Here is a 42,487-nt window from a genome sequence, read left to right on the forward strand (position 1 = left end):
TTTAACTCTGCCACGTCCTGTACTGGTTTGTCAATAGCATTTTTTAAATTTTCTTTGATTTCCTTGGAGTAATTTCGCCAACCGTACAGCCGACAGGAGAAACAGTGAATTATTGCCATCAGGTCTTCTACTAATTCATGTTGAGGAGACAGTGATTCTTGGTTGGCGACTATAATTTCACATCCGACTGATACGGCAAGTTCTTGGATGAATTCAAAGGCAAATCTGCACATCCTATCTTTGTGTGCAATTACAATTATTGATATTTCACCTTTGAGCATTGACAGCATAATTGCTAGAAACTTTTTTCTTTTAAAGTTTAGTCCGCCACCAATTTCTGATACCCAGTCGTCAACGCTCAGTCCTCGTCCCAAGCAGAAGGCTTCCATCGCTAGCAACTGGTTTTTTAGCTCTGGCTTTTGCCCGCTGGATGAAACTCGACAGTAAACTACGATCTTTCGTTTGGCTTCTACGGGCTTCAAGCCGTTGGCTATCAAGAAATCGTCTTCTGTGTAGAACCGATGCCCCGACAGGGTGCGCTTGGCTGGTAGTTTTCCTGAAACATCCCAACGCTGGAGTGTTTTTACTGACAATCCGAGCTTTTTCGCGAATTCGTGTGGTTTAAACAAAATGGTACACCGTAGCTTTGTCTATAAGTGTACCATTTTGTCTATTTATTCGCTACCTAGGTACTAGCTCCCATCCCAAATCCCAAATCCCAAATCTAAAATCGGCTGACCATTTTTTCATGAATCATCTTCATCTGTGACAGTTCTTCCAGCAGTCCCTGCGGTAGAGGAATTTTCACAGATTCCAGCATACTTTGAATCCGATGCCTCCAATCGTGACGGGCTAAACTCTCAACATAGTTGCGTTTGTATATAGAATTAAGCCTCACCTCGTCCTGTAAAAGTTCATTAATGAATTCAACACTTTTTTGCGGGTCATCGGGCAACTCAATAGTAGCATCTTCCCAATTCATCAACTCATCCATTAGAGGTGTAGTTGGACGCTTCCCAACTACCGCACCGCCAGTCGCAGTACCATAAAACCAACGCAGTGTAATAAACGAGTAAGGAAACCGACGCATACCAGGATAGAGAGTGTCAAATGCCAAGGTGAGTTTGCTATGTCTGAGAATGTGAAATAGCAGCCGAGTATCTGGCTCGTCTCTACGCATTTCGTAAGGCAATTTCGGAAATTCCTCTGCTGTTCTGGGCGTAGATTTATAGTAAATTTGTTCGGAACCAGGTTGATTGAATTTATTTAACAACACAGTGTCATAATGTGAAGGTATCCGCCCGAAGCTTGTTAAATCTATTGAACGCTTGAGTTGACACGAACCCTGAGCGAGAACATCAGCAGCAAAAGGGATCAGGGATACTGGTATACCAAAACGTTTTTTCAGTTCATCTATAATTTCTGGAAGTGCCACGAATAAATGATCTAAATGATAGACATTTTTTGAATAAATTTCCGGTGCCCAAGAATCGAAAATATAAGCGATGACAACATCAAAACGCTCCCTCCACTTAGGTATACTTGAGAGTAGTTCCAGATCGGCTCCTGATATCCCAATCATCAGTAAAACATTAGGTTTGTCTGACAATTGAGGTAAAGGTGGTAAATTATATACACCTGTAGTAGACTTAACAGCTTTACGGATTACTCGACCAGCTAGCGGATAAAGTGTGGATGACCACTGGATTACATCGCGGGCAGATGGTACCAAAAGTTGTGCGTTGCAGGTTCGTACCACAATATTTTCTAATTCAAAAACAGGGTCCCAGGAAACGCTCGACCATAAACCCCGTGAAGAAAGTACAAAAATATTCATAGCTCGATTTTAATTTTATTAAATGATCCCGCACATTATACCAAAGACGAGGGGACTAGGGTAAATTCAATAGTTCTGGACGCAACAATCCTATGGATAGAGGCAACGCCGGAGGGATTGCCCCTACGAAACGCTATATGAACGCTATATGTATAGGCGGTGCGTAAGTCCTGTTTAATTAAATTTGAAATGCCAATTCCCCTGAATCGACTTCCCAATTTACCTAGCTACTAGCTAGCAAATCTAGCCGATCGCACCTATGGCAGCACTTGCAGTGGGTGAATCTATCCCGTAATCAGGGAAAACAATAACACATCTATGGTTTCAATGTCAATATTGATGATAATTTTTTAACAATATGTATTTTGCCGCGCTCGTCGCGATCGCGTCTAGAAAGAGCGGGTTGATAAATGCTAAAGTCCCTAGGATTTATGAACCTTTTCCTTCTTCCTATTTCCCCTTCCCCTTCCCCTTCTTGAGACTAAACATTTAACCACTCAAGGAGTACCCTGGGCGCGGGTAACAAAATCATTAACAAAAGCCCGATCGCCAGCAACCCCAAAAAATCCCGCCGATTATCCAATTCACTGACATCATTCAACGCCGGTTCGTCGTTTAGCGGCGTGAAAAACAAAATAATCGCCCACAGCAGCAAACCCTGTTCCAAAAAAGAAAGCAGCAGCATACAAAGTCTAGCAACTTGCCCGATCGCCATACTCGCTCGCTGGCCGAACATCGCGTGTACAATGTGCCCGCCGTCGAGTTGTCCCACCGGCATCAAATTAAACGCCGTCACGATCAAACCCAAATAACCCGCCACCGCTACCGGATGCAAATCGATCGCAGTTTCCGCATTGAAAGCACCACCCAAGGTTAACTTGCTCAAGAGACTCATCAGCAGCGAAAAATTGGGTTTGAAAGAGTCAAAATTTAACATTCCCGACTTGTCTGACAGCGGTACAATTGTCGAATGATCCAAACCCCAAATTAATAATGGCACTGCCGCAACTAAACCCGCCAGGGGCCCGGCAATACTAACATCAAATAAAGCTCGGCGGTTGGGAATTGGGCTCCGTATTTGAATGAAAGCGCCAAAAGTTCCCAAGAAAAAAGGAATCGGAATAAAATAAGGCAAAGTCGTGCGAATTTTGTAAAATCGGGCAGCTAAATAGTGGCCGGATTCGTGAATTCCCAAAAAAGTAATTAGAGCCAGCGAGTAAGGCAAACCCTGCAGCAACATTGATGGGTTGGACTGCAAAGCTTGTTCAGTAACTCCGGCAAGTCGCGCCCCGACAAGCGTAGTCGTAAACACCGTGATTAGCAGCAAAGCTAAGGCGAAAAATGGCCGGGTTACAGATTCGGTTGTGACAGGAGTTTCCCCTGATTGGTGGCTGGGATTGGGAACGATAGCAAAAAAAGGTTGACCGCTCAAGCTGTTTTGAAATACTACTAAAAAGCGATCGCCAAAAAGCCTCTCCACATTCTCCCGAATCGCCTGATAAGCCGCCTCCGGGTTTGTCCGCAACTGTCCGCGACAAATTACAGCCTGCGGCCGAAATTCCAAATCTCGCAAAAAGTAAATTGACCAAGGAAAACAATCGCGCAAACTCGCTTCTTCTTCTTGATTGATCGGGCGCACGGGCGGTTTTGGCTTTACAGGTTCAGTCGCAGAGTCTGCTACCTGCTCAACAGTTTCCGCCGTAATTTTCTTGCGCCCCAACTGTACCAAAAACCAATACAAAAAAGGGCAAACCAGAAAAGGTATAATTACCAACTCCGGCGGTACAGTTTTGCTGGTGCCGTACACTAACATCCAACCACTCCAAATCAGCGCGGGCGCCATCATTACCAGCCACAGCAGCCATATCGGAGTCCTGGTGATGCGGCTGGTGCCGTTCTGCAACAAGAAGTACGATATCAGCCCCAATACGAACAACCATAGTAAAAAGAACATAATATTTATCCCATTCCCTTCTGAAATACTTCCTTGAAACAACAGAGTTCAGTCTCCAAACAACCCAGGCCCGTGCTCGACAATATCCTGGCTTTCCCCCCTAACCGGGATACCCTGGGTGCAACAGCCTATTTCATTGTAGAAAACCAAACTAACATCCTGGTGGATTGTCCCGCTTGGGATGAGATTAACCAAACATTTTTGCGGGAACACGGCGGCGTGCGACTGCTGTTTCTCACCCACCGTGGCGCTATCGCCCAGGCGCGGGAGATTCAGGAAGCCACGGGGTGCGAGATCCTGATTCAAGAGCAGGAAGCTTATTTACTGCCGGGTGTGAAGGTGACGGTTTTTGAGCGAGAATTTGTGGTGAGCGATCGAATGAAAGCATTTTGGACTCCTGGCCATTCTCCTGGTTCCTCTTGCCTTTATCATAGTGGCAGCGGTGGAGTGCTGTTTTCGGGCAGACACTTGCTTCCCAACCTCGAAGGTGCCCCAGTACCGCTGTTGACGGCAAAAACTTTTCACTGGCCTAGGCAAATTAACAGCGTCAAGTCAATTATCGATCGATTTTCGCCGGAAACTTTACAGTATATTTGTCCCGGTGCAAATACTGGTTTTTTGCGGGGAAAAGGATCGATCGATCGAGCTTTTGAGAAATTAGCCAATCTGGATTTAGCTGTTTGTTTGCAGTCAAAACCTGAACCCTAAATGTATGCTACAAAATCAAAAAATGATCTGACGCGCTAATTATAGCGGTAAGGTGCGCCTAAGCTGTTGTGCATTTAAATTGTATATTTCGAGTCCCGATCAAAAATCGTCAAATCCTCTCCCCCTCTCCCCTTCTCCCCCTCTCCCTCTCTAGTACCATAGGCAATCTAGATGCAACACAGCTTAGCGCACCCTACATTATTCTTCAGTCACTTAGAAAGGAAGTTTGTTGGTGAAGTAGCGGTTGAAACCGCCGATTCTTACCGTGGAAAAAACTGTGGAAAAAACCGAAAAACAAAAAATGCTTGCCGGCGAATTGTATTTAGCTGCCGATGAGCAATTAATTTTAGATCGCCAGCGAGCCCGCCGCCTCGCCAGAACTTACAATTCAACCCGCGAAGACGAACCAGACAAACGGTTAGAAATTCTCGCCGAATGGTTCGGTGCAGTTGGCCCAAAAGTTGAAATCGAGCCACCTTTCTACTGCGACTACGGCAGTAATATTTATGCGGGAAACGGATTGTATATGAATTTTGGCTGCGTGATTCTCGACTGCAATCGAGTTAATATTGGCGAAAATTTATTGTGCGGGCCCAACGTACAAATTTACACCGCTTTTCACCCCACAGACCCGGAAATGAGAATTTCTGGCCTAGAACTCGCCGCTGAAATTAATATTGGCAATAATGTTTGGATTGGCGGCGGCAGTATTATTTGTCCAGGAGTCACTATTGGCGACAATAGCACGATCGGCGCAGGCAGTGTTGTTGTCAAAGATATTCCCGCAAACGTTGTGGCGGCGGGGAATCCTTGCCGAATCATCCGGCATCTACCTTGATGTGGTACGATCGACACAATCGTGCGATCGGCTCCTTGGAGCTTAACCAAAAAATTTTAGGTATTAGAACAGCCGGTTTAAGATTTTTCACGTAAAATCCCCGAAAAAAACCGTGCAATAAATCTCAAATCTAAAATCTAAAATCGCTTAATATCAAATCCGTTAGCATCGGAATAGTAAATTCGAGTTCACGGTTGACTGTTGACAGTGAACAGTCAACAGTCAACAGTCAACAGCCAACATCATTCCGGTGTTACCGGAAATGATATAATTTCTCGTTCCCGGTTTCCACACTACCAAGCTTTTCTTATGACGACTGCAACAGTTTATCCCAACGCTCCTGATCTCGGCACCGACGACTACATAGCAGTCGGTGTAGCTACCTGCTTCATCAAAGAAGAAGGCGAAGTTTTTGAAGTGCAAGTAATCGAAGCTATTCCCTCAGCAGCTTTAGAAGCAATTGTGAAGGGAATTCCCACATCCTATTTAATGGTTTGCGGGACGACTTTGGGAGCAGTGCTCGACGGCGAAACACCCAAAATGTTGCCAGAATTCCCGACATCCGCTCAGTTTAGCGAAGAATTTGGCTTTCGGGCGATCGCTGCTGCCCGCACTTACAAAATCCGCCCCCAAGCTCAACTTCACATTCCCTTGGGAACAGTTCGCAACGACTTTACTTATTCCTTAGAACGCAAAAGGGTGCTCAACTCCGAGCGCATCATTCGCACTGAAGACAATGTGAAACAGCACGAACACACTCACAAGGTTCTTTAAACAAATCCCGCAACTGGGGCAATTTAGCAGTGCCTCAGCCAGCGGATGCACGGAAAATAGTTTTGATTGTTGAGATGTAAATTAAAGATTTAACAAGTTTTTCCTTCATTAATAATGAACGAAAAACTTTTAATATTTCGTTATTAAGCAATACTGCGGACAGTTTTTGATTACCAACCGTAGAATAACGGTTTCAAGGCGATCGCGTACTCGAAATACCAACCGAAAATCAAGGGTTTCAGACTACGAACTAAAAACAGTCTGGACTATTGATTAATACACACACCAAACATCTCAACCTAAAATGTCTACTGCTCACATCACCTAAATAACATAAATTATTAACGACTGTAAACAAAAATTAAGTAGTTGATAAACTTTTTTAATTGGTCAAAAATGTGGTATGATATTATTCCTGTTTAACAAAGTGATATCAAATCGGGTAGCCTCGGAATTAATATTACCCACCGCTAGGACACGGCAGTGCCGTGTCCCTACAATTAATCTGGGTAGGGAAACGGCACTGCCGTGTCCTTTATATCATTTCGGTGCAACCGGAAACGAGAGGATCTGCTCGGGGGGAAAAAATTAAAAAATCCCCGCAATTATTGAATGCTAGTAGTTTAAGACGACTGGCAGGCGGGCGAGTAGATAGTAGGTGAGCTAAGGATTTCAATCTCACAAATTGGTCAAACCATGCGAAGCTTTGCGAGAGTAAAGTGGTGGAAATTAACTCAACTATTGCCAGCGGGATTAAAGGGCGAATACCATCTTGGGTATCAAACTGCGCTCTTAATTTTGGGGGGAACAATTCTGGCAGCTAGCATTACGGGTTGTATCAGCTATCAAAGCGTTCGCCGCTTGATTATCACCAAAAGCGAGCGAAATGCTTTGTTAGAAGTTAGGGAGCGGGCAAACAAGATCGATCGCTGGCTCGGCACTAGAAAGGCTGAGATCGAAATCCTCGCCCACACTCCTCCCGTTCGTTCGATGAATTGGTCAGTGGCACAGCCTTATTTAAAATCGGAAGTAAATCGACTGCAAGAATTCCAGCACTTGGCATTAATTGATCCCGACGGTTCTTATTTCACCACAAAAGTGGGCAGATCCTTGATTAATGTTAGCGACCGCCAACACTTCAAAAAGGCAATGGCTGGGGAAGTCTATGTTTCAGATCCTACCATTTCTCGCACGCTCAAAAAACCAAGAAGGATTGTTCCCATTTCGGCTCCAGTGTGGTCAAGTTCGGTAAATTCTCTTGATAAAACAACCGAAAAGCCGATCGGAGTAATGAACGGCGTCATTAGCATGGATCGAATTGCCGAAGTAGTAGGAAAGCTGGAATATGGGGCAGGAACTTACGCTTTTGTTCTCAATTCTCAAGGAGTGCCAATTGTCCATCCCGACGCTCGATTAATCGGAAATATCCACAAGCCGGCTCCGAGTCTTTTAGAGTCCGCAGATGCTAATTTGGCGAATGTAGCGCGGGAGATGGTTTATCAAAAAACGGGCATTGTGCTGACTCAAATCAACGACGCCAGAGTTTATGTTGCCTATCTTCCTTTAGAACAAGCTGAATGGTCGATCGCCGTTGTAATTCCCCGCGACAATCTCGAAAAAGAACTCCTTCCTTTCAAGATACTAGCAGTAGCCGCCGGCGTACTTGCCGCCGCAGCTATTTTCGCAACAATGGTGGCGCTCAAGCTGTTTGTCCTAAATGGCATTCGCAGTCGCACAGAAGCCCTTCTCCACCGCTTGACCGGCCGCATTCGCGCTTGCTTGGGCCTCGATCGCATCCTCCAAACTACAGTAGACGAACTCGGTACTTTACTGAAGCTCGATCGAGCAATTTTCGCATGGTACGACCCCCGACAAGATACTTTAGAATTTGGCTGGGAATATTGCCGGGAAGGTTTGCCGGGGCGCTTGGGAATCTTTGGTGTTCCAGGAGGGCCCTCTGGAGATTTAGCTGCACGGCTTCACCGCTGCGAAACGATACTGCTACATAAAACCGCCGCCCCTGATGCCACAGCGTCTGAGGAACACGCCCATATCGAACTCACAAATCGTCACTACGCAGCAGTACCCGTACTAACTCAGAATCATCGGCTTGGATATCTGTTTGCCTGTGCAAAGCGCCGGTTTGCGACTCCCGACGAGGTGGAAGTTTTGGAAGCAATTGCAGACTCGCTGGCGATCGCAATTTCCCAATCCCAACTCCACGGGCAAATTCAAGAAGAAATCCAACTTTTGGAAGAAGTATTAGCCAAACTCATAATCACCGAAGAGCATTTAGTACAAAGCGAAAAAATTACAATTGTGGGTCAACTAGCCTCCGAAGTTGCTCAGGAAATTAATAACCCGATTAACTTTATTTACGGCCGCCTGATTCACCTCAATGATTATATCAAAGATTTGCTTAGTATAATTCGCCTCTATCGAGAACAATATCCTGAGCCTGTGCCACGAATTGCCAAAAAAATAGAGCGTTGCGACCTAGATTTTATCAGCAAAGAGTTGCCACAAATCCTCAATTTTTTGAAAATAGGAGCCGATGGCATTCGCCAGATAGTCCTGGCTTTGAGGAAATTTTCACTTCCTGACGAAGCCAACAAAGAACACGCCAACGTTAATGAGAGCATCGACAATCTTTTGCTGTTGCTGGCTCACAGACTGGAGCAAAAAATATTAGTAGTCAAGGAGTACAACAACCTGCCACCAATTTTTTGTTATCCCGGTCAACTGAGCCAGGTATTCGCGAGTCTGATCATCCATGCTATAGATGCAGTTAAAAGTATTGAAAATTCCGCTCAAATTATTACAATCAAAACCGATATTGTCGAGGAATATAAAGGCAGATTTATTGTTGTAGCGATCGCCCACAATGGCTCAATTATTCCGCCGGAAATTCAACCCAGAATATTTGAGGAGTTTGGTCATACTAAATCCTTTAAAAATTTTACCGGGTTGGAGTTGTCGGTTTGCTATAAAATTATTGTAGAATTGCACGGCGGCCGCCTGACAGTTGAATCTCCGGTTCAACCTCAAATTAAATCTCAAACTGGGGGCGGTGCTGAATTTAGGGTAAAATTGCCGATCGTTTGATATCGCATTTGGCCGCCAGAGAAACCCGTCGCAAATCTTGCTAGCAAGCTGCGCGAAAAGCTTAATTTCGGTTTGTACTGATACCAATTTTTTATGAGGTTGCATAGAATCTGATCCCCCCTAGCCAAGAGGGCGGGCACGGGGGCACCGCCCCTACAAAGGGGGGGACAAGATTCCTCTCAAAGTCCCCCTTCTTAAGGGGGATGCGAGGGGGATCGAGATATGTGCAACTTCACATTAAATTGGTATGAGGACTTTAGCCATAAAACAGAGGGCTGAAGTCCTCACTACAAACCTAACGATCATTTGTTAACCCAAATTGCTATGATAGGATTATGGAAATAATAAAGGTGCAACCACAGCAAACAACCAGCCTCCCATGACTAAGACTTCCGCAACAATTAATAAAATATTTCTGTTCATTTTCAAATTAAGCATTTTCACATTAAGAGCGATCGACCAAAGAGCGAATTTTCTTCCACCAAGCAGCGGGCGAATCCTCCGGGCGATACGCGGCATCAAACATCGACAAAATTAGTGGCAAACCCCCCACCTTCGCACTCATCAACAAGTGCATTGCCAGACAAAATACCAATACCACCCAACCAGAAGCGTGTAAATAATACCAAACCCGCGTCAATTCCCCAGCCGGCAGCCATTCTTCCTTAACCATACTGCCAGAAGCGATCGCCCAAGTCAGTGCCAGCAACATCAACGTGTTCACAATCCGGTGCAAACTGTACCACCAAATCGGTTTTCCCAACTGCGTTAGTTTCCCAAAAGAATCCGGCTGCACCAAGCGTTTTTGACCTGCGTGGAAACTGTACAATGCAAAAGCCGGCATTATTCCTAACAGCAACATCTTGCCAAAAGTGCCGTGAATCCCGATAATATCTGCAATCTGGGGCACGGGGACTTTGCCAAACCGCCCATCGTAGGTGTTGTAAACCAGAAATGCGCTCACAATTGCTAAAAGGGCGATCGCAGCGTTAACCCCGTGCAGTAACCTGAGCAGCAGTGGCTGGTACAATCTAGATGGCGGCATCGTTAATTCTGCTAGTTGATAAATAATCTTTTACATAATACAGCTAAGCGCAAATTTTTTCAACCCTCGCCAATTGTGAAATAAATCTGAAATAAAAATGAAAACATTATGATAAAAACGCAATAATATCAAAATTAAGTGTAAACTAAAACAGTCAAGAGGAACACTTTATTTATAACACCTAACACTTTACAAAAATGGATGCAGCCACTACCATCTTACTTTCCTTGGGACTAGCAGCAGATGCTTTTGCTGTCGCTGTTTCGAGCGGTTTAGCAATCAAACACATGAAGGTCAATAAAGCTTTAAAAATTGCCTTATTTTTCGGAGGTTTTCAAGCTTTAATGCCCGTAATAGGATGGTTAATCGGTCTTAGTTTTAGTTTTTTGATAACACCGATCGACCATTGGATAGCTTTTGGGCTGTTGAGTTTCATTGGCGGGAGAATGATTTACGAATCGCTGCAAGGCGAAGAATGCGAGAAAAAGTTCAATCCCTTAGATACGGGGACTTTGATAACGCTGTCGGTGGCGACGAGTATCGATGCCCTCGCAGTTGGTATCGGATTTGCTGTCCTGAAAGATTCTATTGCTCTTGCGGTGACTGCGATCGGATTTATTACTTTCTTTTTAGCCTTTGCAGGCGTGTTTATCGGGAACAAGTGCGGCAACTTGTTTGCTAATAAAATTGAGATATTGGGCGGAGCAATTTTGATTTTTATTGGCAGCAGAATCTTGTTTATGCACTTGACAGAACTGCCATTAGTCATTAGTCATTAGTCATTAGTCAGCAGTCATTAGTCAGTAGTCATTGGTAATGGAATGGGTAATTGGGAAAAAGGTAATTGGCAAAAAGATAATTGGGAATTTTCCCAAATGACAACTGACAACTGCTTTCCTAACAACTGACAACTGACAACTGACAACTGACAACTGACAACTGACCAAAAAATGCTATAACAGCAATATTGCGTTAAAGGATAAAAATTTTGTGCTGAAACTTTACGGCGGAGCCCGCAGCAGGGCCTCAATTGTCAAGTGGTATCTAGAAGAAATAGGAATTCCTTACGAATTCGTCACCCTGGATATGCAAGCAGGGGCACACTTGCAGCCAGAGTATCTCGAAATTAACCCGATCGGCAAAGTACCGGCAATTGTTGATGGAGATTTTAAACTTTGGGAATCCGGCGCAATTCTGCTATATTTAGCTCAAAAACATGGTAAAATGCCAGACACTTTGGAGCAGCAAGCTCAAATCGTGCAGTGGGTCACGTTTGCTAACGCCACCCTGGGGCCGGGAATATTTACAGAAGCAACTCGCGATCGCGAAACTCCCAAGTTGTTAAAACCGTTAAATGAAATCTTCGAGAAACAGCCATTTTTAATGGGTGATGAATTCGGCGTCGCCGACGCAGCAGTCGGGTCAATTTTAGCCTACATTCCGATGATGCTAAAACTCGACCTCAGTCCTTATCCGGCTGTTGTAGATTACATCAAGCGGATCACAGAAAGACCGGCATTCAAAAGTGCGATCGGCGGTAGCTGAAGCAAGGCACTACACGGATTAATTATTCATCTCTCTCTTCTCTTCCTCTGCGGTCTCTGCGGTCTCTGCGGTTAAATCATTCCGAAACAACCGTAAACGAGATCAGCCCAAAAACTCAACACGTAAAAGCAGGAGCAATTCATAAATTGCCCCTGCTTTTAGCAAAATCAAACTTATCTGAATCCTACAGCCGCCTGCCAAACAAAAGCCAGCAGCAAGAAAAATACGGGAATGACCGGCAAAACATTAACCAAAGGCTCAAAAATCGAATAAGCTTCGGGCAGTTTTGCTAAGAGTAATGCAGCTTCCATGAATCAACCTACCTATCCAACACAATTTTCATAATTGTCGCATATCTTCACCCACGGCAATCATGATCGATCGACTCTCGGTGCAAGCCAGTAGGCAAACTCTTCAGTAAATCGATCGGCAAAAATCGCCTCCCGCATCCTCCCAGTAAAGCGAATCAACTCCGTCACATTGTGAATCGCAAGCAAAGTATACCCCAGCACTTCGTTAGCCCGCGCCAAATGGGCCAAATAAGCCCGACTGAATTTTTGGCAGGTATAACAAGGACAAGACTCATCCAGCGGAGCAAAATCGTCCCGGAACCGAGCATTTTTCAAACTCCAGCGTTCCCCACCAACAAAAGCCGTCCCGTGGCGGGCCAGCCGAGTCGGAATCACGCAGTCAAACATATCTACCCCACTCGCCACCGCCAGCGCCATTTCCCGATAAGTCCCAATCCCCATCAAATAACGCGGTTTATTGGCCGGCAACAGGGGCGCAGTCACCTTCACAATCTCTGCGATCAAATCCCCCGATTCCCCCACACTAACGCCGCCGATGGCGTAGCCTGGTAAATCCAAATCTACCAACTGGTTCGCCGCGCGCGATCGCAAATCAGGGAAAACGCCCCCCTGGACGATGCCGAACAAAGCTTGATCCGGACGCGAGTGAGCTTGAATGCAGCGTTGCAGCCAGCGGTAAGTGCGATTTGTGGCCGCCTCCACCTCCTCCCGTGTAGCCGGGTAAGGGGGACACTCGTCAAAGGCCATAATCACATCGGCGCCCAACTGATTCTGAATTTCGATCGATCGTTCCGGCGTCAAATTAATCATGCGGCCATCGCGGGGAGAGCGAAAAGTCACCCCATTCTCAGAAATAGTCCGCATTTGGCTCAAGCTAAACACCTGAAAGCCACCCGAATCCGTCAGCATCGGGCCCGGCCAAGCCATGAATTTATGCAATCCGCCCGCGCCTGCGACAATTGCTTCCCCCGGCTGCAAGTGCAAGTGATAAGTATTTGCCAAAACCATTTGAGAACCCGCCGCCTCAAGATGTGCAGGTGTCAAAGTTTTGACATTAGCTAGCGTCCCCACTGGCATAAATTTAGGTGTTTCCACAACACCGTGGGGAGTAGCAAAAACCCCTGCACGCGCTTGGGTATGGCTGCAATTAGCCTGACATTTAAAAGAAAATTTCGCCTTGTCCTCAGTCATTAGTCCTCGATGCTCGTTAACCGCTACTCGGCCGTCCGTGTTATTTGAGATGTTGCACCATTCTCAATTACTTGTTTAGGAACAGGCTTTTCGGCCTGTTCCACAAGAAAATTCACTCTTTGTGGAACAGGCCGAAAAGCCTGTTAAGCGAGAATGGTGCAAGATGTGAGTGTTATTTAATCTATTGTTGTTGACATCGCGACAAAAAACTCATGACCGAGAATTTCTAGATGGTACCCGCCACGTGATTTATCCGTGGAATCAATCCAAAACCGACAATCGAAAATCCTCAAGCCCCCGAATTTATCTCGCGCAAGTCAATCCAAAATCGACAATCGAAAATCTAAAATCGAATGACCCCGCCCAAAAACGGAGACAAGTTTCCGACAATCGTCGTGGAGGGCAAAAAATTTTAGACCTTAGTTCTACCTCCCAGATTCACGGCGCTGCGAGTAAATCTAAAATCTAAAATCTAAAATCTAAAATCGACTGACCATTAAAAGGGGGAATCATCATCATCCAATTGCAGATCCCAGTTGCCTGAGAGTACCTGATCGACAACCGCATCCAAAGCCGCAGCATTTAAATTCCGGGCGAATTGTTCTTGCAAAGGATTGGAGAGGGGAATTAACCGCAACAGCCGTCCGTCTTGAACCAAGTCAAAATAAGCACCATCGACCGGGGACTGTTTCAGTTCCAGGTAATCAAAACTATACACGTTCAAATAAAGCGCATGATTGGCAATCAGGGTAGAACGGTGGGGGTTGGCGAAGACTTCGAGTACATAACCTTCCCCTTCGCTATAAATCTGGCCATCTTGTATGTGAAGGTAGCGGACACGTCCTAAATCAAACAGCAATCTTTTGATATCGCGTTTGTTGACGACAATCCCTGTATCGATGATGCAAGGAGCAACTACCCTGTTATTCAATTGATCGTGACTCATGGAGTAAAAGCCTCTGTTGTAGTGTATGTTCCCGTCTTGAAAATCAGGGAGTTAGCTAGAATTTTTGGGAAGGGAAACGCGGATCTTGAGTTTAGTCTTTTTAGATAGGGAGCTTTGGGATCGCTGCCGACAGAGGTTTTCCGGGGAAAAGAGCGGGCGACAGGAGGAATGCTCGATCCAAAAAACTAGGGTGTTACAGTCCAATTCTGGCACACGCTAATCGATTGACAACTGCATACCAGATGAAAAATTTTCTATCTTATGGTGCATGATAAATGGGTTCGCTCTACGATCGACTTTTTCCGGAATCAAGGCGCTGCCATCGCAGCCGCAGTCGCTTTTTATACTTGTTTGCCGGTACCGGTGTCTTGGACTTTGGAGTTTCGGGGCATTGCCCGCTTGGCACCGGCGATCGGGCTTTTGATTGGGGGGATGGTGGGACTGGCGGATGTTGGGTTGCAGTTGTTGGGAATGCCTGCTCTGACTCGATCGGCCTTGGTGGTAGTCTTGGGCATCGCGGTGACTGGCGGGCTGCACCTAGACGGGGCAATGGACGCGGCGGACGGGCTGGCTGTACCCGACCCCGTGCGTCGGCTGGAAGTCATGCGGGACAGCGTTACAGGGGCTTTTGGGGCGATGGCTGCGATCGCGATCGTGCTGCTGAAAACTGCCGCTCTCTCGGACTTGAATAACTATCGCTGGCTGGCTTTGATGGGTGTCGCGGGTTGGGGGAGGTGGGCCCAACTGGTGGCGATCGCCCGCTATCCCTATCTCCGGGCAGAGGGTAAGGGAGCTTTTCACAAGGAATCGATTTATTCTCCTTTTGATTTTATACCGGGAGTGCTGTTGCTGCTGAGTTTGAGCGTGGTGCAAGTTGTCTTGGAGGGCGATCGGTGGCTGTTGGCGGTGGGGATGGCTTTGGGGGGAAGTGCGATCGGGATTTTTGCCGGAGCCTGGTTTAACCACCGTTTGGGCGGCCACACGGGCGATACTTACGGTGCTGTAGTCGAGTGGACGGAGGCTTTATTGCTGTGTCTTTTGGCGGCTTTGGAAGGTTGATTAAAAGTAAGATTTTTTCTCACATTTGCTAACAATCAGTTACATTTGCCTTCTGGTGTTCATGTCATATAGAATGAATTTAGCCACTCAGATGTAGGTGAAAAACCTTGGTAGTACGCAACCGCTATATAAATAAGTTGCCTCTACATTATCAAAGCAAATAATCAGATTGGCGTGGGGCTGTAAGCGATAACCAAGCTGAAGGCAAGAATATAAGTGCTTGTAGAAAATTCTACGGGCATCGGTTGATACGCCTTGGTTGAGATCTGATCTCAACTTATGTATTTGTTAGCAAATGTTAGCAAAAAAGTATCGGTTAAATTGTTTCTGAGTTAACGGCATCATTCTGCATCATCCAAACGAAAAAGCTGAGGATTTGCTCGACAGGGGGCAGAGGATAGACGGATAAGTCGATCGTCACAGTTTGGTTTTCGAGTTGGATAAATTGCCATTGAATGCCATTACTCACGCTCCCATAAATGATGGGGATGTTTTTTTCTTTGGCTTGATTGAAGCGTTGAGCGGCAACCATTTCGGCAATACACTGACCCAATCCGCTTTTGAGGTCGGTCTTTTTAGCTTCGACAATTACAACGGCGGGGGCTTCAATTTCTAGGACTTCGGACGATCGCGTCAGCAGAAAATCAAACACTCCATTCAGTCCGACAGCTTCGTCGATGGTGAAATCTTCGCCGGAGAAGAGGCTAATTTGGCGATCGAGAATCCGCCTCACTTCCAGCAGTACGGGATAGATGATTCCTTCCGATCGCGCTTTTTCACTTCCCGATGTAGCGACGATGGGGAGGCTATCATTGAGAGTACCGCTGAGAATGTCTGAGGGTGCGATCGGGTTTAGCGGAGGTATAAAGCGAGTTCCCTCTTGGACTGTGAGACCGAAAGCTTGTTTCGCTTTGGCGATCGTAGTAAATTGACTGTATGGCATGATTTTTTTATTTTACACACTTTATAGGTTTGATTTCGAGCGTTTCAATACAGCGCTTCATTAAGGAACTTTCCTAATTATGCTAGGAAATTTATGTCATTGTTTTTTAATTCCTGAGTTTGATGGTTAAAGGGTGATTGAAACTTTACGGCACTTCCCACACTTGGATTGTTCGCTCATTACCCCCACTAACAATAGTTTTGCCATCGGCGCTCATGGCAATGTATTTACCCAAGTCTGAACCTGAAAGAGTTTTTATCAATTTTTTGTCCGGCAAGCTCCAAATTTTGATGGTTTGATCGCTACTTCCACTGACCATAAGTTTTCCGTTCTGGCTGATAGCTACCAAATTAACTGACCCTGAATGTTCTGTAAGGGTTTTACTCAATTCCCCAGTATGCAGATTCCAGACTTTGATGGTTTTGTCCCCACTGCCACTGACAATAGTTTCCCTATCCGGGCTAATAGCAATGGAATTAACTGAACCTGAATGCCCTGCAAGAGTTTTTATCAATTCTCCACTATACAGACTCCAGACTTTGATGGTTTTGTCCCCACTGCCACTGACAATAGTTTGTCTGTATGAGCAGATGGCAATGGATTTTACCGAAGATGAATGTCCTTCAAGAGTTTTTATCAATTGTCCGCTATGCAGATTCCAGACGTTGATGGTTTTGTCGTTACTTGCACTGAGGAGAATTTGCCCATCCAGGGTGATGGTGGCGGAATTAACTAAGCCTGAATGTCCTGCGAGAGTTCTTATCAATTTCCTGCTATGCAGGTTACAAACTTTGATAGTGCAGTCTTTACTCCCACTGATAAGAGTTTGCCCGTCCGCGCTAATAGCTAAAGAATTAACCGCGGTTGAAAGTCCTTCTATAATTGCGCTAAATTCTTTAGTATGCAGATTCCAAATTCCGAGCTTGTTGCGACTCCCACAGATAAAAGTTTGCCCATCCGGGCTGACAGTCACAGAATTAACGGATGTTAAATATCCTTCAATAGTTCTTATCAATTCCCCGCTATGTAGATTCCAGGCTTGGATTTTATAGTAACTCCCACTGACAAGAGTTTGTCCATCCGGGCTGATGGCAAGGGAAGAAACCAAAACCGAGCCTGAATGTCCTCTAAAAGTTTTTATCAATTCCCCGCTATACAGATTCCAGACTTTGATTGTACGGTCATTCCCACTGACAAGAGTTTGCCCATTCGGGCTGATAGCAAAGGAACAAACCGAGATCAAGCGTGGAGGTGTTGTAAGAGTTCTTATCAATTCCCCGCTATGCAAATTCCAGACGTTGATAGTATTATTATTACTCCCACTGACAATAATTTGCCCATCCGGGCTGATGACAAGAGAATAAAGCGAGCATGAATGTCCTGTAAGAGTTCTTATCAATTCTCCGGTATGCGGATTCCAAACTTTGATGGTGCAATCGTAACTCCCACTGACAAAAGTTTGCCCATCCGGGCTGATAGCAATGGATGTAACTGAAGATGAATGTCCTGTAAGAGTTCTTATTAATTCCCCGCTATGCAGATTCCAGACTTCGATGGTACCGTCACGGCTACCACTGACAAAACTTTGCGCGTCTGGGCTGATGGCAATAGATACTGTATCGGGGGATGAATGTTTTGTAAGAGTTCTCATCAATTCTCCGGTATGTGGATTCCAGACTTTGATGGTGCCATCGTAACTCCCACTGACAAGAGTTTGCCCATCCGGGCTGATAGCAATGGATGTAACCGAGTTTGAGTGTCCTGTAAGAGTTCTTATCAATTCCCCGGTATGCAATTTCCAAACTTTGATGGTTTTCTCGCTTTGACCCCCACTGACAAAAGTTTGTCCGTCCGGGCAGATGGCAACGAAATCAATTAAACCTAAATGCCAGCCAAAAGTATACGATTTCCCTCCCGTCCTCCACAGGTTGTATTCTTTTAAAATCTCTTCCACTCTCGGTTCCGATCTATCTCGAAGCGACAAATATGCAGCTTTTCTTACTTGCTCTGATTCATCTTCTAAAGCACGAATCACCAAATATAAACCAGCTTCTCCATACTTAAGAGCTTCGGAGACAGCGGCAATTTTTTGATAAATAATTGTACTTGCCAAGCGCTTTTTTACACCTTCAATACCTCCCAAAACAGCAGCGTTAGTTGGTATTGAGGATTGACCGCCAAGGACGGCATCGTATTCTTTAGGCTCATTATGATTTTGTGTCATAGCACTTTGATCAGTTTAATATACAAAATTTGATTAAACTTAACTCTTGTTTTTGAAGCTTTTACCTATTGTTCAAGCATTATTTTCAACCAATTTAACAAATAGTAGTGAGATCGGCGTGCGCCAAGACTTTGCAGGTGACGAGAAACCGGGTTTCTGCGACAAATTTCGGTTGAGTACGAAAAATACACTCAGAAACCCGGTTTCTGAGATCGTGCGCTATAATTCCTGTCGTTGGGTGGCGATAAACCGGATTTTTTCACCTAATACCCCTGAATGTCATGGCATATTTTGGTTAAAAACCCGGTGTTAAATGAATGGAAAATGCAACTGCAAATTTTCCATTCATTCTCACTTTTTACGCTTTCGGCTCAACCCAAACAGTCATCCCCTCAACCCTCAAACCTTTGCCGCGAGTGCCGCAATATTGACCGTTAGCAGTAACAGGAGTATCGCCCACATTCTGGATGTGAGCCGTATAAAATACGTCATACTTATCAGCTTGCGGCCCAGTCAGCCGCGCGGCAAATCCCTCAATCCGCTTGGCTTTGCCCCGGAATCCAGCTAACTCCCCTTCCGAGATCCAAGCAGTATCGCCAACTCCTTCAACGTGAGCCATGTACTGCAAATTTAAACCGGCAACGGGAGGCTCTATTTTAATTTGAAATCCTTCCACGCGGCGGCCTTGAGCTTTAGTACCCGCGTATTCTCGATCGCTAAAAGTTCGATCGCCAATTCCTTGAATATGCGCCAACACTTTTAAACCCACAGGCGCCGCAGCTTGCGAACTAGCAGACGGCGCGATCCAAACTTTGATACCCTCGATCCTCAAAGCTTTGCCACGAGTGCCACAATATTCGCCGTTGGAGGACACGTCGGTGTCGCCGATATTCTGAATGTGAGCGGTATAAAATACGTCGTACTTATCAGCTTGCGGCCCGCTCAACCGCACTGCAAATCCTTCAATTCGTTTCGCTTGACCCCGAAAACCGGCCAATTCTCCCTCGCTGAGCCAAGGAGTATCGCCAACACCTTCGACGTGAGCCATGTACTCGACATTTAAGCCGGGAATTGGGGGATCGATATTAATTTGAAATCCTTCGACGCGCCGCCCTTGACCCTTAGAACCCGCGTATTCTTGAGAACCGAAAGTTCGATCGCCAATTCCCTGAATGTGCACCAAAACTTTGATTCCCAAAGCGCCCTCTACTGCCACCGCTGGTTGAATGTCCCTAGGTGCTCCAAAAACAATGTTCCCGGAACCGGTTGTCTGAAGAGACTTAGGTACTTCCACACTGGGAACAATAATCACCTCGTGCATGGGGGCAGAAGGTGCGGGGGATTCCAAAATCTGGATCTGTGGCGCAACTGTAACTTGTTTCGGTGCCACATTTCCTGACGGGATGACAATCACTTCTGGCAAAGGTTCGGCGCTGATTTTTTGTTCTGGCGCTGGTTTAAATGCGGGTTCGACTTTTGCAGGTGCTGCTTTTACCATCTCAGCAATGGTTAATTTGCCTCTGGAAATGGCTACGGCTATTTGTTTGCCAAAAGCGGCGCTGACTGTTTCTTCGAGGATTACCCACTGTTCGTCGTCTAATTTGTCTTGCTGTTCCACCAGGGCGAGGACTGCTGAAACTGGGTGTTTGCCGCTGACTAAGGATTCTGCGTCTGAATGCAGTTGAGTTGGGGTTGATTCGGAAATTGCGCGCTGCAGTTCGCGGGCTCTGGCATGAACTGATTGTAAGGGCGCGAAGTCGCTTTGTTCGCGGTGGGCGATCGCCAATACTCGATCGATCACTTTCAATGCTGCATCGCGAATTTCTGCTTTACCTTCAGAAGCTGCGGCAGTCTCGACTAAGTTTTGAATGTCTTTGAGGGAAGTAATTTCCCCTGGGGCGATCGCGGAGTTGTTTGCTTCGAGAGCTTGTTTTTGGACTGCAGCAAAGTTGCGGCTGTAGGTGGCTACTTCTTGCAGCAAGCTGTCAGAGGGAGGAAGGCCGGAGTCTTGCAGTTGTTTTGCTGCTTGGGATAGGCGATCGGCCAAATTAGCATAAGTTTCAGATAGTCGGGCTATTTGTTGTAGCAAATCTTTATGAGCTAGTTCCATATGGGTCTTGCAGTAAATATTTAACTTGCTGATTATAGACGTTGAGCGTCTTCTGAAGGTAGAAGGCAGTAGTCATCAGTCATTAGTCCGAGGGAAGAAGAAAAATGCTCCCCCTCTCCGACTCCTCCACTCGGACACTCTCCGACTCCCGCACCCAGACACCCGGACACTCTCCGACTCCCCACTCTCCGACTCCTCCTCTGGCATCCCCCATGTGATCGCCGTCACAACCTTGCAAATAATTAGTCACACTCTGCGACTCCGGCTGTCACGAGTGGCCCGTCACAATGTCACACCGATCGAGCAATAGCCGTCACTGCTGATTCTGTGAAAAAAGTTGATACTGAGGCTTGAACCAATAAAATCCGGAAGTGTTATGGTACTAATTCGCGACCTCGCCCAGCAAGCTCTGGCTCTAGGCTATCTAACCCTTGAAGCCGAAAATCAACTGCGGCGGATGTTAACTACCACCAAATATGACTTGGAAGACTTAAATGCTTTTATGGCTTTGCAACTAGCAGCTATGTCCGGAGGAGTGAAACAAGAGTCTCGCGAGCTGAAAAAATTTGAAATCTTTGGCGAGACGGCTTCCGAAACTTCCTTTTAGTAATTAGTTGGCTTTTGATTAGTTGAAATTTAGTAAGGGACATTTCTACAGTGCAGGTTCGTGAAGTTGTAAAACAAGCTATTGCCGCTGGATATCTGAGTTTGGAAGCAGAAAATGAAATGCAGAAGATTTTTTCCTCAGCAAAGTGTGATTTGGAAGATTTGAATGCTTTTATGAGCTTGCAGTTAGCTGCGATGGCTGGTCGGGTGAGGCAAGAGTCTTTGGAAGTGATTAAAATGCCAATTTACCCGGATAGGAATTAATTTCTTGTTCACTTATCTGGCAAGATAACGATTATTTTCTATCCTCAACAAACGCGGAAAAGCTATAATTTTTGGATGACTTCTCTACTAATTAAATTATAAAATATTGGTATTTTGGTTCAATGGGTGTTGAGCAAATTAAATAAAATTGAAATAAATATTAAAATGAATATGTCAGTGGAGAGTGAGGACTTGACTCGTCAAAGGTCAGGCTTGGATGACTAGACCTGTCAAGGTGTTTGCTTCGTAACAGTTGAGCATTATGCTTGAAAAGTTATGTATTGTTAATTCTCTATCAAATGGAGAAGATTTATCGATCGCCCCAAGCAGAGATTTCAAGCGTTTGAGCCACTTTGTAGGCGTTGCATAATTGCGGGATAATTTTGATTGTTTTTTTGTGGAATGGGCTCTCGTAGTCCGAAGGCGTGTATTTTCACACCAGGCGGAACACCCCACAATATATTAGTGTCAACTTAAGCTTTTAGTCCGCCAGTCCTCCCGCTCACCCGGAAGTCCGCCAGGGAATGAATTCCCTGTCTCATAGCGAAAGTCCTCTCAAAGAGGACTGAAGAACTCATTAGTCCTCTTTGAGAGGACTTTGACTTTGAGACTCTTGCTGAAACCCCTGCCGGAATGAGGGTTTAACGTTAAGTTGACACCAATGCCCACAATAATCATCCTCAAATTGTGTAAGGCTCATTTTTCACTTTCTTGAGAGGTATGGCTGGGATGAGGGCCAACAATTTATGCTCAATGATTAACTGGACTTGGTATGAAACAGCTAATATTATTTACCCTCCATCGACCGCAATAAAATTAGTTGGTAGTGAGGATTTTGACCGTCATAAAACTCGCTCGTACTTCCCGTCACTACAAACGTTATAACGGTTATTATACCCACTTTTATATAATCCTTGAGACTATTTCCTACGAGCTCGACGCTCTAACTCTTTAATTACTCTCAGAACAAACAGCGACATTAAAGCGCCAATTAATGCCAGTTGCCACAACCCGCATCCGGCAGCAGTTCCTAAAGCTGCTGACACCCAAATAGCGGCGGCAGAGGTGAGGCCGTGAACTTCAACTTTGCCTCTTTCCTGGTGATTTTGCCGCAGGATTTCTCCGCCTCCCAAAAACCCAATCCCGGCAGCAATCCCTTGAATTACGCGCGCTACAGCATCTCCTCCGTTTTCATTTTTCCCCATTGCCAGCGGCATTAAAACAAACAGTGCACAACCCATACTTACTAGCATATGAGTTCTCAATCCCGCTGGTTTGTTTCTGAGTTGGCGCTCCCATCCAATAATTCCGCCAACAAACATGGCTAGGCACAACCTTAACAGTATGCCTAGCCAATGATCGGGAGACCACAAGTTAGCGATCGACAATGTTTTACTGCAAATAATTAATCCGAATAGCCCAATATTAGCGGAGCACGATGTCCGATCGCAATCTCACTGCCAAATCTTGTTCCGGGCGAATCACGAGCACGTCAACGCTGCGCCGCCCCAACAATACTCCAGCTAAAGCGCCGATCCCAGCGCCTCCTAATACTTCTTCAGTCGCGATCGCTTTGTCGCCGGTAATGCCTGCGAGTGCTGCTGCTGCTGCTGCACCCAAGGCTGCACCTTGCGCTACTGAACCTGTGCCAGCACCTTTTTGGACTCTTTCGGTTCGGGTAATAATTCCTGAATTTCCGTCAATCCGATAGCGTTGGCGGCGGCTGATAATTAACTCTCTGGCAACAAATTGAGTACCACTTTGATTGCCTCTTCTGACAGGTTGCAGTGCCCCGACTATCTGGCTGCCTGCAGGGATTAATACTCTGCCTTGAGGTGTGCGGATGTCTTGCGCTACTGTTAAAGTTAAAGGTGCCGTTTCTTCGCGGGTGACAACTATTTTGTCTTTTTCATAGCTAACTGGAATTACACTGCCCGACGGAATTCGGATGCTATCAAATTGGGAAATTCGTTGTTGGGCTTCTGCGGGAGTAGCTACCACCAGCGGCGCGCTGGTTCCCACTGTAATGCCCAGTGCGAGGATTGCTGCTGTTGCTGAACGCCATTTTTGAGAAGTAATCATATAAATTGTCTCCTTGCTGTCGTTTTTGTTTACTTAGGAACGCACTACTGCTAAATTTGTTTCTGGTTTCGCATTCATCTGATGTTTTGATTATGGCAGGCTGGAATTCTACCAGTTGGGAAGATAAGGTTGATAATCCAGAAGTTTAAAATTTGGAAAAATCGAGAAAATCCCCAATACAGGGGCGATCGGGAAGATAAGGAAGATAGTCAACAGTCAACAGCCAGTTGATTTGAGATTTGAGATTTGAGATTTGAGATTTGAGATTTGACTCCACAGATGGATCGGGAAGCTGGAAAGTAGGTGTAAAATATTTCGCTTGTCAACAGTCAACAGTCAACAGTCAACAGTCAACAATTAATTGTTGAGAGCGTTTAAGGCTAGCAATCCAGCACCGAAAGCTGGTTCGTATCGGGGCGAAATTACCTTAGCTTTTGGGGCGATCGCACTTATGGCCGCTTCAAACCGACCTCGGCAATTTGCCTCTCCACCCCACACACCTCCTACGATCACAATTTCAAATTCTTCTGTTTGGTTAAATAGCGCTGAAATGGCTATTTTTGTTGAATAGGTTAATTCGGCCACAGCATTATTGATAATGCAGTCAGCGACGCGATCGCCCTCTGCTGCTGCTCCCTCGACAATCGGCGCTAAAGCAGCAATTTCTTTGACTCCCCAACCGCGCCCGTAAACGACTTCTACCAATTCTTCTAGGTTATTGAGGCCTAAATGCTCTTGAAATTTTTCCGCAAGCACAGTAAAATCTTCGCGTCCGTCATAGAACTTCAAAGCAGCTTGCAAACCCTGAAGGGCGATGTTATATCCGCTGCCTTCATCGCCTAAAATGTATCCCCAACCGCCGACTCGTTTAGTTTTCCCTTGACGGTTTTGCCCAAAAACAATCGAACCGGTTCCTGAAATAACGGCGATACCCACTGGATGGCCTGTACCGCCAGCAAGTGCGATCGCGCAGTCGCTGGAAATTACTATATTCCTGGGCAGGAACGATCGGGTTACTGGTAAAGTATTCGTCAACTGCAAGTTCTGCACTACAAATTGCACTATTTCACGATCTTTTGGACGCCCGACGCCTGCTAGTCCCAGACCAATTGCTTCTATGTTGAGATTGCCTACAGACTCGACCTGAGCGGACAGAACTGCTCGTTCGATCGCCAATTGGATGGATTGTTTTGCTGTCTCAATTCCCAGGGTTTGATAATTTGACGGCCCTGCTTCACCCCGTCCTAAAACAAGGTGGTTGTCATCCATTAAAAGGCAGATTGTTTTAGTGCCGCCGCCGTCGATGCCGAATACGTAGCTCATGAATAATTTAGAGAAGAATAGAGCAACCCAGATTAACAGATATCTCTCTATTCTACGCTTTGTACAATCAGATTAAACTGAGATGTTGCACCATTGTCAAGAAGCCTTTTATGAACAGGCTTTCGGGCCTGTTCCACAAGAAAATTAATCTCCTGTGGAACAGGCCGAAAAGCCTGTTCTTCAGAATGGTGCAAGATGTGAGATTAAATCGACAGAGCAATGCTAATAATAATTAAACCTAATAATGCTAACCAAACCAGATGGCGCTGACACCAATTTTTGATTGATTGTGGCCAGCCGCCGCTGCTGTAACGGATCGTCTGTGGCACAAGTGGCTCAGCTTGATTGTGATAAAGCGTGCATTCTTTGGCAAAGGGACGCTGCGGGTAGTTGCAAGTGTCGTCTTCGTGATAAATACAGGTAGTGCACAGAAATTCTTCGGGTTTCGATCGATAAAGAGGGATACCCGGATGACCGAAAGCTTTGAGGGGGATTTTGCAGTGTGCACAGGCGAGCGCTTGGGCGTCTACAGGTTGGTGACAGCGGGGGCAATCAGGCATAGACAGCAGGGTGATGGGGTAATGTGGTGGGTAGGCTCATTAGGGGGTTTTCCGAACGCCGAGAATGGGCGATCGCCTCGCCATCAGGCGGCTGGATGCTCCAAAATAGAAAGGTAGGTGTGCGCTGATGTAACTTTAAGTTTACAGATGGTTTCGCAGCGACAGCAGGCGACCTGAGCCGATCGGGTATGAAAGGGCCAACATTAGGAAAAATCTATGGATAACAATAGCAACTTACTCAAACAACTGGTAATGCTGGGCATTGGTACTACCTCCCTGGTGGCAGAGAAATTGCAGGAAGTGAGCGAGCAATGGGTCAAAGATGGCAAAATCAATTCCGAGCAAGCCAAAACCTTTGTGGATGACATGACGGAGCACCTCAAGTCTGAACAGGGCAATTGGGATACGCAGTTGCAGCGGCAACTACGGAATATGCTGCAAGATATGGGAGTTCCCCGACAGTCGGAAATGGATGAGTTGCGCGGAAGGCTCGATCGTTTAGAACGTCAGATGCGGGATTTAGAAAACCGTAACTGGCGCTGAGTTCGATCCTCTTCTGCAAGCTTCGCTAACGCCCGCGAGAAGTTCGCTGCTATCTTGTGATAAGATTGTCACCCGAAGGCAGAAGGCTAAAAAAAGGCACTTATGTAGAAGCCACTTATGTAGAATTACAAACATTCTGACTTCATACTTTTGCCTTTCAAATTATCTGGAACCTGCCCTTTTTTGGTAGAAAAGTTCAGATAACATTTGGTATTTCTTGTTGTACGAGATGTCTTAGATATCTGAGATATCGCGGTTAAAAGTATTAGGAGGATTAATTTTGCGAGGAGTTCTAGTCAGCTTGGGAGTAATGCTGGTTTGCTTTTTGTTTTTGATAGTCGCTCAAATGGGCGGTTCTGGGTCCCAAGCAGTTGCAGCCGAATTGAACAATCTTTTACCCGAGACTGCTATTGAGAAGTTGTCAGCGCAGTCTTTGAATGAAAATAGCTTGCTAGTAGCTGATGCTACTTTACCAGAGGTACCAGCTACTATCGCTGGCAATGACATGACTGATAATACTGAGAAAACTGTTAATACTGAGAAAACTGTCACCACAGATTCAGGTCTGAAATATGTTGAATTGACAGAGGGTAAGGGGGCGACTCCAAAAACCGGGCAGACGGTTGTCGTACACTACACGGGAACTTTGGAGGATGGCACGAAGTTTGACAGTTCGCGCGATCGCAATTCTCCTTTTCAGTTCAAAATTGGCGTAGGTCAAGTAATTAAGGGTTGGGATGAAGGTGTCGGTACGATGAAAGTTGGAGACCGCCGCCAATTGATTATTCCCCCTGAACTCGGTTACGGTGCTCGCGGTGCGGGCGGGGTGATTCCTCCTAATGCTACGCTGATTTTTGATGTGGAATTGTTGAAAATCGCTGGTTAGGTAGCTCAATCTAATTCAACGTAAAACTTTTACGGTGTTTAGAAACCCGGTTTTTTTTAAGAAACCGGGTTTCTGTGTATGTTCTGGTTGATTTACGATCGCTTCGGAGATGCCAGATTGCGAAAGCAGGTAAATTGGGCGTCGAATAATAGTTTGATGATTCCTGTGGGCCCGTTTCTGTGTTTGGTAATAATTACTTCTGCAATTCCGCGATCGGGGGAATCAGGGTTGTAATATTCATCGCGGTAGAGCATAATTACTAAGTCGGCGTCTTGCTCTATGGAATTATGGGCATACAAACCTTGTGTGGCAAAGCTTTCAATATTTTCTACTGTCATATCGTAAACCATTTCTTCGCCACAAAAATTGATTTCTCTCACCTTATCCCAATAGATATCGCTAACAGCTAGCTTGAATATCTCTTCGGCATCCAAAATATTCCCCAACTGATATGCGCGTTCTCGACCAATATCACATTTGTAATCCGTTGTGGCTGAATAACGCATACCTAAGCAATCTTGCATCTGTTTGACGGTTAAACCAAGGCGCTTTTGGGCAAGATTGACTTGAGTTCGCCAAAGTTCATTCGGAATTAAATCCCGATTAGTCTTCCCACTATCAGCATTATTTAAATATATTTTTACCTCTTCCAAACTAGATTTTTTATAATTACCAACTGCACCAATTACATTCGCAAATATTTCTATGTCTGATTTCCCTCCTAACCAAACTTGATATTGTGCGCGCCCTTTTTTACCTTGAGAAATAACTCTGACAGCCGCATTGATGTTCAGTCTAAGCAACAGAGAACGGACTCCTCTGGCTAACTTCTCGCTACTAGAAGCATAATAAATAGCTGGATAAAGACATTTCTTCCCTTTAGTCGGTTTGATACAACCATCAGTTGCCCATAGGTGTCGAAGGAAAAGAGCGATCGATTCTTGCGGTTGGGTAAATACTAAACTGGGAATAAATTTTTCATGGGAAAGTAAACCAAATATTTCTAATTGTTCGAGCCATTTAGTAATCGGATTTTTAATATTGGGAGCGAGACGATAACTAGCGGAGAGATAAACTTGATACCAATCGCGTTCGCGTTTAATGCGGGGATTAATTTTATCACCAAATACTTCTGTAGCCAAATGTGCAACTAATTCAGCTAAATCTAATTCTCGCGTCGTGTACTGAATGGTATGTCGGGGTAAAGTACAACCATCACCAATTAAATGTCCTAGTAAAGCTAATTCAGCATTACCCATCGTCTGCACTTCAGTACAAGGAATTGATCGAGGTGTAGCAATTCGATCGCCTATTTTTAATTCATCTAACCGCTTCCAACCATCTGATGTAAAGAACTTATGATTGCCTGTTGCTGTAATCGAATTTCCCAAGCAAGTCGTCATCTCCCAGACGGGCTTGACTCCAGTACAAAAAGCATTAGTCACCATCGCTTTTTCCTGTTTCAGAGTATCTGAATTTAATCCCCAAACAGCAAAGCCAGATTTGCCGACTAAATCACGAATCGGGACTTCTAATCCACTATCCGCCAAGGTAACTAAACTATCGCCACCGAGACATCCGCTTTCGCGTAAATCAGACATCATCGGCCGCTTGTTTGTCCTGGCTTCCACACCCCGACTCAACTGAGATAAGGCAATAATCGGCACGTTGAGTTCGCGGGCTAAACCTTTAAGACTTCTGGTAATTCGAGATAGTTCTTGCACGCGGTTGTCGCTGGTACCTTCCATTAATTGCAGGTAATCTAGCAAGACTAATCCTAGGGTTCCGCCTTGTTCTGCTTGGAGGCGGCGGACTTTCGATCGTATTTCTGTGACGGTAATATTGGGAGTATCGTCAATAAACAGCGGTAGTTCTGATAAATTGCCAATGGCTGTACTGATTGGTTCCCATTCGTTTTGACTGATTCTACCCGATCGCAATCGGTTACTTTCTATTTTGGCTTCACTCGACAGGATACGCTGCACTAGCTGTTCTTTCGACATTTCTAAGCTGAAAACGGCAACCGGCAATTTTTGCTGTCCGGCGGCGATGTGATGGGCGATGTTGGTACAGAAAGCTGTATTGTGAACGCAGATATCGTTAGCCACAAAATTGTGTGTCTCCGGGATAGTTAAGTCGTAAACTTGCTTGTTTCCCATCGGTTCGATAGAAACTATTTCATCCCAGTAAACCTCGCTATCTGCCAGTTTTTTCAGCCATAAATTATCTAAAGCCGTTGCTAAAACTAAAAATCTTTCTCTGGACAGCGCACGTTTACCAACGTGGATATTTGAGTGACCTTTGATGTCTGCGCGTTTTGCTAAGGATGCCCAAGATTCGTTGCCTTTTGCTAATGCTAGGTATTCCCACGCCTCTACAGGAATCAAATCGCGGTTATTGTGAGATTCTTTATTTTCTAATGCTTCTTTTACTTTGAATAAGGCTACCTCTTTGCCAAAAATGCCAATTTCTGATATGAATGTTTTGATTGATTTTGCATCAGTAATATCGATTTGCCAAGCTGGTCTACGAGTATTTTTGTATTTGACAGAACGCTTTTTGAGGGCTGCAATGATGCCAAATCTCAGCAGTAGATGCTGTACGTGTCTGGCTAGTCCTTCGCTGACAGAACAGTAGCCTAGTTGAGATTGACCGCTGGTAAGTAGGGTTGCCCAGCCGTCAGTTGAAAAGAGGCGGTTGAGGAAAATGGCAACTTGCGATCGCCGCAATCTAAACACTATGTCCGGTACGGTTTTCTCATGAGCATTTTTTCCCATCAGACCTAACTTTTCTAACCAATTTCTCAGGGGATTTTTATGACTTGTATTAATAACATCCATTCCCTCATCGGCTAGGTGTTCTGGATCTACTCTTAAAACTCTGCAAATGCCACTAAATAATTCTTGATTGGGAAATGCTATTCCTTCCACCCAAGACCGGACTAATCGCGGTGGAACTTTCAATTCTCGCGCTAATTTTTTAGAGTCAAAATTTCGTTTTAAAAGGATTAGTTCTAAATTATAACCAAAGTTTTTTATACTATCTGTGTAACTTTCTCGATCGCCCATGACATAATATTCTGGTGCGCGTCTCCCTTTATCGTTAAATCGCAGCTTAAGACCTCCGAAGCTAGTAGCAGCTTCAGCAAAATCTTGTAGTATAGCAGTATTTCCATTGGTGAAGTGTGGCGCGCTGCGTGTCAAACACCCATCGCCAATTAGATAAGCCAATAATTTAACTTCACAGTCTCGGATGGTTTCTTTACCAAAAACATTCATCCTGCGGGGAACAGCAATCTTATCGCCTACTTGTATTTCCCTCAACTGCCGCCAGCCCTTAATTGTTAAAAATGGGTGTGTAATTGTAGTTTCTATAAATCGTCCCAGTCTTGTTGTAACCCGAAATACAGGCTTAATTCCATCATCTATAAAAGCTGATGGTCTAGTTAGGTGAAATTGCCAATCTTCTCCTAATGTTAGTAATTCAGCTTGACGTTTTTGATAGATTTGTTCTATACTAGAAACAGTTCCATCACTTTCTACTATTACGGTAGAGGCTGCTTGGCACTTGCCCATCGCCGGCCTGGCTGCAACGATGATTAAATCCGATCGCTGAAAGCCTCCTGTCATAGCATCTAAGTCATAAAAACCGCACGGAATACCGGGAAGTGTGAGGCCTTCATTGCGATTTTCTAGGTCTTGAAATGTTTGGTTTAATGTTTCGCCGATCGATACTAAATCCTGTTGCGGACGTTCTTGAGTGATGCTGAAAATTTCTTGTTCGGCGCGGTCTAAGACTGTTTCTAGTGGTGTTGCCGTCTCGTAACCTAATTGTACTATGTTGTTGCCAGCTTCGATTAATTTGCGGCGCTGATATTTGTCTTCTACTAAAACTGCATATTGGTCGATGTTGACTGCGGAAACTGTGCGATCGACTAATTGTGCTAATTTAGTTAGTCCTCCTACTTGCTCTAACTGGTTGCGGTCGGTTAGCGCAGTTGTTACCGTCATTAAATCGGTAGGTTGGCCCTGTAAAAATAGCCCTAATGCCGATCGATAAATGACTTGATGAGCGGTGATGGCAAAAAACTCCGGTCGCAGCAGTTCGGCAATTCGGGAAATAGCTTCGGGGTCTATTAAAATCCCGCCCAAAATTGCTTCTTCTGCCTCTATATTTGTCGGCATCAAATCGCTCATTAGTCAATAGTCCTCAGTCAGTCGATTTTAGATTTTAGATTTTAGATTTTAGATTTACTCTACAGATGAATCTGGGAGCTTGAACAAGATCCTAAAATTTTAGGTTCGACTCTCATGAGCGTCGGGGCTTGTGTCCGTTTTTCCGGCGGTGTCATTAGTTATTATCAGTGTAAGGTTGTAGGAGTGCGCTCTGTCGCGAGCTCGCGTTTATACCAGACTCACGCTCTCTCGATCTCGCACTCCTGAAAAAATGCTTCTTACTCTCTGGAGAGATGCTCCGGTTCTCAATCTGCAAGTTAGCGTTATTGAGTCCTTACTTAGCAGTGCTTAGTTGTTAGCTAATGACTAACAACTAATGGCTAATGACTGATGACTGATGACTCTTAATTACATCGGAACAACTTGAATATCAACTTCGGCAGTAACTTCTGCGTGTAGTTTGATTTCAGCTTTGTATGTACCAGTTTGGCGAATTTCGGGCAGAGTGATGCCGCGCCGATCGACTTCTTGACTGGTAGAGTTGAAAATCAGTTCTGCTACTTCTTGGTTGGTGACAGTACCAAAAATCGCGTCTGCTTCGCCAACTTGCTTGGAGATGATGAAAGGCCCAGCCGATTGGAGGGCGGTTTTGCGGACTTCAGCTTGCTGCTTGAGCTCTAGCTGGCGCAGTCTTTCTTCTTCACGGCGGCGCTCTGCTTGCTTGAGAATGCCCGGAGTGGCTTTAAATCCCAGGTTTTGGGGTACTAGATAGTTGCGGGCGTAGCCTGGGGCTACTTCTACTACGTCGCCAGCTTTGCCGAGTTTGCTGACATCTTTATTTAAAACTAATTGAACGCGCTTGGCCATGATCGTGGGTTGTGGGGTTTTAACTGCAACTTTTTATAATAGCGAAGTTTGAGGGGCGATCGCAAGGGAGTTCGGCAACGGATTATGTAGCGGATGTAACGGATTTAACGGATTTAATGGATGGATGTTGAGATTCGAGGTTCGAGATTCGACGTTCGAGGGAAGAAACAGGGATAATATTTTTAAGGGGCAAATTCAGTTTGAAATTACGCAAAACGCGGGTGCTGTAATGAGCTAAATCAACTACAGTGCAATCTCTTACCGATCGCTCAGGCTTTATTTTCAAGGCGCTCACGGGCGATCGATCGCGCTACAGTAGCAACTAACTGGGTCGAATTGATCGGCTTGGCTAAGTGTTGGTCAAATCCGGCTTGCAAAATTTGCCGCTCGTTCGCTTCTCCAGCATAGGCCGTTAAGGCGATCGCCAACAACTGCCGATACTCAGGCGCAAGCTGAGTGCGGATGCGATTTATCAACATATACCCGTCCATTTCGGGCATTCCGATGTCGCTGACGAGCAAATCCGGTGCAGTTTGTTCGATCGACTCTAGCGCCTCAGCAGCAGATGAGAGGGAAATCACCTCTGCACCCGCTTCCTCAAGCACGAAAGCCACAAAATCTCGCGAGTCGAGTTCATCATCTACCACCAAAATTCTCAATCCAGCTAGCGGCAAGGATGAGAGATCGGGACAAGCTGACCAATTGAGGGCTTCATCCTCCTGCCTTCTAGAATCATCATTTAATAGCGGTAATCTCACCGTAAACTTCGCTCCTTGACCAACTCCTGCGCTTTCTACAAACACCGTTCCGCCGTGAAGTTCGATCAGTTGGCGAACGATCGCCAATCCCAGTCCCAAGCCGCCAAATTTGCGCGTTGTAGCGCCATCTTCTTGTCGGAAATGGTCAAAAACATAAGGCAAGAAATCGGGAAGAATACCTTTACCCGTGTCCGTGACTTGAATTTGAGCTTGGCGTGCGATTTGCCCTAATCGAACTTCCACTCTACCGCCTTCGGGCGTGAATTTCACCGCATTTGATAACAAATTCCACACAATTTGTTGCAAGCGACTTGTATCGCCGAGAACTTGCCCGACATCGGGATTTAAGATTGTTTGGATTTGAATTTTTTTAGCTTCGGCTGCTAATTGCACGGTTTCCACAGCAGACGGAATAATGGTTGCCAGATTCACCGGAGTCACATTCAATCTGAGTTTTCCTTGCAGAATCCGAGACACGTCAAGCAAGTCTTCGATTAATTGAGATTGCAGTCTGGCGTTGCGCTCAATAGTCTCAAAGGCTTTGGCACTTTTACTCGCGTTCAGCTTGCCGCCGACGAGCAGTTGGGACCAGCCTAAAATCGGATTCAGGGGCGATCGCAACTCATGAGAAAGCACCGCCAGAAACTCGTCTTTAATGCGGTTAGCTCGCTCGGCTTCCGCGCGGGCAGTTTGTTCTAATTGCAGAACCATATCGCGCTCAGTTTCCACTTGTTTGCGCTCTGTAATGTCGATAACAGAGCCGATATAACCCTCAAATTGTCCCCTTTCGGAAAATCTGGGAGCAGCCGCATCAATCACCCAAGAATATCTGCCATCCTGGCGCCGGAGGCGATATTCCACGCGGAAAGATTCCTGGCGTTCGTTGGCGGTCAAGAACACATTTTTGGCCTGTTCTCGGTCTTCTGGATGCGCCGCGTTTACCCAACCCAATCCCAAACCTGTTTCCTCAGTTTGACCTGTGAAGTCATACCAGCTTTCGCTCAAGAAAGTGCAATAGCCTGTGGAGTCTGTTACCCATACCATAAATGGAGCGTTGTTAGCCATATTGCGGAATCGTTCTTCGCTTTCTTGCAGCGCTGATAAAGCTTGTTTGCGTTCTGTGATATCCCGACAGACAATCACTCCGCCTTTGATTTCGCTGCTAATATCAACTACCGGATAACCGCTGATACTGATCCAGCGATTTTCGGCATCTTCGCGGCGGACAAATACTTCTACATCATTGACATATTCACCTTTGATGGCTCTGGCTAGAGGTAGCTCAGCGTTGGGGAAGAGGGTTTTTTGGTCTGGCAAAAATAGCCCGTAGGTGCTCGACCATTCCTCCCAGGATTTTTCATTCGATAGCTGACCGAATATCGCCACGGCGGCTCGGTTAAACAGCACAAACTCCCCTTGTTGGTTGGCCAAAATCAAACCATCACCAATGCTGTCAATGATGACTTGCAGTAACTTAGTTTGTTCTTGCATGGCGACTTCTGCTCGTTTGCGATTGGTGATTTCGCTGGAGATGCCAATCAGGCCGATGACTTCTCCCGCCTGATTGCGGTATGGAGCTTTCATTACCAGAAATGTCCGAATGCCATCGTGAGATTCTTCGAGGACTTCTGTTTGGCCGGATTCCATAATACGCCGATCGTTTTCCGTGACTGTGACTGCAAGTTCTGTTACTGGGTATAAATCGATATCGCGACCACCAATTACTTCAGAAGCAGATTTGCCCATTATTTCCAGCGTGGCTGGATTGGCATAAATAATCCGTCCTTCTCGATCTTTGACAAAAATTGGCGTTGGTGCTGACTCGTTAATCACGTTCAAAATCGCATTCTTTTGCCGCAGTTCTTCTTCCGTGCGTTTGCGATCGCTAATATCGCTCCAATAAGCCGTAAGTCCTTCGGCCGCTGGATATGCGCTCACTTCTATATACATCTGGAGCGACGGCGAGAACTCTTCAAATTTGACAGAAACTTGCTCCTTAACGACTCGATTAAATTCTTGATATACCCTCGAATTGGATTGTTTTTCGGCGGGGAATAGCTCCCATATCGATCGACCTAACAACTCGTTTCTCGATCGAGAAAGCAGTTTTTCTGCTGTGGCATTAACGTAGGTAAAGCGCCATTGTGAATCGATCGCCATAAAGGCATCGGTAATACTTTCTATAATATTGCTGACTTGTTGGTTTGCCGCAGAGAGCGCGAGTTCAGCGTTTTTGCGATCGGTGATGATTTCGCAAAAAATCATGATGCCGCCAATCTCATTGGTGTTGGTTCGCCAGGGGTGAATTTCCCAGCGCACCCAGTCCATTAAGCCATCAGGGCGGGGAAACTGCTCTTCTTGGCAGATTTCGACTGATCCCGCCAGACAGCGCTGGTGGATTTGTTTGAAACGATCGGGCAAATTGGGAAAGATGTCGTAGTGCGATCGGCCCACAATGTTTTGAGTGCCGAGCCCGTAACTTGCCAGCCAGCGGTCGCTCACCAGCATATACCGCATCTGGCGGTCAAACATCGCCACCCCCGCAGGCGAATGTTTTACGAACAGCCGCAGTTGCTCTTCCTGTTGCCGCAGGAGATTCTCCGATTGTTTGCGATCGCTGATGTCTTTGAAAAGTATGGCGACTTTGCGGCTGTGCGGCTCAGGAGTGCGGAACGCCGAAACATCAAACCAGCGGTTCATGGGTTCCGAGCCGTGTTCAAAGCGCAAGGGTTCCCCCGTGAGCGCGACTTTGCCGTACACCTCAAACCAATAATTTTCGTGATTTGGAAGGAGCTGTCGCATCGTTTTACCTGTAGCTTGTTCGAGTCCGGTTTGTTTGACAAAGGCAGGATTGACTTCCAAAAAGCGGTAATCGATCGGCTTTTCGTTTTCGTCAAACAGCATTTCGATGATGCAAAAACCTTCGTCTAGGGACTCAAACAAAGTGCGATAGCGTTCCTCGGAACGACCCAAAGCAGCAAGAGCTTGTTTGCGATCGCTAATATCCATAAAGGCCGCCACACAGCCACGAACTGCGCCCTCTTCGTCAAATAACGGCACCGCATTCACCAACCAATCAAAGGCTACCCCGTCCGATCGCACCATTTGAATTTCCACATCTCGCACTTCGACGCCGGAAGCCACGGCCAGTTGCATGGGCAGTTGTTCTCCCGGAATTTCTTCTCCGTTGCGGAATCGTCTAAAGGGAAGGACTGCCGCTTCCTCTCCGGTTCCAGAAACATTGGTATCGGGCGGCACTTTCAACATCGACTGGGCAAACCGGTTAGCGCGAATTACTTTACACTGTGGGTCGCGGGCGATCGTAATACCGACGGGTACAGCATCAAGTATCGATTCGAGTTCATTGACTCGTCGCTCTAGTTCTTGGTTGAGCCGTTGAATTTCTTTTTTGGTAGCTTTGCGATCGGTAATTTCTAGCACCGTCACATTCACGCCCAGCACGCGATCGTCCTCGGCTTTCAGCGGATAGAGACTCAACAGCCAATCGCGATCGACTCCCGGCTGTGCTGAGTTCGTCCCGCGAACTTCGAGCTGTTTGAGAGGAACTTTAGTTTCAATAACTTGTCGGTAAAGCGGCTCTAACTCATCTGCTTGTTCTGGCAAGATTTCGCGCAATGTTTTGCCGATGTGGGCGGCGGCTGGAACTCCGTTAATTTCTGCTAGGCGATCGTTGATGCGGACAAACCGCAACTCAGTATCGAGGAAGCAAAGTCCGATCGGCGCACTAGCATAAATCGCCTCGATTTCTGCTAGTTGTTGCTGCACAGTTTGTGCTTGTTTAATTGAATCAGCCCGATCCGCTTTCTGCTCGGTGACATCTTGAAAATAAACGGCAAGTCCCGATGGGATGGGATAGGCTCGTACCGCATACCAAGCATTGAGTGGCGGATAAAAAGATTCAAAACTAACCGTAATTTGTTCCCGAACAGGCAAGATGCCTGTTCCACAAGAAGAAAATTCATCTTTTGTGGAACGGGCATCTTGCCCGTTCTTGAGAATGGTGCAAGATGCGATCTCAAACAAACTGCCCGCTGATTCGGGAAACTCTTCCCAAATGTTGTTGCCAATCAAATCTTGCGAGGGTCGATTTAGCCACCGCGCTGCTTGCGAATTGAGGTAGGTAAATCGCCAATCTCGATCCAAAGTAAAAAACCCGTCCGAAATACTTTCGAGGGTGTCTGACAGTTGGGGCGCGGGCGCGTTACAGACTGGTTCAGGCTTTTGTTGAGCGATAGGAGTGAAGGTGGTTACTACCGCATAGGGAGTCGATCGATCTCCCTGAAATAAAGGTTGAGAATTGAGCCTCAACCAAATCAATTCTCCCTGTGGCCGATCAAAGCCCATGATGACATTTGAGCATGGTTGCCCGGTTTGCAGCGCCACCATCGCCGGATGTGTCTCGCCGGGAAAATCCGAGCCATCTTCACGCAGAGTGTGCCAGCGACTGTTGATTGAAGTCCAGCCCTGCATCTGTTCTGCTGTCATCCCCAATAGCTCCTGGGCGTGAGAATTGCAGCCCTGAATGCTACCATCTGCCAATTGCAGAACCATCCCTACATCAGTTGGCAAAGGCGCGGCTGGGTAGAACGCTTTGTTAGAATCCGTTGAAACAGAGGGGTCGATTTTTGCTTGGGGTTCAGTATTGGGGGGGTTTTGCATCGGTTTCTAACAACGCTCATTTTACTTTGGGCAAAGCACATGGCGGTCAATAATAGGGAAATAACCAGAGGAACTTTTGATTTGAGCAGGGTGACACTTCAAACCTAAGATGGATGTCGATCGTTCTGCGGTAATATCGATATCTAGACAATTTATTTTATCGTAGAGTCCCACGTCTGAACCAGTTGCGGGATTCAGCACAGGCGACGGGGAATTTTCTGGCTGTTTCAAATGCCAGGTTAGTCCCTCTCATTATTTATCGCGTTGCTGCATATTACCAATGGCTGTTGCTTGTTTTCGGGCGCGCACAGATGGCACTTGCACACAGGTAAATAAGTAGATGAAGCTTGAAAATACATAACCCCTCTCTCGCAGCGAGTGAAACGAAGCAATCGCTCTTGTTACGCCCGCCTTACATTCTGTTACATTGTAAACTTTATTTGCGCCTACCTACTTAGAAACCCCGTTTCTTTGTGTAAATCTAACCGGAAATTTAGGCAAGATTTTGTTCGTCTCAACGGTAAACGGGCGATCGCATTTACCTCAATACAGGGTCGCCTGCTTCCTCCAGTCCCAACGTTTGTGTCACGTTTGCCGTTCATCTCACAAACTTAATCCTATGCACATATTCACAGCCGCCGATCGCACCTATATTCTGGGGTTAGCAGCACTTCTCAAGTCTGTAGATCTGAATGTTAGCCAATCTGGGGAGGAGGAGGTCAAAATTACCGTTGTATCTACCAGGATATATTCACCGCAAAAGGAACAGTTACAGAATTGCTGCAAATACCCGATTGAATGGCAAGAATTGCAATCTAATTACGACCAACTTCTTTCGGTATCAGGTTCTAAACTTCCTTACGTTAAATTGGAGCCGCGAAAATATACCAAAGAAACAGAAAGGCTGATTTGGCTCGACAGCGATACGATCGTTCTGGACAGCTTAAAGTCGCTGTGGAACCTAGATTTTCAAACTATGCCGATAGCAGCCGCCGCCAACTTCTGGGGAAATCCCAACAATTATCAAGCTCGAAACCCTTATTTCAATAGTGGTGTTTTAGTTTACAACATGAAGCTTTGGGAGGAAGAGCAACTGTCGGAAAAGTTGCTCCAAAATGCTAGAACCCACGTTTGGGGCGATCGCGATCAAGGTGCATTAAATTCAGTTTTAGTGGGAAGGTGGAAGCAATTAGACCAAATATGGAACAACCACAAGACTGATGATATGTCAAGTAAAGTGATGCACTTTATGTCAAGACCGAAACCGTGGGAAAGCTCCGCCCCCAATCAATTATGGCTCGATATGTTGTCTCAGACACCGTTTAAGGATGAACTGGAAAAAATCCCAAATAAGTTTAAGGGGCTGTCGAGCTTTCACCTAAAATACAAAAGACTTGACCGATGGTTGAGCGAACCGATACTCAAGTTTAAGAGTTACCTGAAACAACAAAAACGTTAAGTTCAAAATTGGTCTTTCATGCCGCGCAATCGAGCGAAGGTTTGCACTGGATCGCGGGTGTTGGTGGCTGATTGGATGTTGGGAAAATCCCAGCGCAAAAATGGGTTTGTGCTTTTTTCGAGCCCGATCGATGATGGTATTGTAGGTTGCGATCGACTGCGCGCTTCCTTGACTTCGGCGAAGCGCTGCTGTAAATCGGGATTGTCGCCATCCACACTCAAGGCAAATTGCAGGTTGTTCAGCGTGTATTCGTGGGCGCACCAGACTCTCGTACTATCAGGCAAGTTTCGCAGTTGCCGCAGAGAGGCTAACATTTGGGCGGGAGTGCCTTCTTTGAGCCTGCCGCAGCCTCCAGCAAATAAGGTGTCGCCGCAGAACAATTCGCCGGTTTCGCTGGGGTTGTTGGGGGGGAAATAGTAGGCGATGTGAGCTTTTGTGTGGCCGGGTAGGAAGAAGACTTCGGCGGTTCTGTTGGCGAAAGAAACTCGATCGCCCGCTTGTAAAAACACTTGCTGTCCGGGTATTCTGCCTCGGTCTTCTGCGCCGCCGTAAACTTTAATTTGGGGAAAGCGATCGATCAGTTGCTGGTTGCCGCCTACGTGGTCGCTGTGGTGGTGCGTATTGAAAATTGCTGTTAATTCGGCTCCGAGTGCTTGCAGTTGCTCTAACACTGGCTGCGATCGCGCTGGATCGACGACTGCTGCTGTGTGGCTATCGGGGTCGTGCAGCAAGAAAATGTAATTGTCGGAGAGTACCGGAAGCCGATAAACCTGCATAGAAAAGTGCCTCTCTCGGAAAAATATTATATAATTAAGTTAGTCTGAACGCTATCCGAAGGCTGATTGCAGATTTATTAAGTCCGCATATCTATCTTGGGAAGTAAAACTCTGATACGTTTCTGATACGTTATTTCTGCTGTTGAGCAAATTGATTTGCGGTCGGGTACGCACCATTTTTGGGTCATGAACTGCAATCGGCTTTAACTATTTTGGCATAAAAGCGATCGAATAAATGCGAACATCTCACAACAAATCGAACTTAACAATTTCTCAAAAAGTCGATCGGATTGTAGCGTCTGGCAAGATCAGTCGCAGGGAACACTTAGTTTTGACTTCGGCTATCCTGTCAGATGATAAAATTTCAGAAGAGGATCGACATCAGATTAATCGGATATTTGATTATATCCAAATTGGTCGCCTCAAGTTTATCGAGTGAACAGAAAGACTTGCTCCCTCAGCATCTGTCTGGAGTGTAAAAAGCGTTTTTTAGGAGTGCGATCGTCCCGTCGGGCACAGCAAAGCCTATATATTTCGCTTTAATTCTCCGGCTCACGCGGAGTGTGAAAGCGTCTGATGTGGAAGTCTCAAAGTAACAAGGCTCTTGGCAATCCCAGCTACAAAAACAGGCAGAAGAAAATGAGTTCAGAAAAACAAACTATTTTGGTGACGGGCGGAGCTGGATATATTGGCTCTCACGCGGTATTAGCGCTGAAAAACGCCGGTTACGGTGTGGTGATTTTGGATAATTTAGTTTACGGTCACAGAGATATAGTAGATCGGGCTTTGCAGGTCGAGTTGGTAGTTGGCGATACGAACGATCGCACTCTTCTAGACAACTTGTTTGCTACGCACAAGATTGATGCGGTAATGCACTTTTCTGCTTACGCTTACGTGGGCGAATCTGTTACCGACCCAGCTAAATATTATCGCAACAATGTCATCGGCACTATTACGCTTTTGGAAGCAATGATCGCTGCTGACGTGAAGAAATTGGTGTTTTCTTCTACTTGCGCGACTTACGGTGTACCGCAGAAAATTCCGCTCACAGAAGACCACCCGCAAAATCCGATCAATCCCTACGGTGCTACTAAGTTAATGGTAGAAAGGATTTTGTCGGATTTTGACGCTGCGTATGATTTCAAGTCTGTTTGTTTCCGCTATTTTAACGCGGCTGGGGCTGACCCTAACGGGTTGTTAGGAGAGGATCACAATCCAGAAACTCACTTGATCCCACTGGTGTTGTTCGCGGCTTTGGGTAAACGAGATTCGATCGCGATTTTTGGCACGGATTACGAGACTCCTGACGGTACTTGCATCCGGGATTACATTCACGTTAACGATTTGGCATCTGCTCACATTTTGGGATTAGAATATTTGTTAAATGGTGGCAAATCAGATTTCTTTAATTTGGGCAATGGCGGCGGGTTTTCGGTGAAAGAGGTGATAGAAGCGGCTCGCCAAGTGACGGGAAAAGAGATTAAGGCTGTTGAGCGTGAACGGCGTCCGGGAGATCCGCCTTCTTTGGTTGGCAGCAGCAAAAAGGCGATCGAAACCTTGGGTTGGTCTCCCGAATATCCCGACATTAAGAACATTATCTCCCATGCTTGGCAGTGGCATCAAAAGCGTCACAGTTAGCATAAACTCAAATAAAACAAGTGCAAAAATTGAGTCAAAAATAATGTTAAACAGTTACAAAGATTTTTGTTTTTGCACCTTAGCTTTTGGGAAAAAGTATCGCGAATTAGCCAAACAACTAGCAGCAGACTTAGAAACTCATTCTCTAGGGACGATGCTAGTTGTTTGTACTGACTACCCAAATGACTTTCAGAAGTTGACGAATGTTTTCGCCTTTAAAAAAAGTCGCGAAGGTGTAGATTATTGTTATAATGATAAACGATTTGCACTAAAAAAAGCCTTAGAATTATGCCGAGTGACAATCTTTGTGGATGCAGATACAAGAATCATAGGAAAAGTGCCGGAGAGAGAATGGATGTCAGGAATTACTTGTAAAGAGTTTATTCCCATTCTAGAACATCCACCAAATCAATCATTGCCGGGGAGAAAAGAGGCAATTCATAAATTAGCCAAAAAGCTAGAAATACCATTGAAGAATGTAAGTTTTGTTCCAGAAAACTTGTTCGTAATTGCGAGAGACAATGGGAAAGAAATTCAGTTTATTCAAGAATGGGGAAAGATTGGAAGATTTTTTGAAGTGCAAAAAGTCAAAACAAAAGACGGTAATCCCATTGGGTTAGCAACTGCTAAAGTTGGGTGGAATATTCGTAATGATGGGTGGCAGGAACTCGCTCAAATTATGGAGCATTCTTTGGCTCATTGGGACTGGGAAAAAAATCAAGTAAGAACCTTTTGGGATAAAGTTTGGGCTAAATTGCAGTTTGAGCATTGGCAATATCTCTATCGGTTATTAAAAACACAGTTAATTGCCTTATTAAATTTCGATTTTTACTATCGTTAGAAAAAAAAGATAGAGGATTTATCACCATTTTAATTGGATTGTATTCATTTCAAGACTGCATACATTTTCTAGCTTCAGTCAGGAAGTTTCACCGCGAACCAATTATTATTTTAATAGATAGATCCCCGCGATTTTTATATCCATTACTTTTGGTGTTCGGAAATGTGAGATTGCATGCCGCACCGTCTCACAAAAATCCTGTTTTAGCATCGCGACAAGCTAAGCTGGCTTTGTATCAACAATCTCCTTTTGAGAAAACTATTTATCTGGACTGCGATATTTGTTTGCTATCGCCAATATATGAAGTTTTTGACTATCTTGATGAAGTAGATTTGCTGATAACAGAAGATGTGCAGCCTGCCATTGCTAAAGCGGCAAATTTATTAAGAGTCAAGCAGGATATTCTGTCAACTTTGCAGTCTGTCGGGTTGCCGCTAAA

34 protein-coding genes and 1 pseudogene are annotated in these 42,487 nt (G+C 45.6%); 16 read left to right on the forward strand and 19 right to left on the reverse strand.

Annotated features, from left to right (window positions below):
- The 3 genes from QUB35_RS27210 to QUB35_RS27220 all read right to left on the reverse strand — a co-directional run.
- Window positions 1-632, reverse strand: a 632-nt coding sequence (locus QUB35_RS27210) for an IS607 family transposase (protein WP_333144786.1), incomplete at its 3' end; no start/stop codon positions are given.
- Window positions 633-724: 92 nt separating this feature from the next.
- Window positions 725-1,837 (reverse strand): glycosyltransferase, encoded by a 1,113-nt coding sequence (locus QUB35_RS27215; protein WP_333105143.1) that lies wholly within the window; start codon window positions 1,835-1,837, stop codon window positions 725-727.
- A gap of 481 nt (window positions 1,838-2,318) precedes the next feature.
- Window positions 2,319-3,791, reverse strand: a complete 1,473-nt coding sequence (locus tag QUB35_RS27220) for a site-2 protease family protein (protein WP_333144759.1) — start codon at window positions 3,789-3,791, stop codon at window positions 2,319-2,321.
- 33 nt (window positions 3,792-3,824) lie between these two features.
- Here QUB35_RS27220 and QUB35_RS27225 point away from each other — a divergent pair, with 33 nt between their 5' ends.
- The 4 genes from QUB35_RS27225 to QUB35_RS27240 all read left to right on the forward strand — a co-directional run bounded on the left by QUB35_RS27225 (window position 3,825) and on the right by QUB35_RS27240 (window position 9,216).
- On the forward strand, window positions 3,825-4,499 hold the full coding sequence (locus QUB35_RS27225) for an MBL fold metallo-hydrolase (protein WP_333144760.1): 675 nt from the start codon (window positions 3,825-3,827) through the stop codon (window positions 4,497-4,499).
- Window positions 4,500-4,776: 277 nt separating this feature from the next.
- Window positions 4,777-5,337 (forward strand): sugar O-acetyltransferase, encoded by a 561-nt coding sequence (locus tag QUB35_RS27230; protein ID WP_333144761.1) that lies wholly within the window; start codon window positions 4,777-4,779, stop codon window positions 5,335-5,337.
- Window positions 5,338-5,646: 309 nt separating this feature from the next.
- Window positions 5,647-6,111, forward strand: coding sequence for a hypothetical protein (locus QUB35_RS27235; protein WP_333144762.1), 465 nt, complete (start codon window positions 5,647-5,649; stop codon window positions 6,109-6,111).
- 696 nt (window positions 6,112-6,807) lie between these two features.
- Window positions 6,808-9,216 (forward strand): cache domain-containing protein, encoded by a 2,409-nt coding sequence (locus tag QUB35_RS27240; RefSeq protein WP_333144763.1) that lies wholly within the window; start codon window positions 6,808-6,810, stop codon window positions 9,214-9,216.
- Window positions 9,217-9,661: 445 nt separating this feature from the next.
- Here QUB35_RS27240 and QUB35_RS27245 read toward each other — a convergent pair whose 3' ends face one another.
- On the reverse strand, window positions 9,662-10,261 hold the full coding sequence (locus QUB35_RS27245) for a cytochrome b/b6 domain-containing protein (RefSeq protein ID WP_333144764.1): 600 nt from the start codon (window positions 10,259-10,261) through the stop codon (window positions 9,662-9,664).
- 197 nt (window positions 10,262-10,458) lie between these two features.
- Between QUB35_RS27245 and QUB35_RS27250 the strand changes: the two genes are divergently transcribed.
- Both QUB35_RS27250 and QUB35_RS27255 read left to right on the forward strand, forming a co-directional pair.
- Window positions 10,459-11,040, forward strand: a complete 582-nt coding sequence (locus QUB35_RS27250) for a manganese efflux pump MntP family protein (protein ID WP_333144765.1) — start codon at window positions 10,459-10,461, stop codon at window positions 11,038-11,040.
- A 211-nt stretch (window positions 11,041-11,251) separates the two neighbouring features.
- Complete coding sequence (locus QUB35_RS27255; protein WP_333144766.1) at window positions 11,252-11,806, forward strand: glutathione S-transferase family protein; 555 nt, start codon at window positions 11,252-11,254, stop codon at window positions 11,804-11,806.
- 173 nt (window positions 11,807-11,979) lie between these two features.
- On the opposite strand, the gene QUB35_RS27260 is transcribed toward QUB35_RS27255, so the two are convergent.
- The 3 genes from QUB35_RS27260 to QUB35_RS27270 form a co-directional block, all read right to left on the reverse strand.
- A complete protein-coding gene (locus QUB35_RS27260; RefSeq protein WP_006634808.1) occupies window positions 11,980-12,117 on the reverse strand; it encodes a photosystem II reaction center protein K in 138 nt (45 codons plus the stop codon).
- A 60-nt stretch (window positions 12,118-12,177) separates the two neighbouring features.
- Complete coding sequence (gene tgt / locus QUB35_RS27265; RefSeq protein WP_333144767.1) at window positions 12,178-13,308, reverse strand: tRNA guanosine(34) transglycosylase Tgt; 1,131 nt, start codon at window positions 13,306-13,308, stop codon at window positions 12,178-12,180.
- Window positions 13,309-13,804: 496 nt separating this feature from the next.
- On the reverse strand, window positions 13,805-14,254 hold the full coding sequence (locus tag QUB35_RS27270; protein ID WP_333144768.1) for a hypothetical protein: 450 nt from the start codon (window positions 14,252-14,254) through the stop codon (window positions 13,805-13,807).
- Window positions 14,255-14,515: 261 nt separating this feature from the next.
- Here QUB35_RS27270 and cobS point away from each other — a divergent pair, with 261 nt between their 5' ends.
- Entirely contained in the window at window positions 14,516-15,313 is a 798-nt protein-coding gene (cobS, locus tag QUB35_RS27275) for an adenosylcobinamide-GDP ribazoletransferase (RefSeq protein WP_242722367.1), read from the forward strand.
- 316 nt (window positions 15,314-15,629) lie between these two features.
- On the opposite strand, the gene QUB35_RS27280 is transcribed toward cobS, so the two are convergent.
- The 4 genes from QUB35_RS27280 to QUB35_RS27295 form a co-directional block, all read right to left on the reverse strand.
- Window positions 15,630-16,256: a hypothetical protein gene (locus tag QUB35_RS27280; RefSeq protein ID WP_333144769.1), complete on the reverse strand. Its 627-nt coding sequence runs from the start codon at window positions 16,254-16,256 to the stop codon at window positions 15,630-15,632.
- 145 nt (window positions 16,257-16,401) lie between these two features.
- Window positions 16,402-18,480: a WD40 repeat domain-containing protein gene (locus tag QUB35_RS27285; RefSeq protein WP_333144770.1), complete on the reverse strand. Its 2,079-nt coding sequence runs from the start codon at window positions 18,478-18,480 to the stop codon at window positions 16,402-16,404.
- Between the two features lie 358 nt (window positions 18,481-18,838).
- Window positions 18,839-20,590, reverse strand: coding sequence for a hypothetical protein (locus QUB35_RS27290; RefSeq protein WP_333144771.1), 1,752 nt, complete (start codon window positions 20,588-20,590; stop codon window positions 18,839-18,841).
- Window positions 20,591-20,672: 82 nt separating this feature from the next.
- Window positions 20,673-20,840, reverse strand: a complete 168-nt coding sequence (locus tag QUB35_RS27295) for a hypothetical protein (protein WP_333144772.1) — start codon at window positions 20,838-20,840, stop codon at window positions 20,673-20,675.
- A gap of 126 nt (window positions 20,841-20,966) precedes the next feature.
- Here QUB35_RS27295 and QUB35_RS27300 point away from each other — a divergent pair, with 126 nt between their 5' ends.
- The gene (locus QUB35_RS27300) at window positions 20,967-21,197 is read left to right on the forward strand and encodes a hypothetical protein (RefSeq protein ID WP_333109616.1); all 231 of its coding nucleotides are present in this window, start codon (window positions 20,967-20,969) and stop codon (window positions 21,195-21,197) included.
- Between the two features lie 50 nt (window positions 21,198-21,247).
- Entirely contained in the window at window positions 21,248-21,460 is a 213-nt protein-coding gene (locus QUB35_RS27305; protein ID WP_333144773.1) for a hypothetical protein, read from the forward strand.
- A gap of 920 nt (window positions 21,461-22,380) precedes the next feature.
- Here the strand turns inward: QUB35_RS27305 and QUB35_RS27310 are convergent.
- The 4 genes from QUB35_RS27310 to QUB35_RS27325 all read right to left on the reverse strand — a co-directional run bounded on the left by QUB35_RS27310 (window position 22,381) and on the right by QUB35_RS27325 (window position 25,425).
- Window positions 22,381-22,782 (reverse strand): MgtC/SapB family protein, encoded by a 402-nt coding sequence (locus QUB35_RS27310; protein ID WP_333144774.1) that lies wholly within the window; start codon window positions 22,780-22,782, stop codon window positions 22,381-22,383.
- A 103-nt stretch (window positions 22,783-22,885) separates the two neighbouring features.
- Window positions 22,886-23,542 (reverse strand): hypothetical protein, encoded by a 657-nt coding sequence (locus QUB35_RS27315; RefSeq protein ID WP_333036218.1) that lies wholly within the window; start codon window positions 23,540-23,542, stop codon window positions 22,886-22,888.
- Window positions 23,543-23,899: 357 nt separating this feature from the next.
- Window positions 23,900-24,865, reverse strand: a complete 966-nt coding sequence (locus QUB35_RS27320) for a BadF/BadG/BcrA/BcrD ATPase family protein (RefSeq protein WP_333144775.1) — start codon at window positions 24,863-24,865, stop codon at window positions 23,900-23,902.
- A gap of 203 nt (window positions 24,866-25,068) precedes the next feature.
- Window positions 25,069-25,425, reverse strand: a complete 357-nt coding sequence (locus tag QUB35_RS27325) for a zinc ribbon domain-containing protein (protein ID WP_333144776.1) — start codon at window positions 25,423-25,425, stop codon at window positions 25,069-25,071.
- A gap of 216 nt (window positions 25,426-25,641) precedes the next feature.
- Here QUB35_RS27325 and QUB35_RS27330 point away from each other — a divergent pair, with 216 nt between their 5' ends.
- Both QUB35_RS27330 and QUB35_RS27335 read left to right on the forward strand, forming a co-directional pair.
- Window positions 25,642-25,968 carry a phasin family protein gene (locus QUB35_RS27330; RefSeq protein WP_333036214.1) on the forward strand — a complete coding sequence of 109 codons (327 nt, stop codon included), beginning with the start codon at window positions 25,642-25,644 and terminating at the stop codon, window positions 25,966-25,968.
- A gap of 280 nt (window positions 25,969-26,248) precedes the next feature.
- Window positions 26,249-26,854 (forward strand): FKBP-type peptidyl-prolyl cis-trans isomerase, encoded by a 606-nt coding sequence (locus tag QUB35_RS27335; RefSeq protein ID WP_333144777.1) that lies wholly within the window; start codon window positions 26,249-26,251, stop codon window positions 26,852-26,854.
- A gap of 92 nt (window positions 26,855-26,946) precedes the next feature.
- On the opposite strand, the gene QUB35_RS27340 is transcribed toward QUB35_RS27335, so the two are convergent.
- The 3 genes from QUB35_RS27340 to QUB35_RS27350 form a co-directional block, all read right to left on the reverse strand.
- Window positions 26,947-31,050 carry a replicative DNA helicase gene (locus tag QUB35_RS27340; RefSeq protein WP_333144778.1) on the reverse strand — a complete coding sequence of 1,368 codons (4,104 nt, stop codon included), beginning with the start codon at window positions 31,048-31,050 and terminating at the stop codon, window positions 26,947-26,949.
- A gap of 387 nt (window positions 31,051-31,437) precedes the next feature.
- Window positions 31,438-31,896 carry a 50S ribosomal protein L9 gene (gene rplI, locus QUB35_RS27345; protein ID WP_333144779.1) on the reverse strand — a complete coding sequence of 153 codons (459 nt, stop codon included), beginning with the start codon at window positions 31,894-31,896 and terminating at the stop codon, window positions 31,438-31,440.
- 269 nt (window positions 31,897-32,165) lie between these two features.
- Window positions 32,166-37,334, reverse strand: a complete 5,169-nt coding sequence (locus QUB35_RS27350) for a PAS domain-containing protein (RefSeq protein WP_333144780.1) — start codon at window positions 37,332-37,334, stop codon at window positions 32,166-32,168.
- Between the two features lie 619 nt (window positions 37,335-37,953).
- On the opposite strand from QUB35_RS27350, the gene QUB35_RS27355 reads away from it, so the two are divergent.
- Window positions 37,954-38,793 (forward strand): glycosyltransferase, encoded by an 840-nt coding sequence (locus QUB35_RS27355; protein ID WP_333144781.1) that lies wholly within the window; start codon window positions 37,954-37,956, stop codon window positions 38,791-38,793.
- Window positions 38,794-38,795: 2 nt separating this feature from the next.
- On the opposite strand, the gene gloB is transcribed toward QUB35_RS27355, so the two are convergent.
- Window positions 38,796-39,569 carry a hydroxyacylglutathione hydrolase gene (gene gloB / locus QUB35_RS27360; protein WP_333144782.1) on the reverse strand — a complete coding sequence of 258 codons (774 nt, stop codon included), beginning with the start codon at window positions 39,567-39,569 and terminating at the stop codon, window positions 38,796-38,798.
- 235 nt (window positions 39,570-39,804) lie between these two features.
- Here gloB and QUB35_RS27365 point away from each other — a divergent pair, with 235 nt between their 5' ends.
- From QUB35_RS27365 to QUB35_RS27380, 4 genes and pseudogenes are all read left to right on the forward strand, one after another.
- A complete protein-coding gene (locus QUB35_RS27365) occupies window positions 39,805-40,008 on the forward strand; it encodes a hypothetical protein (RefSeq protein ID WP_333144783.1) in 204 nt (67 codons plus the stop codon).
- Between the two features lie 200 nt (window positions 40,009-40,208).
- On the forward strand, window positions 40,209-41,207 hold the full coding sequence (gene galE / locus QUB35_RS27370; RefSeq protein ID WP_333144784.1) for a UDP-glucose 4-epimerase GalE: 999 nt from the start codon (window positions 40,209-40,211) through the stop codon (window positions 41,205-41,207).
- A gap of 43 nt (window positions 41,208-41,250) precedes the next feature.
- A complete protein-coding gene (locus tag QUB35_RS27375) occupies window positions 41,251-42,048 on the forward strand; it encodes a hypothetical protein (protein WP_333144785.1) in 798 nt (265 codons plus the stop codon).
- Window positions 42,049-42,086: 38 nt separating this feature from the next.
- Window positions 42,087-42,487: pseudogene (locus tag QUB35_RS27380) on the forward strand (hypothetical protein); the annotation flags it as partial.

It is taken from the genome of Microcoleus sp. B13-B6, from assembly GCF_036705405.1.
Classification (GTDB): Bacteria; Cyanobacteriota; Cyanobacteriia; order Cyanobacteriales; family Microcoleaceae; genus Microcoleus.

Excerpts from the sequence above, each read along its gene's own strand:
- gloB (WP_333144782.1), bottom strand. The coding sequence starts at position 39,569 with ATGCAGGTTTATCGGCTTCCGGTACTCTCCGACAATTACATTTTCTTG.
- QUB35_RS27270 (WP_333144768.1), bottom strand. The coding sequence starts at position 14,254 with ATGAGTCACGATCAATTGAATAACAGGGTAGTTGCTCCTTGCATCATC.
- tgt (WP_333144767.1), bottom strand. The coding sequence starts at position 13,308 with ATGACTGAGGACAAGGCGAAATTTTCTTTTAAATGTCAGGCTAATTGC.
- QUB35_RS27260 (WP_006634808.1), bottom strand. The coding sequence starts at position 12,117 with ATGGAAGCTGCATTACTCTTAGCAAAACTGCCCGAAGCTTATTCGATT.
- QUB35_RS27290 (WP_333144771.1), bottom strand. The coding sequence starts at position 20,590 with ATGGAACTAGCTCATAAAGATTTGCTACAACAAATAGCCCGACTATCT.
- QUB35_RS27220 (WP_333144759.1), bottom strand. The coding sequence starts at position 3,791 with ATGTTCTTTTTACTATGGTTGTTCGTATTGGGGCTGATATCGTACTTC.
- QUB35_RS27285 (WP_333144770.1), bottom strand. The coding sequence starts at position 18,480 with ATGACACAAAATCATAATGAGCCTAAAGAATACGATGCCGTCCTTGGC.
- QUB35_RS27315 (WP_333036218.1), bottom strand. The coding sequence starts at position 23,542 with ATGATTACTTCTCAAAAATGGCGTTCAGCAACAGCAGCAATCCTCGCA.
- QUB35_RS27300 (WP_333109616.1), top strand. The coding sequence starts at position 20,967 with ATGGTACTAATTCGCGACCTCGCCCAGCAAGCTCTGGCTCTAGGCTAT.
- QUB35_RS27375 (WP_333144785.1), top strand. The coding sequence starts at position 41,251 with ATGTTAAACAGTTACAAAGATTTTTGTTTTTGCACCTTAGCTTTTGGG.
- QUB35_RS27340 (WP_333144778.1), bottom strand. The coding sequence starts at position 31,050 with ATGAGCGATTTGATGCCGACAAATATAGAGGCAGAAGAAGCAATTTTG.
- QUB35_RS27320 (WP_333144775.1), bottom strand. The coding sequence starts at position 24,865 with ATGAGCTACGTATTCGGCATCGACGGCGGCGGCACTAAAACAATCTGC.
- QUB35_RS27355 (WP_333144781.1), top strand. The coding sequence starts at position 37,954 with ATGCACATATTCACAGCCGCCGATCGCACCTATATTCTGGGGTTAGCA.
- galE (WP_333144784.1), top strand. The coding sequence starts at position 40,209 with ATGAGTTCAGAAAAACAAACTATTTTGGTGACGGGCGGAGCTGGATAT.
- cobS (WP_242722367.1), top strand. The coding sequence starts at position 14,516 with ATGGTGCATGATAAATGGGTTCGCTCTACGATCGACTTTTTCCGGAAT.
- QUB35_RS27365 (WP_333144783.1), top strand. The coding sequence starts at position 39,805 with ATGCGAACATCTCACAACAAATCGAACTTAACAATTTCTCAAAAAGTC.
- QUB35_RS27310 (WP_333144774.1), bottom strand. The coding sequence starts at position 22,782 with ATGTTTGTTGGCGGAATTATTGGATGGGAGCGCCAACTCAGAAACAAA.
- QUB35_RS27215 (WP_333105143.1), bottom strand. The coding sequence starts at position 1,837 with ATGAATATTTTTGTACTTTCTTCACGGGGTTTATGGTCGAGCGTTTCC.
- QUB35_RS27235 (WP_333144762.1), top strand. The coding sequence starts at position 5,647 with ATGACGACTGCAACAGTTTATCCCAACGCTCCTGATCTCGGCACCGAC.
- QUB35_RS27245 (WP_333144764.1), bottom strand. The coding sequence starts at position 10,261 with ATGCCGCCATCTAGATTGTACCAGCCACTGCTGCTCAGGTTACTGCAC.
- rplI (WP_333144779.1), bottom strand. The coding sequence starts at position 31,896 with ATGGCCAAGCGCGTTCAATTAGTTTTAAATAAAGATGTCAGCAAACTC.
- QUB35_RS27240 (WP_333144763.1), top strand. The coding sequence starts at position 6,808 with ATGCGAAGCTTTGCGAGAGTAAAGTGGTGGAAATTAACTCAACTATTG.
- QUB35_RS27330 (WP_333036214.1), top strand. The coding sequence starts at position 25,642 with ATGGATAACAATAGCAACTTACTCAAACAACTGGTAATGCTGGGCATT.
- QUB35_RS27350 (WP_333144780.1), bottom strand. The coding sequence starts at position 37,334 with ATGCAAAACCCCCCCAATACTGAACCCCAAGCAAAAATCGACCCCTCT.
- QUB35_RS27250 (WP_333144765.1), top strand. The coding sequence starts at position 10,459 with ATGGATGCAGCCACTACCATCTTACTTTCCTTGGGACTAGCAGCAGAT.
- QUB35_RS27325 (WP_333144776.1), bottom strand. The coding sequence starts at position 25,425 with ATGCCTGATTGCCCCCGCTGTCACCAACCTGTAGACGCCCAAGCGCTC.
- QUB35_RS27280 (WP_333144769.1), bottom strand. The coding sequence starts at position 16,256 with ATGCCATACAGTCAATTTACTACGATCGCCAAAGCGAAACAAGCTTTC.